The organism is Methylobacterium segetis, from assembly GCF_004348265.1.
GTDB lineage: Bacteria > Pseudomonadota > Alphaproteobacteria > Rhizobiales > Beijerinckiaceae > Methylobacterium > Methylobacterium segetis.
In genome coordinates, this window is sequence record NZ_SMNT01000027.1 from 1 (window position 1) to 52,386 (window position 52,386).

Sequence of the window (52,386 nt, forward strand, 5' to 3'; positions counted from 1 at the left end):
GGGCCGGGGCGCGTCTGTCTCAGGCTGGTGCGGAGGGCCGGCGCGCGCTGCATGGGAGGTCCGCGTCTGCAGGGGTCGTGCCTTGGACCCCAGCGAGGCGCCGGCCGGCAGGCAATTGACTTCGCACCCGCACACAGCCATATCGCAGATGCAGCGTCAGCGGCCGTATCGGATCCGCTTGAGAGGGCTGCGTGACGGATGGGGCGGCCGCGGCGACGCGCTCGCACGGTCCGGCCCCTCTCTTCATACGTGCATGCACCCGGGCTGCCCCATCACGCGGGCGGCCTCCTGCCAACGGATCGAACCTGCCGCTGACGGCAGCCGGGGCCGGCGCGAGCGCGCACGGCCCGGGATCCGCTGCCCTGAAAGTTTCCCCTTGACCCAGTTCACCGATTTCGGCCTCGCCCAGCCCGTGCTGCGGGCCCTCGACGAGGCCGGCTACCAATCCCCCACGCCGATCCAGGCGCAGGCGATCCCCCCTGCCATGCAGGGCCGCGACCTCTGCGGCATCGCCCAGACCGGCACCGGCAAGACCGCAGCCTTCGCGCTGCCGATCCTGCACCGCCTCTCCCTCTCGGATCGCCGCGCCCCGCGCCGCGGCTGCCGGGTTCTGGTGCTCTCGCCGACCCGCGAGCTCGCCAACCAGATCGCCGAATCCTTCTCCGATTACGGCCGCCACCTGCCCTACACGAACACGGTGGTGTTCGGCGGCGTCACCATCAGCCGCCAGGAGCGGGCGCTGGCGCCCGGCGTCGACATCCTCGTCGCCACCCCGGGCCGCCTGATCGACCTGATCGAACGCCGCTCCCTGACGCTGGAGGGCGTCGAGATCCTCGTCCTCGACGAGGCCGACCAGATGCTCGACCTCGGCTTCATCCACGCCCTGAAGCGCATCGTGCGGATGCTGCCGGGCAAGCGCCAGAGCCTGTTCTTCTCGGCCACCATGCCGAAGAACATCGCCGGATTGGCCGAGCAGTACCTGACCGACCCGGTCCAGGTCGCGGTGACGCCGGTCGCCACCACGGCCGAGCGCGTCGAGCAGCAGGTCATCTTCGCCCACACCGGCGCCAAGCAGGCGCTGCTCGCCCACATCCTGCGCGACCCGAAGATCGAGCGGGTGCTCGTCTTCACCCGCACCAAGCACGGGGCGGACCGCGTCGTGCGCGGCCTCGACAAGGCCGGCATCGCCGGAGCGGCGATCCACGGCAACAAATCCCAGCCCCAGCGTGAGCGGGCGCTCGCCGCCTTCCGCGACGGCTCCTGCCGGGTGCTTGTCGCGACCGACATCGCCGCGCGCGGCATCGACGTCGAGGGCGTGACCCACGTCGTCAATTTCGACCTGCCGAACGTGCCGGAATCCTACGTCCACCGGATCGGCCGCACGGCCCGGGCCGGCGCCGACGGCCTCGCCATCTCCTTCTGCAACGACGAGGAGAAGGCGTATCTGCGCGACATCGAGCGCCTGACCCGCCAGAAGGTGCCGGTCGGGGGCTTCCCCGAGGGCTTCGTGCCCCCGACCCGCCAGGAGGCCGCCGAGATCGCCGCCTCCGAGGAGCGCCGTCCTGACCAGCGCGGTGCCCGGCCGGGCCAGCGTCAGGGCCAGCGTCCGCAGGGGCAGCAGCGGCCCCAGGGCCAGCGCCCGCAAGCCCAGCGGGCCGACCATCGCCCGGGCGGGCGTCCCGCCTTCGGCGGCCGGCCGCAGGAGGGCCGCAACCCGGACGCGCGCAACGAGCGTCGCGGCGAGCACCGGCCGAACCAGGGCCGCCCCGAGCATCAGGCTCGGCCCGAGCGCGGCTCCGAGGGCCGTCCTCAGCGTCCCGGCAACCGGCCCCGCAATACGGGCGGCGGCGAGGGCCGCGCCATCGGCTGGCTGGAGCGCTCGCCCCGCTCCTAAGGCGGTGACGCCGACGCCTACTTATCCGGATCGGGCCTGCCCGATCCGGGTGTGAGGCCGATCCGAACGGGCGCGGCGTATTGCCGAGCCTGTCAGGCGCCCCATCTCCCCCCGCGGATCGATGCGGGAGGAGCAGATGCGCTTCGAACTCTACCGGGACGCGCAGGGCCTCTGGCGCTGGCGCCTGCGGGTGCAGAACGGCAACGTGATCGCGGACTCGGCGGAAGGCTACGGCCGCCGCGAAGATTGCGAGCACGGGATCGCCCTCGTGAAGACGAGCGGCGGCGCCTCGACCGTCGACATGACGACGAAGATCGCCTGACCCTTCGATTCATCGCCCCGAAACCCTGACCGGATCGGACCCGCGCGCGGCGCGACGTTCCGTGCGAAACGGTTCGGGCAGTTCGTGCGTTGGAAGCGTCCGGGCTCCCGGGCCGCTGACCCGGGCTCGAACCGGCTCGCCTGACCATCCGCCGACACACCAAGGAGTTGTGAACGTGCTGAGGAAATTCGTCCTGGCCGCCCTGCTGGCCCTCGGCTTCGCCGCCGCGGCACCTCAGGGAGCCTCCGCCGCGCCCATGGGCCCGGCACTCGCCCTGCCGAGCGAGGCGGCGCCCGCGATCGCGGAGAAGACGCAGTACTTCTACCGCCGCCCCTATTACGGCCGCCGCTTCTATGGCCCCCGCCCCTATTACGGCCGCCGCTTCTACGGCCCCCGCCCCTATTACGGCCGCCGCTTCTACGGTCCGCGCCGCTTCTACGGCCCGCGCCGGTTCTATTACTGATCGCACCGACGCGCCCTTCCGGCGTCTCGCGAACCCGGCGGCTCCGCCCGAGCCGCCGGGTTTTTTCGTGGGTGCCGCGGCTGCGGCTGCCCGCGCTTCGATTTTTTGGTATCCTGCGGGCACGGGACGGCCGGCGTCAGATCGGGCCGCCCGGGAGGAAGCCCGATGAAAGACACGGCCACCCGCGCGGTTCCGCCGAAGACCCCGCCGCCACTCCTCGACCGCCTCGCGCCCGATGCCTCCGCGGCGCGCCGGCCCGAGCTCTGGCAGGTCATCCCCCTCGAATGCGTCGTCTGCGCGCTGGCGGTGATCGCCGCGGCCGGCCTGAAGCTTGCCGGTGTGATGCCCTGAGGGCCAGGATGCGTCGGACAGGGGAGGACGGACAGGCATGGACGGGCGGACGAACGAGACGGTGGCGGAGCCCCGCGGCGACCTGACGGTGCGCACCATCGCGATGCCCGCCGACACCAACGCCAACGGCGACATCTTCGGGGGTTGGGTGCTCTCGCAGATGGACCAGGCGGGCGGCATCGCGGGCGTCGACCGGGCGCAGGGCCGGGTCGTCACCGTGGCACTCGACGCGATGACCTTCATCCGCCCGGTCCGCGTCGGGGACGTGCTCTGCGTCTATACCCGGGTGGCGAGCGTCGGGCGCACCTCGATGAAGATCGAGGTGGAGGCCTGGGCCCGCCGCTTCTGCACGCAGGTGCGCGAGAAGGTGACCGAGGCGACGCTGACCTTCGTCGCCATCGACGAGGAGGGCCGCCCACGCCCGATCCCGCACATTGTCGCGGAGAGCCCCGGGGCCGTTCTCGGGCGCGAAGCGGAGGCTCCGCGCTGACGCCCGGGAGCCGGGCCCTGCGGCTCGGCCGCAACACGCACAGGTTGGTATTGAAACGCCTTATCACGCGACGGTTTCAATCCTAGAAAAATTCCCCTACACCATAATCCGGCGAGGGTAGAATCGTCTCACCGGAGCGTTTTTGCATGCACGTCCCGAGTTCGAGCAAGGTTTCCCAACCTCGCAATGCGGACAAATTCCGGATACAAACCGGAAACAATCGGCCTGACCTATCCGTTGTTCGTGCCGATCAAGACCATGCGCTCGAACGTCTTGAGAGCACTGAGGTTTCCTCGAACCGCAACCTGACTCGCCACGCCCTTCAGCCGCGCGAGAACCGCTGGGCCTGCCTCGGCCAGAAACCCGTGATCGCATGGTTCACCGGCCTGTCGGGGGCCGGCAAGTCGAGCATCGCGAGCGCCGTCGACCGGGCGCTGACGGCGCGGGGGCGCTCCACGATGGTGCTCGACGGCGACAACCTGCGGCTCGGCCTCAACCGCGATCTCGGCTTCAGCGCCCACGACCGCGCCGAGAACATCCGCCGCGCCGCGGAGGCCGCGCGCCTGATGGCGGAGACCGGCCTGATCACCATCGTCTCCCTGATCTCGCCGTTCCGCTCCGAGCGCGACGCGGCCCGGGTGATCGCAGGGGACGTGCCCTTCCTCGAGATCTTCATCGACACGCCCCTCGCGGTCTGCGAGGCGCGCGATCCGAAGGGGCTCTACGACCGGGCGCGGGCGGGCAAGATCGCCGACTTCACCGGCATCTCCGCCCCCTACGAGGCGCCGGAGCGGCCCGACCTCGTCATCCCGACGCAGGATCGCACGGTGGAGGATTCGGCCGCCCTTCTGATTCCCGAACTCGTGCGCCTCAGCGCCCTCGAAGGCGCCTGACGGCGCGGGTCCCGCCCCGCGGCCGGGACGGTGGGCGGCGCCTCACTCCGCCGCGAACAAACCCCACCCCTCGGCCGGCGCGGGCTCGGCCTCCCCATCCGCCGCCTTCGGGTCGCCGGGTGCCGTCTCGCAACCGAGCGCCGGCAGGGCGACGATGCGGTTGCCGCGGTAATCGTTGCGGCAGACGATGGCGCCGCGGCCCTCGACGTAGCCGAGGAGGCGACGCGCCCGCCCCGGCGAGCGGCTGCCGATCGCCCGCGCGAGCGCTGCATCGCCCGGGCAGGGCTCGCTCCCCAGCGCGGCGCGGGCCAGGAGCAGAAACAGGCCCTGGACCTCCTCGGGCATGGTCGCGGCGACCGATTGCGCCTGCGTCCAGCGCTCGTCCGCATCGGCCTCGATCTCCGGCGAATCGAGGCCGGCCCGGGCGACGCTGAGGGCCCGCCGAAAGGCGGGCAGGCCGACGCTCTCGCCATCGAGCCCGCGCATCCGGCAGCGCACGAGGAAATCCTGGTAGACGACCGCGACGGGCTGGCCCCGCGCCTCCGGATCCGCGACGAGGCCGCGCAGCACGGCGTCGCACCCCGCTCTGTTCTCGGCCGCGTCGAGGGCGGGGGCGGGCGCGGCCGGCTCGGGGCGATAGGCGCTCAATTCCCGCATCAGGTCGGTCGGGCTGACCCGGGGCTGGGGCGCCAGCCGCGGGGCGCGCTCGCGCAGCACGGGGCCGGCCTCGCCCTCGGCGGGGGTCAGGATCAGGGCCCGCAGGTCCGCCTCGCCGGGCTGGGGCAGCGGCACGAGCTTCGGGGAGCCCGCGCGGGAGCCCGTCGCCACGGAGCCGATCCGGAGCGCCAGCGGGCGCCGGCTCAGCGCCGGCCCGAGCGCCACGAACTCGCCGCGGGCGAGATCGCGGAAGCGCTCGGCGCCGCGCCGGTCGAGGCCGAGGAGGTCGGCGGCCCGCGCCATGTCGATGTCGAGGAAAGTGCGGCCCATCAGGAAGTTCGTGGCCTCGGCCGCGACGTTCTTGGCGAGCTTGGCGAGGCGCTGCGTGGCGACGATGCCGGCCAAGCCCCGCTTGCGCCCGCGGCACATCAGGTTCGTCATCGCGCCGAGCGAGACCTTGCGGGCCTCGTCCGAGACGTCGCCGGCCGCGGCGGGCGCGAAGATCTGCGCCTCGTCCACCACCACGAGGACGGGGTACCAATGCTCGCGCTCGGCCTCGAACAGGCCGCCCAGGAAGGCGGCGCAGGCGCGCATCTGCGCCTCCATGTCGAGGCTCTCGAGGTTCAGAACCACCGAGACCCGGTGCGCACGCACGCGTGCGGCGATGGACTGGAGGTCGGATTCCGCGTGGGCGCCGTCCACCACCACGTGGCCGTAGGCGTCGGACAGGGTGACGAAGTCGCCCTCCGGATCGATCACCACCTGCTGCACCTGGCCCGCGCTCTGCTCCAGGAGCCGGCGCAGGAGATGCGACTTGCCCGAGCCCGAATTGCCCTGGACGAGGAGGCGGGTGGCGAGGAGTTCCTCCAGGTCGAGCCGCGCCGGCTCCGGAGCACCCGGCCCCGCCCCGAGGGTCACCCCCATCTCGATGCTCGATGCCATCACCGCTCCGGCTGCGCCGCGACCGAAAAACCCGCCCGCGGCTCCGACCGCAGGGGGGCGGACCCTAACACGCGCGAGGCGGCGGCGTTTCCGGCCGGGATCGGCGCGTCCACAGGTTGGAGCGGGTTATGCGCCCTCCGAATCAGGGCGCGCAAGCGTTCCTATGACCACACTCCTATGACAATTCACCTAGGTCATAAGACCTAGGACTTCTAACTTACCGTCGGCATGGCCTCGCGCCGGGCGGGGGCCGCATGCGATGCTCTGCCCGACCGGAGGCCGCCATGACCCGCAACCGCATCACCGACATCCCCGGCATCCGCGTCGGCCATGCGGGCGATCCGAATCTCGCGAGCGGCACGACCGCGATCCTGTTCGCGAGCCCAGTGGTGGCCGCCGTCGACGTGCGGGGCGGCGGCCCCGGCACCCGCGAGACCGACCTCCTCGACCCGGAGCGCACGGTCGCCTGCATCGACGCCCTCGTGCTCTCCGGGGGCTCCGCCTTCGGGCTCGACGCGGCGGCGGGCGTCGTCGCGTGGCTCGCCGAGACCGGGCGGGGCTTCCCGGTCGGCCCCGTGCGGGTGCCGATCGTGCCGGGGGCGGTCCTGTTCGACCTCCTCAACGGCGGCGACAAGGATTGGGGGCGCTACCCGCCCTACCGGGAGTTCGGCTACGCGGCGGCGCGCGATGCGGGCGAGGATTTCGCCCTCGGCTCGGTCGGCGCCGGCACCGGCGCGCGGACGGCGAATCTCAAGGGCGGCCTCGGCTCGGCCTCGGCGCGGGTGGCGGGCACGGACCTCACGGTGGGAGCACTGGTGGCGGTCAACGCCTTCGGCCGGGCGACCGTGGGGGACGGCCCGCATTTCTGGGCGGCGCCCTTCGAGCAGGACGGGGAGTTCGGCGGCCTCGGCTTCCCGGCCCGGGTGCCGGACGAGGCCCTCGCCTTTCCGGCGCGCGCGCTGCCCGGCGCCAACACGACGCTGGCGCTGGTGGCGACCGACGCCGTGCTGACGAAGGCGCAGGCGAGGCGCCTCGCGGTGGCCGCCCAGACCGGCCTCGCCCGGGCCCTCAACCCCGTTCACACGCCGCTCGACGGCGACACCGTCTTCGCGGCGGCGACGGGCCGGGTGCCGCTCGCGGACCCGGTCGTCGATCTCGCGCGGCTCGGGGATGCGGCCGCGGCGACCCTCGCACGGGCGGTGGCGATCGGGGTGCACGCGGCGCGGTGCCTGCCGGGCTCGGCCGTCACGGATCCGGGGGCGCCCCCGTCCGTCCTCGGCCTGCCGCCGGCCTGGCGCGACCGCTTCGGCGGGGCGTGACGCATCAGCCGGCGCCGCCGGCCTCCTCTCTCGCGTCGGCCAGCAGCTGGGTGAGGCCGGCATCGACTTCCGCGGCGAGCAGGCGCCGCTCGGCCTCGTTCAGGTCGCCCGCCCAGCCGCGCTGGCCGAAGCCCTCGGCACAGCGTGCCCGCTCCGATTCGAGGTAGGCCTCCGTCTCCGCGGGCCGCGTGCGCATGGCGTGGATGAGGCCGAACCACGCGGCGCGCTCCACCACGGCGAGGCGCGCCCGCAGGCGGATGGACACGGCCCGGTCCGGGTCGATCTCGAGTTCGCTCATGGGTCAGTCCGTTCTTGGCGAGTCCGCTCCGGAGACGAGGCCCCGGACGGATTAGCGGCGCGGCTCGCAGCGCGTCTTGACGTAGCTGCCCTTGTCGTCGCCGTGCCCGGCATTGGCCGCCAGAACCGGGCCCTGGACGAGACATTCCTGCAGGGTGTGGGCCGGCCCCGTGATCACGTCGAGGGCGTTCTCGCGGGTGCAGTCGGGGGCCTGGATCGAGGAGGCGCAGACGAGGGCGACGACGAGGATCTGGTTCATGACACCTCCCTGGCACCCCAGGGCGGGGCGACCCGCGCGTGCCGGCAAAAGGAAGGGGCCAGGCTGCGCGAAGGTTCCCGCCCCACCACGGGGCGTCAGCGTCGCAGGGCGGGTTCAGGGCAGGGTCTGGTCGGTGACGCGCGCCAGCGCCTCCCGAATCGCGCCAGGGTTCGCGGCAATGGTCCGCAGCAGGGACCGGCTCGCGCGGTCCGGCTCGGAGCGGCCCTGCTCCCAGTTCCGGAGCGTCGACAGGTCGAGGCCGAATGCGGCGGCAAATTCCTCCTGCGTCAGACCCTGCAACTCGCGGAGCCGGCGGACATCGATCCGGTCCGGCGGTCCGTAAGCCGCCACGGTGACCTCCAGCGGATTCAGGTCGCGCCGCAGCCGATCCCAGTCGTCGAGCCGCGGCAGGACAGCGACCGCGAAACCGTCGTCGAAGAGCCGCGTCGCCACGATCCGCGCCGCGCGGAGAGACAGGCCGCGCTCGGCCAGGAGCAGGGCGAGGCCCGGCGCGTCAACGCCGTGGGGCCGCCCGCGCAGGGCGACGGTGGCGGGTGACCCGGAGGGGACGCGGGAGACGTCCAGGACCGGCACCCGTCGTGCGTACGGCGCCGCTGACGACGGCGGATTCGATTCCGAGTTCATCAAGAACCTCCCGGAGAATGCGGCGCAGGCCGTGAAAGCCGAGATCGTTTGCCCCGAGCCCGATGCCGTGGACGTGCAGCCCGTCGAGCCGCAACTCACCCCCGGAGAAGCCGATTTCGGCCATGACCTTCAGCGTGCCGCGCGGCAGGCGGATGAGCGCTACGACGATCGACTCATCGCTCTCGTCCCGGACGACCTCGATCGCGATCATCCTCACCCGCCGGACCGACACGGGCAACGATGCTACGCAAGTTGCGTAGCATCGTCCAGTCGTGCCGTCGTGCGGGCGCTCTCACCCCTCCCGCTCCGCGAGCCGGTCGATCAGCCCCTGCATGCCGCTCGGCACCGGGGTGTCGGGCTCGCGGGCGTAGAGGGCGCGCAATTGCCGGCCGATCTCGGCGAGGCTCAGCGAGCCCTTCAGGATGACCCGGTCGGCCTGGGCGGCGAGGCTCGCCTTTTCGGCCTCGGTGATCTCCTTGGCGGTCAGCACCACCACCGGCACGTTGCCGTCGGCGCGCGCCCGCAGCGCCCGCAGGAAGCCGAACCCGTCCATCTCAGGCATCATCAGGTCGAGGAGGATGAGGTTCGGTCGCTCCGCATCGAACCGCTCCAGCCCCGCCGCTCCGTTCTCGGCCTCCGCGACGCTCCAGCCGTCGCGGGCCAGCGTCCGGCGCAGGCGGGCGCGGGCATCCGCATCGTCGTCCACCACGAGGACGCGGCCCTCGACGCCGGTCGGCCGGTAGCGCTCCATCAGCGTCTTCAACCGCTCCCGGTCGACCGGCTTGACGAGATAGTCGGTGGCGCCGAGCGCCTGGCCGAGCCCCTGCTCGGCCACGACCGAGGTGATGATGACCGGGATGCCGGCGAGCTCCGGGTCGTTGCGAACCGCGTGCAGCACGGCCCAGCCGTCCATGCGCGGCATCTCGATGTCGAGGAGGATCGCCCGCGGCTTCAGCGCCCGGGCGAGCGTCAGGCCGTCGCGCCCGTCATTGGCGGTGCGCACGCGGAACCCCTCCCGCTCGAGGTGGCGCTGCAGAAGCTCGCGCGCGGCCGGGTCGTCGTCGACGAGGAGCACCGCGTCGTGCTCCTCGTGCTCGGGGATCTCGGGGGGCTCCAGCGCCCCCTCGGCCTCGGCCTCGGCCGCGTCCTCGGGCGTCAGCGTGGCGGGAAGCCGGACCGTGAAGGTGGAGCCCCTGCCCGCCTCGCTCTCCACCGCGATGTCGCCCCCCATCTTCCGGCAGAAGGCGCGGGTGATGGCGAGGCCGAGCCCGGTGCCGCCGAACTGGCGGGTCGTCGATTCGTCCCCTTGCGCGAAGCGCTCGAACAGGCGGCCGATCTGCTCCCCGGTGAGCCCGATGCCGGTATCGGTCACGGCGAAGCTCAGCCAGTCGGCCTCCGCCTCCCGGTGGCGGCGCACGGTGAGCGTGACGGTGCCGTCCTCGGTGAACTTCGAGGCGTTGCCGACGAGGTTCAGGAGGCACTGGCGGATCTTGGTCTGGTCCTGGTGCATCTCCCCGAGGTCGGGGCCGAGATCGGCCGCGAAGCGGTTGCGCTTCTTCGCGACGAGGCTCTCGGTGGCCGCCGTCACGTCCGCGACGAGGTCTGCCACCGCGAAGGTCTCGGCCGAGACGCTCATGCGCCCGGCCTCGATCTTCGAGATGTCGAGGACGTCGTTGATGAGGCTGAGGAGGTGGCGCGCCGCCGTCTCGATCTTGCGCAGGTCCGGCAGCAACTCGGATTGTCCGAGATCCTCCAGTTCCTCGCCGAGCATCTCGGCATAGCCGATCACGGCCGAGAGCGGCGTGCGCAGCTCGTGGCTCATGTTGGCGATGAACTGGCTCTTCGCGAGGTTGGCGGCCTCCGCCGCGGCGCGGGCGCGCTCCACCTCGGACTCGGCCTCCTTGCGCTCGGTGATGTCGACGTTGAGGCCGACCCACTCGCGGATGCTGCCATCCTCGTTCAGCACCGGCACGCCCCGCACCTCGGTGTCGCGCCAGCGCCCGTCGGCGCGGCGCAGCCGGTACTCGACCTGGTAGGGCTTCCGGCTCTCCAGGCAGGCGGCCCAGACCTCGGCGGCGTGAGCCCGGTCCTCGGGGTGGACGGCGTCGACCCAGCCCCAGCCCCGGTAGGCCTCCTCGCTCTGGCCCGTATAGGCGGCCCAGCGGGGCTGCGGCGGCAGGAGCTCGCCCGCCGCGTCCGTGTTCCAGATCACCGCCGCCGAGGCCTCCACGAGGGCCCGGAACCTCGCCTCGGAGCGGCGCAGGCCCGCTTCCGCGGCGCGGGTGCCCGTGACGTCGGTGTTGGTGCCGTACCAGCGCAGGATGCGCCCCCGCGCGTCCCGGTGCGGCAGGGCCTGGGACAGGAACCAGCGGTAGCGTCCGTCGCGGCCCTGCAGCGGAAAGGTGTCCTCCCAGGGCTCGCCCGCGGCGATGGCGGCCCGGTAGCGCTCGGTCACCGCCTCGACGTGATCGGGATCATGGACCTTGCGCCAGCCCCAGTCGCGCATCTCGTCGAAGGTCGTGCCGGTATAGTCGTACCAGCGCCGGTTGTACCAGACGATGGTGCCGTCGGGCTCGGCCATCCAGGCGAGCTGGGGCAGCGCCTCAGCGAGGTTTCGGTAATCGGCCTCGCCGATCCCGCCCTCCGGTCTCTCGTCCTCTCGGCTCATCGCTCGTCCCGACACGCGGCTGGCGGACGCTCGCACACGCGTCCGTGAACACCGCATATAGGCCACCCGCCCTCCGCTTCGCGCCTCATTTCGCGGATCCGCGCCGCGCGGCCCGCCAGGAATCGGCGGCGTAGAGGGCGAGCGCGATCCAGATGAGGCCGAACAGGGGCACCTGATGCGGCGCGATCCGCTCGCCGAAGGCGAGGACGCTCAGGGCGAGGAGGCAGGTCGGCGCGAGGTACTGCAGCAGGCCGAGGGTCGCGAGCCGCAGCCGCCCGGCGGCGGCCGCGAACCAGATCAGCGGCAGCGCCGTCGTCACGCCCGTCAGCGCGAGGAGCAGGACCGCGACCGGCTCGCTCGGGCTCGGCTCCGGGGTGAGGATCCAGTAGGCGATCGCGAAGGGGACGAGCAGCAGGGTCTCGGCGAGGAAGCCGAGGGTGGGGTCCACCCCGACGACCTTCCGGATCAGGCCGTAGAGGGAGAAGCTGACGGCGAGCGCCAGCGCCACCCAGGGCAGCGTCCCGGCCATGACGACGGCGATCAGCACCCCGAGGGCGGCGATGCCGACGGCGACGACCTGAACCGGGCGCAGGCGCTCGCCCAGCACCAGGGCGCCGAGGCCGACGCTGACGAGGGGGTTGATGTAGTAGCCGAGGCTCGCATCGAGGAGGTGCCCGCCGTTCACGGCGCGGAGATAGAGCAGCCAGTTCACGGCGATGAGGCCGGCCGAGAGGGCGAGGAGGGCGTGGCGGGGCCGCAGGGGAGCCGGCCAGGGGATGGGCGAGGCGGCGGATCTGCGCACCCGCCACAGCAGAACGAGGGCGAGGGCGAACAGGCTCGACCAGACGATGCGCTGGGCGAGGATGAGGCCGGGGCTCGAGGCCCCGAGCAGCCGGAAATGCAGCGGGACGACGAGGCCCCAACTCAGATAGGCGCCGAGCGCGTAGACGAGCCCCACCGTTCCTCCCCTGGCCCCGGGCGCCGGCCGCGCGGGGCGCGGGGAGCCATACAGGGTTTTCGCGCGGGAGGCGCGGGCGCGCTCAGCGCTTCTGCGGCGCGATCGGGTCGCCCCGCATCAGGGCGTTCAGGCGCTCGGTGTCGAAGCCGTTCGGGATCCTGGGGGCGGGTTTCGGGGCGGCCTTCGGGAGCGGCGCCGGCGTCGGCGCCGGCAGGATCGAGCCGGTGGCGGACGGCTCGGGCGGGACCGCGCGGACGAGGATCGGGGCGGGTGCCGCGAGGGGATGGGCGAGACGGTCGGCGCAGGCGAAGCCGATGATGCCCGTGCAGGCGGCGAAGGCGGTGCCGACGGAGAGGAGACGCAGGATACGCAAGGGAAGACCGGTCCCGGATACGCGACAGGAGATCAGGATAGGGGCGGCCCGTTAACGAAGCGGAACGCCGCGCGCGGTTCTGCACGCGGGAATTGCGCGATCGGCCGCCTCGACCCGTGCGGGTCGAGGCCTCCGCTCAGCCGGTGCGGCTCAGGGCGATGGCGTTGCCGGCAACGAGCGAGAAGCCGATCCCCGCCTGGCGCAGGGTCTCGACCGCCCGCTGGTGGGAGCGGGCGGGCGCCCCGCCCCCGTCCTCCTCCAGGCGTCGGATCGTCGAGAAGGACAATCCGCTCGCCCGGGCGAGGTCGGCCATCGACCAGTCGAGGAGGGCGCGGGCGGCACGCAGGTGGCGCCCCTCGATGCCCTCCTCGAGCCCGCGCCGGACGGCGTCCGGCGGCGGGCCGGCTGCCGCCCCGACGGGGACGATGATCATCGTCCAGCTGCAGACCATCCCCGCCTCGTCGCGGATCGGCACCATGGTGAAGCGGAAGGGCGCCGTGCCGCCCTCCGCCATCCGCAGGGTCGGCGAGATCGTGTAGGCCCTGCCGGCCGCGTAGAGGTCGGGAACCTCCGCATGCCAGCGCCCCCAGTCCTCGGGCACGGCCGGGGCGGCCCAGTTCTCGGCGAGCTCCTCCCGGCTGCGGCCGGTGAAGGCGAGGAAGTCGCTCCCGTACTCGACGAAGGGAACCACCGCCTCGGTGAAGGTGAAGATCCGCGCCTGGCGGGCGAGCGCTTGGCGGCGGTGCTGCTCGGCGGCCCGCGCCCGGACGAGACGGTCGGTGTCGGTGATGTCGACCATCACGCCGGCCACGCCGAGGGGCCGGCCCTCCGGGCTCCGGATGCCCTCGGCCCGGCTCGCCGCCACCCGCATCGTGCCGTCCCGGCGCAGGATCCGGACGGTGGAATCGTCGAGGCCGCCGATGCGGGCGAGGTCGGCCGCGCCGGGCAGGCGGCCCCGGTCATCCGGATGCACGAGGCCGCGCAGCAGCCCGTAATCCGGCCGCAGGCCGCGCGGCAGGCCGAGGAGCGCGTAGAGCCCGCCCGACCAGCGCTGCTCGCCCGAGGCGAAATGCCAGCTCCAGGATCCGGCCAGCCCCTGCGCCTCGATGATCCGCAGGGATTCCCGGGAGGTGAGGGTGGAGATGGCCGTCATCGTCGAGGTCCCGCCCGGCGTGCCGGAACGGGCGGTCCGGAGCCCCGTCCCGCCCCGTCGGGCACGATGTCGCGTCTAGCACAGATCCGGCGGAACCTTGAACTTCTCCCAGTATTTCAACTGGAAGATGCAATCATTCCTGATGATCAGGTAAGACGCGCCGATGTCGCCGCGACGATCACTTTCGCGGCCGACAGGTGATCACTTCACGCGCGGGTCGGGGCGTGCCGCGACGCGCTCGCCGGCCCGCCGCGCTTGACCGCGGCCCCCGCGCCGCGCTTCGGTTGCGCCGCAACAGCCTTCCTCGAATCCCGCCCCGAGCCCGCATGTCGAAGACACCGCCCCGCGATCCCGCCCGCTTCCGGCCCGCGACCCGCCTCGTCCATGCCGGCCGCGACCCGTCGGCCCAGCACGGCTTCGTCAACACGCCGATCTACCGCGGCTCGACGGTGCTCTACCCGACCTACGACGACATCCAGCACCGACGCGGCCGCTACAATTACGGCACCTCGGCGACGCCCACGATGGACGCGCTGACCGACGCCTGGACGGAGCTCTCGGGCGCGGCCGGCACCGTGGTGACGCCCTCGGGCCTCGCCGCGCTGACGGTCGCCCTGATGGCGAGCGTCTCGGCGGGCGACCACCTGCTCGTCACCGATTCCGCCTACCGCCCGACCCGCCAGTTCTGCGACGGGGTACTCGCCCGCTTCGGCGTCGCGGTGGAGTATTACGACCCGACGCTCGGCACCGGCATCGAGGCGCTGATGCGGGACACCACGAAGGCCGTGCTCGTCGAGGCGCCGGGCTCGCAGAGCTTCGAGATGCAGGACGTGCCGGCCATCGCCGAGGTCGTGCACGCGCGCGGCGGCACGGTGATCATGGACAACACCTGGGCGACGCCTCTCCTGTTCCCGCCCCACGAGCGGGGCGTCGACATTGCGGTCGAGGCCGGCACCAAGTATCTCAGCGGCGGCTCGGATCTCCTGATCGGGCTGACCTCCGCGAACCGGAAGCACTTCCCGGCCGTGCGGCGCACCTTCGACCACTTCGCCATGTGCGCGGGGCCGGAGGACATCTTCCTCGCACTGCGCGGCCTGCGCACCATGTCCCTGCGGCTCAAGGAGCACGGCCGCCAGGGGCTGGAGATGGCGCGCTGGCTGCAGGCGCGGCCCGAGGTGCTGCGGGTGCTCCACCCGGCCCTCCCCGAGGATCCGGGCCACGCCATCTGGTCGCGGGACTTCTCCGGGGCCTCGGGCCTGTTCGGCGTCATCCTGAAGCCGGTGCCCGAGGCGGCGGTCGCCGCCATGCTCGACGGGTTGGAACTGTTCGGGATGGGCTTCTCCTGGGGCGGATTCGAGAGCCTCGTCATCCCCTTCGATTGCGCGCCCTACCGCACCGCGACCCGCTGGGCGCCGGGGGGCCCCGCCCTGCGCTTCCATATCGGGCTCGAGGACATCGAGGATCTGAAGGCCGATCTCGAGGCGGGGTTCGCGCGGCTGCGGCAGGTGGCGGGGGGTGAGGCGGCGGGGTGAGCGGGGCTCACGGCGCGAGCCAGGTTCCGGTCCAGCCGCCCTCCCCCGTCCGCCGCCAGCCGGCGCGACGGTGGCCGCGGCGGTCGAGATAGAGGAAGTCGAGCCGCTCGGCGCGCACGAGCAGCGCACAGAATCGGGGCCGCCCGACGTTGATCGCATCATCCGCGTCCGGCAGGGCGTAGGCGCCCCCGCGGGGCAGCGCCGTGCCGGGGGCCGGGTCGATGCCGTAGCAGACCCGGCTCATCGGCAGGCTCGCGCGCCACGCGTCGTCGGCCACCGCGTCATCCGTATGCAGGGTGGCCGTTCCCTCGATGCGGATCTGCACCGCGGTCTCCGGGTCGTAGGCGTGCAGCGCGCAGGCGCTTCGCGCGGCGAGTTCGCCCGCCTTGTCCGAGCGTCGGTCGCAGTGGATTCTCAGCGTTCCGCCCGCGCGCTCGGCCGCCCGCAGCACCACCGTGCGCACCCGCGGCCGGCCCTCCGCATCGACGGTGGCGAGGCTCGGCGTGTGGAAGGCTGAGCGCCCCCGCTCGACCCCGGCCGCGAGGAGGCGCCAGAGCTCGGCTTCCGCCGCCGCGAGATCCTCGTGGAAGGGCGGGAGCGGCGCGCGCGCCACCTCAGCCGCCTCCGCTGCCGCGAGCGCGGCCGCGCTCGCGGAAGATCAGGGCGAGGTTGCGCAGGTAGATCCCCGTCGAGAGCCCCTGCCCGATGATGATCACGGGCTCCTTGCGCACGAAGCCGTAGGCGAGCGTCATCAGCCCGCCGAGGATCGAGAGGAACCAGAACGAGAGCGGCATCACGCTCCTGCCCGCCCGCTCGCTCGCGATCCATTGCAGGATGAAGCGCGAGCCGAAGACGAGCTGTGCCAGGATGCCGAAGACGAGCCAGAAATCGAAGCGGGTGACGAAGACGTCGTAGAAATAGCCCCGCAGGTGGTCGGAGATCTCGATCAGCACGGCCGCCCCCCCACCTCTGTCGGTGCCACGACCTCGGCGACGGCCGGCGTCGGGCGCTTGCGGCGGATCAGCCACCAGACCCCGGCGAGGTCGAGGAGCCCGACCCAGAGCCGGTCGAACAGGCCGTAATTCGAGGTGCCGGTGAAGCGGGGCCGGTCGATCACGTCGCGGTGGACGACGCCGTAGCCCTCGCGGGCGACGAGGGCCGGCATGAAGCGGTGCAGCGCGTCGAAATAGGGCAGCCGCAGGTAGACGGAGCGGCGGAAGACCTTGAGGCCGCAGCCCGTGTCGCGCGTGGCGTCGCGCAGGATGCGGCCCCGCACCCCGTTGGCGATGCGCGATTGCAGCATCTTGAAGCGTCCGTCCTTGCGCCCCGTGCGCTGCCCCTGCGCGAGGGCGGCCGCCGGCCCCCCCTCCTCCAGGGCCGCGACGAGGGCCGGGATGAAGGCGGGGTCGTTCTGGCCGTCTCCGTCGAGGGTCGCGACGATGGGCGCGCGCGCCGCGGCGACGCCGCTGCGCACCGCCGCGCTCTGGCCGGCGCTCGCCGCGTGCTGCAGCACCCGCAGCCAGGGCCGGGCGGCGCGAGCCTCGGCGAGGCGCTCCGGCGTCGCGTCGGTCGAGCCGTCGTCGACGTAGATCACCTCGAAGGGCGTCAGCCCCGCGCAGGCCGCCTCGATCTCGGCGACGAGGCTCGCGATGTTGCCGGCCTCGTTACGCACCGGCACCACGACGGTGAGGCGGGGATCGGGGGACGGGCTCACGGTCGCGCGCTCCATCACGGCACCACCGCGTAGGCCGTCAGGTCGAGCCGTTTGCCGCCGTTGATGTTGAAGCCCGAGACCTGCCCCACGGGTACGGGGAGCGGCGCGGCCACGGGCGCGGCAGCGGCGAGATCGGCCGCGAAGCGCGCCTCGACGAGGACGAGGCGGCAGCCGCCGCCGGCCAGGAAAGCGAGGGCGTCGGATCCGGAATCGAGCATGATCAGGTCTGTGCCCATCAGGAAGACGAGGCTCGGCTCGCGGTAGCCGAGGCTCGCGACCTGCGGCCTCTCGCAGGGCAGCGCGTCGCGGATCGCCGCGAGGCGGCCCGAGACCTTCAGCGCCGGCAGCGCGCGCTGGGCGAGGCCGAGCACGGACGGCGTGAGGAGGCAGGCCGAGAGGATCGCGATCACGCAGGCGCGCTCGGCCGCCCCGCGCGCGAAGGCCGCGACCGCGAGCGCCGCCAGCGCGCAAGACCCAAGGAGGAGCGGGAGCGCGGCGAGCGGCAGGGTCCGGTCGAGCCTCCACCCGGCGGCGAGGAGTCCGAGGGTGAGGCCGACCGGGATCAGGAGCAGGAGAAACGCGACCGTCGCGCGCGCGCCGCGCCGGGCGGGGTCGAGGGCGCCGGACTGGAGCGCGAGCGCCGTCAGGATCGCGACCGCCGGCATCAGGGGCAGCACGTAGTGCGGCAGCTTCGTCGGCACCGCCTCGAAGACGAGCCAGGAGGGAACGATCCAGGCCAGCAGGAGCGCGACCGCGTCGCTGCCTCGCGCGCGCCACGCGAAGGGCACGCTCAGCGCCGCGAAGGCCGCACCGGGCCAGAAGGTCGCGAAGAAGGCGATCGCGTAGGCGCCCGGCGGCCCCCAATGCTTCTCCTTGGCGGTGCCGACCTTGCCCAGCATGTCCTTGCCCACCGCCTCCCCGAAGAAGGCGCCGCCGCTCTTCCAGGCGATGGCGAGGAACCAGGGCACCACGAGGACCAGGGTGAGGGCGAGGCCGGGTCCGGGGCGGAGGGCGAGAAGCCAGCGCCCGGAGCGCGCCCGGACCGAGAGGACGAGGGCGGCAAGGCCGACGAACATCGGCACCATCGGCCCCTTGACGAGGATGCCGAGCGCCAGCCCGAGCCAGAAGGCGAGGAAGACGGCGGGGCCGTGGGGGCCCTGCCCCCGCCGCAGCCAGGCGCGGGCGAGCGCCCCGAAGGCCGCGGTCGCGGTGGCCGTGAGCACCGCGTCGGTCTTGGCGAGGTGCGCCTCGGCCGCGAGCATCAGGCAGGCGCCGAAGAGCGCGGCGGCGAGGAGGGCGCCCCGGCGCGGGAGGAAGGCGAGCGCCGCCCAATAGGCGAGCAGCACGGAGGCCGCGGCACCGAGGAGCGAGGGCAGGCGGTAGAGGCCGATCGCGGTGCGGGCCTCCGGCACGCCGAGCGCCTCGCCCGCGGCGACGGAGGCCGCCTGCAGCCAGTAGATGCCGACCGGCTTCTTGTGGCGCGCCTCCGCCTGGAAGCGGATGTCGACGAGGTCGCCCGTCTCCAGCATCTGCTTCGTGGCCTGGGCGAAGCGGGGCTCGTCCCGGTCCATCGGCTGCAGGGAGGTCAGCCCCGGCAGGAAGCAGACGAGGCAGAGGGCGAGGAGCAGGGCGCAGGCCCGGGCGTGGCTGCGCGCCCCGAAGGCGAGGATCCGGTCGGGCAGCGGCGCGGAGAGCGCGCTTCGGGCGACGCGGCCGGCGGAGAGGCTCGTCATGCGCGTCTCGTGGTGGGCGTCCCGTCACGGGCTCGCGGCGGGCTCAACGGCATCGGCCGGCCGGGCAGACCGCCCGCGCCCGGACCGGCGGCCGTGTCGGTGATCCGGCCCGGAATGTCAAATGACCCGGCTTGCCGTCCGGGCGAGCCCGTTCGAGAGTGCCGGCCGGCCCCCGTACGGCAGGTTCCCATGACCCTTCGCATCGGCCTCCTCGTCTTCCCCGGCGTGCAGCAACTCGACCTCACCGCCCCCTACGAGGTGTTCGCCGCCCTGCCCGGGGCGGAGATGCATCTCGTCGCGGCCGATCTCGCGCCCGTGCGCAGCACGACCGGGCTCGTGCTCGCCCCGACGACCCGGCTCGCCGATTGCCCCGACCTCGACGTGGTCTGCGTGCCGGGCGGCAGCGGCGTCAACACCCTGATGCGGGACGCAACCCTCCACGCCTTCCTGCGCCGTCAGGCGGAGACCGCGCGCCACCTCACCTCCGTCTGCACGGGCGCGCTGGTGCTCGGCGCGGCGGGGCTCCTGCGGGGCCGGCGGGCGACGACGCATTGGGCGGCGCACGACCTCCTGCCGGCCTTCGGGGCGACCCCCGTGCGCAAGCGCGTGGTGCGCGACGGCGCGCTCCTGACAGGCGGCGGCGTCACCGCGGGGATCGACTTCGCCCTGGCGCTCGCGGCGGAGATCGCGGGCGAGACGGCGGCGCACGGAATCCAGCTCGCCCTCGAATACGCCCCTGCCCCGCCCTTCGCCGCGGGCCATCCGGACGAGGCCCCGGCCGCCGCGCTCGCGGCGGCCCGCGCCCGCCTCGGCCCGAGCCGGCGGGAACGGGAGCGGATCGTGGCCGAGATCACGGGCGCGGAGGTGCCGCGGGCCGAATGGTGAAGGGCGCGCCCGAACGCACGCACGATTGATCGGGCGCGGTCGCGCGGTATCGTGCCGGCAGGAGAGAAACGCCATGACCGCCGACACGACGAACGCCGACAAGCCGGGCGCCGACACGATCTACGACCGCGACCTCGACCGGAACCCGGCCAATTTCCAGCCGCTGACGCCGCTGAGCTACCTCGACCGGGCCGCGCGCGTCTTCCCCGACCACGTGGCGGTGATCCACGGGCCGCTCCGGCGCAGCTACGCCGATCTCTACGCCCGCAGCCGCCGCCTCGCCTCGGCGCTCAAGGCGCGGGGCATCGGGCGCGGCGACACCGTGGCGGTGCTGCTCTCGAACACGCCCGAGATGATCGAGTGCCATTACGGGGTGCCGATGACGGGGGCAGTGCTCAACACGCTCAACACCCGGCTCGATGCGGGGGCGCTGGCCTTCTGCCTCGACCACGGGGAGGCCAAGATCTTCATCACCGATCGCGAATTCTCGAAGGTTGCGGGGCCGGCGCTGGAGAAGGCGGGGGTCGAACCCTTCGTGATCGACGTGGACGACCCCGAATACGGGGGCGAGGGCACGGCTCTCGGCGAGATCGGCTACGAGGCATTCCTCGCCGAGGGCGATCCCGAGCACGACTGGACCATGCCGGGGGACGAGTGGGACGCGATCTCGCTCAACTACACCTCGGGCACCACGGGCGATCCGAAGGGCGTGGTCTACCACCACCGCGGCGCGGCGCTCCTCTCCCTCGGCAACGTCATCACGGGAGGCATGTACGGGCATCCCGTCTATCTCTGGACGCTGCCGATGTTCCACTGCAACGGCTGGTGCTTTCCCTGGACGCTCTCGGTGGTGGCCGGCACGCATGTCTGCCTGCGTCAGGTTCGCGCCGGGGCGATGTACCGGGCGCTCGCCGAGCACGACGTCACGCATCTGTGCGGCGCGCCGATCGTGATGCAGCTCCTCCTCAACGCGCCGGATTCCGAGAAGCGCCCCCTGCCCCGCCGGGTCTCCTTCATGACGGCGGCCGCACCCCCGCCGCAGGCCGTGCTTGCCGCGATGGGTGAGGCGGGCTTCGACGTGACCCACCTCTACGGGCTGACCGAGACCTACGGCCCGGCGGTCGTGAACGCGTGGCACGAGGCGTGGGACGACCTGCCCCCGGACGAGCGCGCCGCCCGGATGGCGCGCCAGGGCGTGCGCTACCCCGTCCTCGAAGGTTTCGACGTGCGCGACCCCGACACGATGGACTCGGTCCCCGCCGACGGGGAGACGATGGGCGAGGCGATGTTCCGCGGCAACGTGGTGATGCGCGGCTACCTCAAGAACCCGAAGGCGACGCAGGCCGCCTTCGCGGGCGGCTGGTTCCGCTCCGGCGACCTCGGGGTGAAGCACCCGGACGGCTACATCCAGCTCAAGGACCGCTCGAAGGACATCATCATCTCGGGCGGCGAGAACATCTCCTCGATCGAGGTGGAGGATGCGCTCTTCAAGCACCCGGCGGTGGCCGCCGCCGCGGTCGTCGCCAAGCCCGACGAGAAGTGGGGCGAGACGCCGGTCGCCTTCGTGGAGCTGAAAGAGGGCCGGACGGTCGAGCCCGACGCCCTGATCGCGTGGTGCCGCGAGCGGCTCGCCCCCTACAAGCTGCCCCGCCAGATCGTGTTCGGCGAATTGCCGAAGACCTCGACCGGGAAGGTGCAGAAATACGTCCTGCGCGAGCGGGCGAAGGAGGGCTGAGGCGGCCCCCCCGCCCCGCCCTCGCCCGCACGGTCGAGAGGGTCGCGCGGTGCCGGCGCGGAAGCGACCGGCCGGGCCCGCGCAGCCGCTCAGCGCTCGAACACGACGTTCAGCTCGCGCTGGCGCTCGGTGACGACGTTGAAGGGGTACCTGTAGCGGGTGTCGAGCCCGGGCAGCACGCCGGGGCAGACGATGTAGGAGAGCTTCACCTGCGTGTAGCAGACGCCCTGCTGACGGGCCGCGAAGGCGAGGCGCGGGTTCACGCAGGACCCGTCGCTGAGCCGGCCCTCCGGGCAGGCGGCCGGGCGGAGCGGCGGGGCCGCGACGGCGCGCGGCTGCGCGGCGGCCTCGGGCACCCCCTGCGGGCCGGCGAGGAGGGCGAGGGCGAGGAGGGAAAGGGATGTGTGACGCATCGTCGACTCCTCAGAACCGGATGGTGGCGCCGCCGCCGATCGACCAGCCCGTGTAGGACAGGCGCGGCTGGCCCGTGCCAGGCACGATCCCGAAGCCCGGGAAGGGCTCCTTGTCCGGGTTCACGGCCTCGCGCACGAAGATGCGCTCGCCACGCAGGCTCAGGGAGACCGTCTCGGTGAGCGTGTATTGCAGGGTGCCGCCCGCCCCGTAGCGCTCGCGGGCCGGCAGGAACTGGAACGTGGTCGGGTCATAGGAATTCACGTCGCGGTAGAGATAGCTCAGGGTGGGCCCGAGCGCGAAGCTGCCCCGGCGGTACAGGGTGTCGAGGCCGACGCGGTAGAGGTTGCTGTTCGAGTTGCGCGGCTCGGCCACGAGACCCGGCAGCACGGCGTTCGGCACGAAGTTGCGCTGCGTGTTGTTGAAGGAGGCGCTCAGCGTCGTCAGCCACGCCTCCGCCCAGGCATAGCCCACCTGTCCCGAGATGCCGACGCGCTCGCCCGAGCGGATCAGCGGCGCCCGATCGACGAAGGTGGTGCCGTCCTGCGAGTAGACCACGGCGAGGTTGCCGCTCCAGGGACCCTCCTCGTAGGCGAGCGAGGCGGTGACCGAGGCGGTGTCGCCGGATTTCGTCTCGACGAAGGCGTCGATCCCCGTGAACGGGTCCGGCGGACCCTCGCGGAAGAAGGGCCCGCGGGTCGTGTAGCCGAGGGTCAGGTTGAACAGCATCGTCTGGCCGAGGGGCACGTTGACGCCGACGCTCGGGCCGAAATTCAGCCCCTCCCCGAAGGTCGGCACGTCCACGAGGTCCGAATCGAGCCGGGCGAGGAAGCGCGTGCCCGCGAGGTAGCTCTCGCCGGTGGGCAGGTTCATGTTGATCGAGGCGAAGGGCTGAACCCCGTCGATGCCGAGATAGGTGGCGGTGGCCGAGAGCTGCGTGTCGAGGGCGGTGCGCACGGAGCCGCTGAGGCCCGGCGTGCCCTGCCGCGAATCGACGTAGCCGCCGCGGGCAGTGAGATCGATCTTCAGGTCGGGGCTCGGCTGGCCCGAGATGGCGAGGCCGAAGGGCAGGTAGAATTGCGTGCCGGAGCCGCGCACGCCGAGCGGGGCGACGCCGGTTGGCTGGCCCTTGGTGCCGCTGAAGCTGAAATACCGGAACTCGGTGTTGAACGTCGTGGTCCAGGCCGGCTCGAAGGCGGGCGGCGCGGCCGGCGCCAGGGCGAGGTCGGCCGCCCAGGCCGGCCCCGTCGCGAGCAATCCGCAGATGATCGAAAGTTTTCGCACCGAATCTCTCCAAGTCTATCCGGTACAGATTGCTGAAGATTCGGCGAAAATTTCAATATTTGCGCTTTGATAAGGTGCATCTGTTGCCGAAAAGCAACCGACTGCGTGCGAATAAAGCAGTATAGCCCGGCCGCAAGGCCGGGCTGAAACGCTTCGATCTGAACGTTCGATGGAAGAGCGAGCGTTACCGGAAGTTCGGCGGCCGGCTCACCTGCACGGCCGCGCCCTTGCTGAGCTGATCCTTCGCGTTCCCGGCACCCGCGGCAACGATGCCGCCATGGCCATAATTGACCTTGTTCGACACTGTCGGCTGGGGAACGACGACCTTGCTCGGAGTACCGACGACCGGCCGGGCGGCAACGCCGCCGGGCCGCGTGTAGCAGAGCGCCCCCGTGCAGGCCTGGGCCGATGAGGCGGCGAGGAAGCCGGAGGTGAGGAGCGCCGCGCCGAGCAGCGGGAACGTGGGACGGCGTGTCATCGTCGGAACCCTTCGGCGGAGGAGGAGCACCCACCCAGCCCGTCCGCCCCGGCGGCCTGGATGCGATCGGTGAGGCGAAGATGTCCCGCTCTCACCCGCTCAACGAACACTCATTTTTTCCAGGACGCTTCCCCAGAAGTGAGGAGGACGTCCGATCTTTCTGGTCTTCCCGCGCCCGCAAAGCGGACGAAGAGCAGATTTTGCCGAACCATCGGCACCGTCGAGCCGGGATGGATCGATCAACCGGTGTCCGGCGCCTCAGCGAATGCCGCCGGGTGCGACCCGCGCGGGCGGCGGGCCGCCCGCGTTGACCTTCTGGCCGTTCGACATCTGATAGACGCCGCCGCCGATATAGGTGGGGCTGACGGATGGGGGTCTCAGTTGCTGCTGGACGGGCGGCGCTGCACCCGCGCCGGGCGGCCGGGGCATGGCGGGCTTGACGAGCGGCGCCGGAGCGGCCGCAGGGCGTGCACCGCCGATACCGCCCGCGAGCGCAGGCCCTCCCAGGAGAGAGGCCGCGAGGACGGCCCCAGCGATGGATCCTGCCCCGTTGCGCATGGTGTGCTCCTCCCTCGAAGATCGTGGATCCCGTCGCCTCAGCGCCGGTTCTTGTCGGTCCAGGCCGGGCCGCCGACGATCGGCGTCGGCTTGCCGACATTGGCGAACGGGTTGGACGCCGCCGGACCGCCGGGCTTCGGCTGGACCTTCGGCTCGACCGCAGGGCGCGGCTGGATCGCGGGCTGACGCGAGGGCGGCACGCTCCCGATAGAGGCATTGGAGGACGGGCGCTGCCCGAAGCCCTGAGCCGCGACCGGGCCGGGCGCCATCGCGGCCAGCGCAAGCGCCGCGGCGCCGAAGGCCGTCCTCCTCGCGATGGTCAGGGTCCGCATCCGCGCGCTCCTTCTCGTCTCCGGCCCAGCCTTATGCGGCCTTGAAGCGTGCCGCCTCCTCACTTCTGAGGAGGTGGCACGCGAAACCTCTATCGCGTGCGGCTTGCGCCAGGATTGCACAGTCGTTCCGTCGAGCGCCTCGGATCGAGGTCAATCTTGACATCGATCTTCCGGATGCTTGATGTCGTATTTCAAGTCTGAGAGGAATCTCAGAAGAACAAATCGGCGGGCATATGGACGATACGTGTATTATTATTCAATAAACCAATTGGCGGTTGTATATCCGTCTTGCTCTACCAAGATGCCTCGATGCCCGACCCGTTAAGTCCCGAGCGGATCGCGGCGCTCTACGAGGCCGCCGGCGAGCCGGACGCGCTCCGGCGCATGGCCGCGATCGTCCAGTCGGTGATGGACACGGAGACGGCCGGGATCTGGCTCGTGGAGGAGGGCCGGGTCTGCGACCTCACGGTGACCGACGATATCGCCGCCTCCACCGCGCCCTACCTCGCCTATTATCACCGGATCGACCCCTGGAGCGCCGCGCGGCGCCAGCCCGGCCGGGTCTTCCTCGGCCCCGAGCAGGTCGACGAGGACATGCTCCTGCGCAGCGAGTTCTACAACGATTTCGCCCGCCATTACGGTATGCGCCGGCCGATGGGCCTCGCCATGCCGCTCGAGCCGGGGATCATCGGCACGGTCTCCGTCAACCGCGCGGCGGGCAGCCGCCTCCTCGACGTGGCGGACAAGGACCGGCTCGCGGATCTGGGCCTCCATCTCGGGGCGGCCCTGCGTCTGCACCGCCGCTTCCGCGCAGTCGGCGCACGCGGAGGGGAGGCCGCGGACGCCCTCGATGCCCTCGCCTTCGGAATCGTCGTCTGCGGGCCGAACGGGCGGGTGCGCCGGCTCAACCGTGCGGCCGAGGATCTCGCGCGGGCGGGCGCCGGCCTCGCGCTCGGGCCGCGCGGCGCTCTCGCGGCGGCCTCGCCCGGCGAGAGCGCGGACCTGCGTGCCCTGGTGCAGGGCGCGGCCGCCGGGCGGCCCGGGGCGATGCGGCTGCGGGGGAAGGACGGAATCCGGCTCTCGGTGCTGGCCACGCCGCTGGGGGCGGGGCGCGCCGCTCCCAGCGCGCTCCTCACCCTGCGCCGGGACGACGCGCCGGCCGCCCCCGCCCCGGCCCTGCTGCAGCGGCTCTTCGGCCTGACCCCGGCCCAGGCCGCCCTCTGCGGGCAGCTCGCGGCAGGCCTCACCTTCGAGGAGGCCGCCGCCGCCCGCGGCGTCGCGGTGAGCACGGCCCGCACCCACTTCCTCGGCATCCTCGCCCGCACCGGCACGCAGAACCTGCGCGACCTCCTGCGCCTGCTCGGCACCCTGCCGCCCCTGGCGGGCTGAGGGCAGGTCCGCCGCTCAGCCGATGCCGAGGCGGCGCACGGCCGCGACGATGGCGGAGGGGCGGTAGGGCTTCATGACGAGGAGGCTGTCGCGCACCTGCCGGGGCTCCTCGGCGCTGTAGCCCGTCACGTAGATCACCGGCAGGCCCGGCTGCAGGGCGCGGGCCTGTTCGGCCACGCCCCAGCCGTCGAGGTCTCCGGGCAGGCGGATATCCGTGAACAGGAGGTCGATCGGCGTGCGCGCGGCGAGGATCGCCGCCGCCGCCTCGCCCGTCAGCGCCTGCACGACCTCGTAGCCCGCTTCCTCGAGCTCGGCCGCGACCACCTCGATCAGCATGGCCTCGTCCTCGACGACGAGGATCCGCGGCCGGTCCGTCATGCCCGCCCTCGTCATGCCCGCCCTCGTCATGCCCGCCCTCGTCATGCCCCTGCCAGGGAGAGGCCCGGCAGCGCCGGCGGCTCTGCCGTCGCCGCTGCGGGTGCGGGCGCCGTCCGGGGCGCGGGGGCGGGGAAGAGGAGCCGCACGATCGTGCCGCCCTGCGGCCCGATCACGATCGCGGCGGTGCCGCCCGATTGCTGGGCGAAGCCGAAGACCTGGCTGAGCCCGAGCCCGGTGCCCTGGCCGAGGGGCTTCGTCGTGAAGAAGGGCTCGAAGGCGCGGGCGGCGACCTCGGGCGGCATGCCGGCGCCGGTGTCGCGCACCTCGACGACGAGGCCGGCCTCCGCCGGACCACCCGCGAGGCCCAACCCCTCCTCCGGCCGCAGGGCCCGCGTCGCCAGGGTGAGCACGCCGCCCTTCGGCATGGCATCGCGGGCATTGACGGCGAGGTTGAGGATCGCGTTCTCGAACTGGTTCGGATCGAGTTCGACCCGCGGCAGATCCGGCGCGAGATCCGTCTCAAGGCGGATCTGCGGGCCGATCGTGCCGCGCAGCAGCTCCGCGAAGGCGCCGATCAGCCCGTTCACGTCGCTGCTCACGGGCGAGAGCGGCTGCTTGCGGGCGAAGGCGAGGAGCTTGTGGGTCACCGCCGCCGCCCGCTCGGCCCCCGTCATCGCGTCGCGTACGGGGCCGAGCAGCGGGCTGGCCGGGTCCAGGCGCCGCTCCACCCGCTCGAGATTGGCGAGCACCACGTTGAGCAGGTTGTTGAAATCGTGCGCGACGCCCCCCGTGAGCTGGCCGATCGCCTCCATCTTCTGCGACTGGCGCAGCAGCGCCTCGGTGCGCCGCTGCTCGGCGGTGGCGAGTTCCAGCGCGGCGAGCGCCCGGTCGCGCTCCGCGATGCGCGCCTTGAGCTCCTCGTTGGCGCGGCGAAGCTGCGTCGGCGAGGGCAGCGCCAGCGCCTGCGGCAGGAGCTTCCAGAGGGCGATGGCGGTTGCAACCGAGGCGAGTGCGGTCACGGCCTTGACCAGGGCCTCGGCCCCGTAATCGGGCACCCACAGGGTCCAGATCGCGAAGAGGTGCGTCGCCCCGCAGGCGGTGATGAAGACCGCAAACGACCAGAACATCCAGCCGAACACGATGTCGGGGCGGCGGGAGACGAAGGTGGCGAGCGCGCCGGGAATCGAGAAATAGGCGAGCGCGATGAGCGTGTCCGAGACGACATGCGTCCAGATCAGTTCCGGCCGCCAGAGCAGACAGATGCCGTGGGGCGAGAGACTATCGACGTCCCAGAGGCTGCGCACGAACTCGAACATGAGGCCCCCCATGTGCAAAGAAAGCGCTGATGAAGAACGGCCTTCGCGAGCCGCAGCATTCATTGGGACTGATCCGCGGGCAATTGGCAATCCTTTCTTCGCACCACCCGACCCTCTTCGTTGACGCGCGCGGACGGAATCTGACGTCTGCCCAAAGGCTGCGGGCGCCCTGCACGCGAATACGCTGGCAGGGCAAGGCAAGCGGCGAGGCTCCCCGCGCGAACCTTCGGAGATGGTGCGCCGTCGATCCGGCTCGGGGCCGGCTTCGGCCCGGATGCGACCGCAGGTGGTGACACTGGCCGCGTCCACGTGGCAGAAGCTTGGCCTTTCCGAAGGCCCCGCGGCCCGGCCAGCGAGAGAGACGACACGCCCGATGAGCGCCCGAACGGACACGCTGCTCGCCCTCCTCGCCCGCGTGGTCGATCATGTCCGCGCGGCGAATGCCCGAACCGAGCGGGCGGAGGCCGCCGCGCGGGAGAGCGAGGCGCGGCTCGCCGTGACGGAGGCGAGCCTGCGCCGGCTGCGGGAGGAACTCGGGTCGCAGGCCCGCGCCTGCGCCGCCGCCGAGGCCCGGGCCGTCGAGGCGGAGCTGCGCATCTGCCAGGCTGCCGAGGCCCTCGGCTTCGGGGCCGCGGGCGGAGCCGGCGCGCCGCCGGCCGCCGAGGCGCCCGCGCGGCTGCACTGACCCACGGCGCATCGGGAGCTAAGCCTTTATTCCCCTGGCGCTCGGCCGGGGCGCGGGTGTTTCCTGCCTGCCGGGACCCGCGCGGGAGTCGCCGGCCGGCGCGGTTTTCGGGACCGGCGGTGCGGGCGGGGCCGATCGGCACGCCCGCACCGCCGGCCTTCCCGCCTTCCCTGCCGCGAGGCGCCCCGGCGCCGGGCGCGGGCCGCGCCCCTAGGCCCGCCGCCCCCGAGCCTCTATAAGCCTCTGCCGACAACGCCCCGCCCCGGGCGCTCCTCCGGGCGGCGCGGGCTCACGGAGGCCGCCGAACCCCTCATGGACGCGCCCACGCAGCCGGACCGCCCGCTACCGGTCGCCGTCTCCTGCACGATCATCGCCCGCGACGAGGCTGACCGGATCGCGCGCTGCATCGAGAGCGTGAAGGGCATCGCGCGCGAGATCGTCGTGATCGATTCGGGCAGCACGGACGGGACGGTGGCGCTCGCCGAGCGGCACGGCGCCCGCTGCCATTTCAATCCCTGGACCGGCTACGGCCAGCAGAAGCGCTTCGCCGAGGAGATGGCGCGCCACGACTGGGTGCTCAACCTCGATGCCGACGAGTGGCTGCCCGAGCCCGTGCGCGCCGAGCTGATCGACCTCCTGTCGCGGCCGATCCCGCCCGGGATCCACGGCTTCGCCTTCACCATCAGCCATGTCTATCCCGGGCATGAGCGCCCGCGCCCGCTCGCCGACTACCACACCTATGTCCGGCTCTACGACAAGACCCGCTGCCGCTTCCCCGAGAGCAGCGTCTTCGACGAGATCAAGCTCGCGCCGGAGCACAGGGGGCGCGTCCGGGCGCCGGTCTACCACCAGTCGATCCGCTCGCTCGGCCATTTGATCGAGAAGAACACGGCCTATTTCCGCCTGCAGGCGCGGGAGGTCCGCAAGGCGCGCCTGCCGACGCTGCTCAGGATCTGCGTCGAGCCGCTCACCACGTTCCTGAAATACTACCTCGTGCGGCGGCACATCACCGGCGGCGTCTACGGCTTCCTCGTCGCCTCGACCATCGCGGGCCTGCGCACCTACCGCCTCGCCCTGTTCCTGAAGGGCCGCCGGGAGCCTTGATCCCTCAGTCCTCGGCGAGCGCGTAGACGGCCTCGCCGAGGCGCCGGACCGGGCCGCCGGGGCCGGAGCGCTTCCACAGGCGCGTGTTGAGGGCCGCGACCGGGTCCTGCCCCGGCAGGACGAAGCCCTGGCGCCCGATCCGCTCCAGGATCTCGCCCGCGTGGAGCGGCCGGTCCGCCTCGGCAAGCGCCGCCAGAGCCGCCGCGATCAGGGCGCGCCCGTAGCGGCGGGCGGCGACCGGATCCTCCTCGAAGGCCACCGGCAGGGGGGCGGGAGGCCCCGCATCCGAGGGTGCAGGCGCCATCGGCCCGTCGTGAGGGCAACCGAATCCGGGCTCCGCATCGGCGGGGATATCGGGCTCGGGGGGCCGAGCGGGGGCGGCCCGCGGCCTCGCCTCGCCCTGTTCGAGGGCGGGCTCGTCGACCGGATCAACCGGCTCCGAACCGACCCCTCCGGGGCCGCGCAGGCGGCGCCCGAGTTCGAGGTAGAGCGCGTGGTCCGCGATCAGCCGGTCGAGGGCCTCGCGCCGGCGCCGCAAGGCCGCGAGCCGATCCTCGATCTCCGCCTCCGAAGGGAACATCCGGCTTTCCATTCCGTCCATGCGTAGGGAATAACCGGCGCCGGATCATCCGGCAAGCGTTCCGTTCCTTATATTCCGTCCACCTGAGATGGCAGCGCGACGTGCGGCAACACCCGGAATACGGGTCGGTACCCTTCAGTAATAAAACGTATATTCTGTACGTTCCCTAAGCGCGCTTCGCCTGCGGCTTCGGAGCGCGCGGCGGCACGAGGAGGGCGCTCGGATCGGCCGGCTGGAGGGTCATGCCGTTGTCGTCGAGGGCGATCGGCAGCCGCGGGAACACCTCGCAGAGATGGGCGAGGTCGGCCTTGAAGGCCTGGCGGAAACTGCGGATGCTGGCGTTCTCCGCCCCGAACTGGCCGTGCAGGTTGTCCCAGGTCAGGCGCAGGGGCCGATGCAGGGCGCGCAGGCGGTAGCCGACCCAGAACAGCAGGTCGAGCTTGCGGGCCGAGCCGGAGAAGGCGCGGGCCGCCCGGATGTCGACCGGCAGGGCGTGCTGGATCAGGTTGTCGTAGAAATCCTGGTGGAACTCGACCGTCTTCGACCAGGCGAGGCCGTCGGGGCTCGCGCCGCGCCAGAGGTCGAGGCTGCGGAAGGGCGGCACGTTGAGGGTGCGGGCCCGCGCCTCCCCGTCCCAGAGGCCGATCTGCATGGTGCAGGCGGCCAGACGGTTGAGCTGCTCCTTGAACTGGCGGATCGTGCCGCGCTCGCCCCCCGTCACGGCGAACCCCATCTCGCGCATGAAGGCGGAGAGCGATTGCGCGACCTCGATCGTGGGGCTGCGCTGCCGCACGGCCTCGGTGCAGAGGTGCAGGAGCACGAGGCGGGCCTTGGGGCCGTAGGGGAGCCCCTGCGGCTCCATCTCGCCCGTCAGGGGGCTCTTGAGGCGCCCGGCCACGAGGCTCAGCGAGTTGCGGCCGTAGGTGCGGACGAAGTCCCGCACCGGCCCGGGATCGCGGTAGGGCAGGCCGCAGAGCGCCAGCACCGAGTGGATGTGCTGCAGGTTCTCCGGGGCCGTCGGCTCGTTCTCGATGACCTCGCGGATCGCGTCGCGGCGGCGCGCGTCGCGGCCGAGGCGGGCGCGCCGGTTCTCGGCGGCGTCGCGCAGCGCGTGGGCCGCGTCCCGCTCGCGCTGGCGATGCAGGATGTGCTCGACGATCTGGCCGAACAGGAAGCCGCCGCGCGCCGCCTCGACCTCCGCCAGGAGATCGGCGTCGCGGATGCCGGCCAGTCTGTCCTCGATGCCCATCGTCATCCCGAAGATACCGAGCCGCGCCGCCTCCAGGCCCGCGGGTCGGGAGGCGGCGCGGCAGCTCAACCGTGAGGGGTTGGCGTCCACGCCGGAACCCGGCCCGCCTGATCCGGGCAGAGATGGCACGATTCGCGGGTCAGGAGTCCGAGCGCCCCCGGACGCGACGGCGGATCGCCGGGCTTATCCCGGATATTCACGCTTCTCCACGGGAGCCGGATCGCCGGCGGAGATCCGGGGCCGTCCGGGAAGCCCGCGCAGAGTTCGATACGGGCGCCCGTCCGGGGGCCGGGCCGCGCAGAGTTCGATACGCCGGGCGGCTCCGGACTTGTCCCCATTCTCCACCGCTCCGACCCGGAATTCACGCCGAATCGCATACGCGATCACGCCGAATCCGATGCGCACCTCCGCGAACCACCCGCAGAATCCCATACGCGCCCGCGCAGACTCGTATGCGCATCCGCGCAGAGTCCCATACGGGAAAGTGGTCTATCCTCTTGAAGGTATGAGAGTTTCTGCTCTCTCATATAACTTGCTGAACTGACTCTCTGAGAATCCTTCCTGATAGGTTTCCTAAGGCGTCGGGGCAGCGTTCGTTTCAGCGAACGGTCGATCGACGTTACCTTTTCCAATGGGAATGAAGGGAATATACCGGAGTTTTCCCCATGCGCCCTCCCCTTGAAGCCGGTCGGCTGCGATCGATCCCTCGCGGATGTCAGGTGCGTCGGCGCAGCCGGTCCCTTAAGGAGCGTCGGCATCCCGGATGCGACCGGCCCTCCCCGCCCCCAGGATTGACCCGCCCTCCAGGACATTGCCGATGCCGCTGCTTGACGAGACACCGACCACCCGGCTCCTGCGTCTGATGGCCGAGCTGAGGGATCCCGAGCGGGGTTGCGCCTGGGACGTGGCGCAGAGCTTCGCCAGCATCGTCCCCTACACGCTGGAGGAGGCCTACGAGGTGGCCGACGCGATCGCGCGCGGGGATCTCGACGACCTGCGCGAGGAACTCGGCGACCTGCTGCTCCAGGTCGTCTTCCATGCGCGGATGGCCGAGGAGGCGGGCGCCTTCGGCTTCGACGACGTGGCGCGCACGATCGCCGAGAAGCTGGTACGGCGGCACCCGCACGTGTTCGACGCGCAAGGCCGGCTCCTGCCCGAGGCCGAGCGCCTGCGCGACCCGGCCGAGATCGAGCGGCTCTGGAGCGCGATCAAGGCCGAGGAGCGCGCCGCCCGCGGGGAGGGGGCGCGGCCGGCGGGGCCGCTCTCCGGCATCGCCCACGCGCTCCCCGCGCTCGCCCGGGCCGAGAAGATCTCGCGGCGGGCGGCCGGGTTCGGCTTCGACTGGCCGGACGCGGCCTCCGTGGTCGCCAAGGTCCGCGAGGAGACGGAGGAGGTGGCGGAGGCGCTCGCCGCCGGCGAGGCGGAGGCGGTGGCCGAGGAGATCGGCGACCTGCTCTTCGCCGTGGCGAACCTCGCCCGCCACGCGGGCGTCGATCCGGAGGAGGCCCTGCGCCGGGGCAACGTCAAGTTCGAGCGCCGCTTCACCGCCATGGCGGCCCGGCTCGAAGCGGCGGGCCGCGGGCTCGCGGACAGCGACCTCGCGGCGATGGAGGCGGCCTGGGCCCTCGTGAAGCGGGAGGAGGGGGGCAAGGGCGCCTGAGGCCGGAAACGAGCTGGGCGTCTCCCCTCCCCGTCAGGCCGTCGGACCCCCTCCCCCAAGGCGGGAAGGAGAGCGCATCGCGCTCTACCCGCCCCCCTTCTTCGACTTGCCAACCGCTTTGCCCGCCGCCTTGCCCGTCCTGCGCGGGGCCGGCCGCAGGCGCTGCAGCGCGGCCTCGATGGCGCGCTCGACATCCGCCTGCTCGGGAGGGGCGTCCGCAGCGGGCTCGAAGGTGGTCCGGTCCGGCGCGCGGCTCTTCGGCATGCGCGGTACCGTACCAGAAGCCGCGCGGCGGCGCGACGAGGGCCCCATCCCGCGGTTAAGAGGCCCTCTTGCGGATCGGGACACGTCTCACGGGATCCTGCGATCTCTCACTCCCGGGATCCCGGAATCACCGGATCCCGGCATCCCGTTCCGCCCTCCCCGCGACGGGCCTACGGCCGAACGGCCAGTCGAGCACGCAGCCCGCGTAGAGCGCTGCCCAGACCAGCACCGGCTGAAAGGCGAGACGGGGCCCGTGGTACCACCAGCTCCGGGGCAGGCCCGCGACGGGCACGTTCTCGATCGCGTGCTTGATGTTGGCCGGCACCACGCAGATCGCGTAGAGGGCGAGCCCGATCCCCGCCGCACGGCGCAGGCGCGGGCTCATCAGGGCGAGGGCGCCGGCGATCTCGCACAGCCCCGTGAGCAGGATGACGAGGCGGGGGGCGGGCACCCAGCCCGGCATGATCGGCATCAGCCGGTCGGGGGCGGCGAGATGCACCGCCCCGACGAGCCCGTAGAGCAGGACGAGGGCGAGGCGGAGCCCGACGCGGACGGGCTGCGGGTCCGGCTGCGGAGCCCCCTGCCCCGTCACGGGCTCGTCCCGCACGCGTCGGCGATCCGCCGCCGCACGGCGTCGCGAAGGCCGGCGAAGGCGGTGCACGCGGCGCTGGCGAAGGCCCGCTCGCCGATCGCCGCGACGGGCGCCACGAGCCGGAGCGAGTTCGTGAGGAACACGGAATCGGCGCCCATGAGCTCCGGCAGGGTCAGCGAGCGCTCCTCCGGCACGAGGCCGAGGCCGGGGGCGAGCTGCTGGAGCTCGCTCCGGACGATCCCGGCCAGCACCCCGTCGGCGAGCGGCGGCGTCACCAGCCGGTCTCCGAACAGGGCGAAGAGGTTGCCGGTGCCGGCGCAAGCGACGCGCCCGCGCGTGTTGCAGAACAGGGCCTCGTCGAAACCGTGGGCGGCCGCCTCCCCGGCCGCCAGCACCGCGTCGAGATAGCCGAGGGTCTTGAGCCTCGAGGCCGGCGAGGTCTCGTTGCGGGCGATTTCCGTCGGGCGGAGCCTCAAGGGCGCGAAGAACAGGCCCGGTCCCAGCGCGGCCGCGCTGGCGAACAGGGTCGGGCGGGGCTCGGCCGGCGGCTTCAGGCCCCGCGGGCCGGAGCCCCGCGTCGCCGTGGTGCGGATCGCGAGGGCGCCCTCCCCCGCGGCGGCGGCAAGGGCCGTCATCGCCTGCCCGATCCGCTCCGGGTCGAGGCCGAAGCCGAGGGCCGCGGCGGAGGCCGCGAGCCGTGACCGGTGGGCCTCGGCGAAGACGACGCGCCCGTTCAGGGCGAGCGCGGTGTCGAACACCCCGTCGCCGAGCGTCAGCCCGCGGTCGGCGAGGTCGAAGGGCGTGGGCCCCTCGGTGAGCCGCCCGTCAAGCCACAGCATCGCCGGGTGCCCGCACCGCCGGATGGTCGCCGCCGGCCTTCTTCCCCGCCCGCCAGTCGCGGGCGAGGCCGAGGAAGTTGTCGAACAGGGCGTGGCCGTTCTCGGTCAGCACCGATTCCGGGTGGAACTGGATGCCCCAGGTCGGATGGGTCCGGTGCGAGAGCGCCATCACCTCGCCCTCGGCCGAGACCGCATCGACGCTGAGATGACGCTCCATGCCGGGCTGAGGCGTCACGATCAGGGAGTGGTAGCGGCCCACCTGCATCGGCGCGGGCAGGCCCGTGAACAGCGCCCGGCCCGCGTGCGAGACGGGGGTCGCCTGCCCGTGGAGGGGGCGCAGGGCCCGCTCGACCCTGCCGCCGAAGGCCGCGCCGATCGCCTGATGGCCGAGGCAGACCCCGAGGATCGGCACCTCGCCCGAGAGTTCGCGGATCGCCGGCAGCGAGATCCCGGCCTCGGCCGGCGTGCAGGGGCCGGGCGAGACCACGACGGCCTCCGGCTCCAGCGCCCGGATGCCCGCCACGTCGAGGGCGTCGTTGCGCGCGACCCGGACCGTGGCGCCGAGCTCTTCGAGGTAGCGGACCACGTTGAAGACGAAGGAATCGTAATTGTCGATGACGAGGATCATGAGGTCGGCTCGAAGGCCTCGAACACGCGGGCGGCCTTGGTCAGGGTCTCCTCGTATTCGGGGCCGGGCTCGGACAGGAGGGTGACGCCACCGCCCGCCTGCAGCACGGCGGTCTGCGCGTCCATGAACACGGTGCGAATCGCGATCGAGGTGTCGAGCGAGCCGTCGAAGCCGACCCGGCCGATCGCCCCGCAATAGATCTCGCGGGCATCCCCCTCGATCTCGGTGATGATGTCCATGGCCCTGAGCTTCGGCGCGCCGGTGATGGAGCCGCCGGGGAAGGTCGCGGCAACGAGGTCGAGGGCGTCCAGCCCCTCCCGCAGGGTGCCCGTCACCACCGACACGAGATGGTGGACCGAGGCGTAGGATTCCAGGCCGCAGAGCGTCGGCACCCGGACGCTGTGGGGCTCGCAGATCCGCGAGAGATCGTTCCTCAGGAGGTCGACGATCATGATGTTCTCTGCCCGCTCCTTGGGGTTGGCCTGGAGCGCCTCGCCGAGCCGGCGATCCATCTCCGGGTCGGCCACGCGCCGGACGGTGCCCTTGATCGGGCGGGTCTCGACGTGGCGTCCCTCGAGCTTCAGGAAGCGCTCCGGCGAGCTCGACGCCACCGTCAGCCCCTCGAAGGCGAGGTAGGCGCCGAAGGTCGCCGGGTTCGTCTCGCGCAGGCGCAGATAGAGGGCGAAGGGGTCGAAGCCCGGCGGCAGCCCGGCCGAGAAGCGCTGGGCGATGTTCGCTTGGTAGATGTCGCCCGCACGGATGTAGTCGCGCACGGTTTCGACAGCGCACTCATACTCTTGCCGGGAAAAGTTCGAGTGCCACGCGAGGCGCGTCCGGGGCCCCGCCGGCCGCTCCGGCGGCGCGCTCGCGAGCGCTGCCGCGAAGGCGTCGAGGCGCGCGCGGGCCCGCGCCTCGCGCCGGGCGGGATCCCTCTCCGGAAAGCCCGTGGCGACGAGGCGGCAGGTGCTGGATTCGTGGTCGATCGTCAGCACCGTGTCGTAGAGGTTGAGCGCGATGTCGTCGGTGAGCCCGGCCCGGCGGGCCGGCCGCTCGACCCGCTCCAGCGCCTGGCCGAGATCGTAGGCGAAATAGCCGATGGCGCCGCCGGGGAAGGGGCTCCCTCCCGCCTGGGCGGAGGGGCGGTAGGGGGCGAGACAGGCCCGCAGGGCCGCGATCGGGCCGCCCGGGACCGCCCGCCCGTCGAGGCGCGCGACGCCGTCCCGGTAGCGGAAGCGCGCGAAGGGCGAGGCCGCCACGGTCGAGCTCCGCCCCAGCGTGTCGTGGTGCATCGCGCTGTCGAGGAAGGCGAGGTCGCCCAGCGGCGCGAGGCGCTCGGCCGCCGCGACGGGATCGATGAACGGGATCTCGACGGTCCACATGGGTCGAATTCGGTTCGTCCGCCTGTTCCGGGGCTCTCGCGCCGCCTCGCGACACGCCTCGCACAGGCGGTGCCGCGGGGGAAGCGGGGTGCGATGACGCCCCGCGCGGGGAGGATGCGTCGCCAGCGCATCCCTCCTCGCCCCCTCCCCTTCAGGTGGTGCTTGCGGAAGCGCCGGCAAAGCCCTGATACGAAACGGCAAAGCTTGACCTAAGCCCCGCGCCGCAGGCGGGGGCGCCCCGCCCGGGGCAGGCTCGCCCTCACGCCCGGATGCCTGTATAGGGGCTGTCCGAATCCCGTGCCCTGGCATCCGTCGCGGCCGGTCCGGCCTGAGCGCCGGGCCCGCGCGGACGCCTCTTTGCCGTATGCCGATGACCGCTTCCTCGTCACCCAAGACCGGCGCCCCGAAGGCCAGCGCGCCTCGGATCTCCTTCGTCTCCCTCGGCTGTCCGAAGGCGCTGGTCGATTCCGAGCGCATCCTCACGCATCTGCGGGCGGAGGGCTACGAGCTGTCGCGCCGCCACGACGGGGCCGACGTCGTCATCGTCAACACCTGCGGCTTCCTCGACTCGGCCAAGGCCGAATCCCTCGACGCGATCGGCCAGGCCATGGCCGAGAACGGGCGCGTCATCGTCACGGGCTGCATGGGCGCGCAGCCCGAGGAGATCCGCGACCGGTATCCGAACCTCCTGGCCGTCACCGGCCCCCAGGCCTACGAATCCGTGGTGGCGGCGGTCCACGAGGCGGTGCCTCCCGCCCACGACCCCTTCCTCGACCTGATCCCGCCGCAGGGGGTGAAGCTGACCCCGCGGCACTACGCGTATCTGAAGATTTCGGAGGGCTGCAACAACCGCTGCACCTTCTGCATCATCCCCTCGCTCCGGGGCGACCTCGTCAGCCGCCCGGCGGGCGACGTGCTCCGCGAGGCCGAGAAGCTCGTGAAGGCCGGCGTCAAGGAACTCCTCGTCGTCTCGCAGGACACGAGCGCCTACGGCGTCGACATCCGCTACGCGACGAGCCCCTGGCGGGACCGGGAGGTGCGCGCGCGCTTCGCCGATCTCGCGGCCGAACTCGGCACGCTCGGGGCCTGGGTGCGGCTGCACTACGTCTATCCCTACCCGCACGTGGACGAGGTCATCCCCCTGATGGCCGAGGGGCGTGTGCTGCCCTACCTCGACATGCCGCTCCAGCACGCGAGCCCGAGCGTGCTCAAGCGCATGCGCCGCCCCGGCAACCAGGAACTCCAACTGGAGCGCATCCGCCGCTGGCGGGAGATGTGCCCGGACCTCGCCATCCGCTCGACCTTCATCGTGGGCTTCCCCGGGGAGACGGAGGCCGAGTTCGAGGAACTGCTCGCCTGGATCCGGGAGGCCAAGCTCGAGCGGGTCGGCTGCTTCACCTACGAGCCGGTGAAGGGGGCGGTCGCCAACGACGTGGCGGCGCCCGTGCCCCCGGAGGTGCAGGCCGAGCGCAAGCGCCGCTTCATGGAGGCGCAGCAGGGGGTGTCGCTGCGCCTGCAGAAGGCGAAGGTCGGCAAGCGGCTTCCCGTGATCATCGACGAGGCGGGCCCGAGCGTCGCCCGCGGCCGCACCAAGTACGACGCGCCGGAGATCGACGGCAGCGTCCACGTCGCCTTCCGCCGCCCGGTGCGGGCGGGCGACATCGTCACCGTGAAGATCGAGGCGGCGGACGCCTACGACCTGCACGGGAGCGTGGTCTAGGGCGGCCCGCGCCCTCGGGATGGGCCGCCCTCCCGAACGCGGGCGTAGTGACCGGCCGCGCCGTCAGGCCGGCGCGGCGGCCTCACGCATTCTTGCGCGGGCGGTGGTTCGGGTCGACGCCGCCCTCCGGCGTCGTCTCGTTCTCGACGTCGCCCTCGAAGGTCGAATCCGCCTCCAGGTCCTCCGGGTCGCCGCCGGACATCGTCATGCCCTTCGAGGTGCCGATGCCCGGATTGCCCTTGAGGTCGGCATCGGTCGGATGGTCCGTCTTCGGATGCTTCGTCGTCATGGGAATTCCTTGCGTGGGCCTGCCGGACCAACGCCGGCCGCGGGCGACCGGTCCCCGGAAGGATGCGGCGCATCGCCTCCCTGGATCCTGCGATCCCGGGATCAGGGCGGACCGGGATCGCAGGATCCGGTGAGGGCGCGGCTCGCGATGCGGGAGACGCCCGCCGCCGCCATGGTGGCCAGGGCGCGGTCGACCGAGCCGTCACGGTCGAGGCCCGCGACCGCGTCCTCGACGAGAACCACCGCGAACCCGTCGGCCCGGGCGTCGAGGGCGCTCCAGAGCACGCAGAAATCGGTGGCGAGGCCGCACAGGAACAGGCGCTCGATTCCCCGCTCCCGCAGGTAGCCGGCGAGCCCCGTGCGGGTGGTGCGGTCGGCCTCGAGGAAGGCGGAGTAGCTGTCGACCTCCGGGGCGTGGCCCTTGCGGATGAGGAGGCCGGCGCGGCGGGCGTCGAGGTCGGGGGCGAGGTCGGCGCCCGGCGTACCCTGCACGCAATGGTCCGGCCACAGCACCTGGGGCCCGTAGGGCATCTCGACCGTGTCGTAGGGGGCCTTGCCCGGGTGGCGGGTCGCGAAGGAGGCGTGGTCGCGCGTGTGCCAGTCCTGCGTGACGACGACGTGGGGGAAGATCGCGATCATCCGGTTGATCGGTGCGATCACGTTTCGACCCCCCGGGACGTTGAGCGCGCCACCGGGCAGGAAGTCGTTCTGGACGTCGATGACGAGGAGCGCGTCGCTCTGCGCGAGGAGCACGGAAAGCCTCCCTGACCGGTGGTTCGGGCCCGGGATCACGGGATACACGGATCCGGTGATCCCATCCTCCCCGGATCCGGTGATCCTGTCCTCCCCGGATCTGGGGATCCCGCGATCTCAGGCCGCCTCCCGCTCCCGCGGCGCCCCGGCCGCGCGGAAGGCCGCCGCGAGGATGTCGCGGGTCCGGCCGTCCTGGCGGGTCAGCAGCACGACCCGGGTCCCGGCCAGGGGCGGCAGCCCCGCCTCCCGCGCGACGCAGCCCGCGGGCAGGTGGCGCACGCCGAACGGCGCGAGGCCGAGCCCCGCCCGCACCGCCGCCTGCAGGGCGGTCACCGAGCCGCCGGAAAAGGCGTGGCGCCAGGGCAGGCCCGCCGCCTCGAGGGCCTGGATGGCCGCCGCCTTGACGCCGCAGGGGCCGCTGAGGCTGACGAGCGGCACCGGCTCGCCCGGGCTCCAGTCGAGGCCGGGCGCCGCGGCCCAGACCAGCGCGTCCGTGAAGAGCGGCGTGCCCTCGCGCCGCTCCCCCTCCTCGCGGATGACGGCCACCTCCGCCTCGCCCCGGTCGTAGGCCTCGCGCATCGCCGACGAGAGGCCGACCGTCACGTCGGGCACGAGTCGGGGCAGGGCCGCCCGCAGCGAGGCGAGCGCCGCCGCGAGATGGCCGCCCACCGCGTGGTCGCTCACCGCGAGCCGCAGGCTCGCCCGCCCCGCCCCGTCCGCGAGCTCCGCCCAGGCGCGGTCATGCGCGGCGAGGATGGCGCGGGCATGGGGCAGGAGGCGCGCGCCCTCCGGCGTCAGGCCCACCGCCCGCGGAGTGCGGGCGAGGAGGCGCCGCCCGACCCCCGCCTCCAGCCGCGCGATGCGCAGCGAGATCGCCGATTGCGTCGCGCCGAGGCAGGTGCCGGCGGCGGTGAAGCTCTTCAGGTCGGCCGCCACGAGGAAGGCGCGGAGCTGGTCGAGGTCGAGGGTGCGCATGCCAAACATTTCAAACACAAATCTCTGAAAGCGCAACAACGCGTTTCTCAAATCGCCGCGCCGGGCGCAGGGTCGGGACCGTCACCGAGACGATCACAGAGACAAGGAAGCCGGTCCCATGCCCATCATCACCGTCAAGGTCGCCCCCCGCAGCCCCGTGCCCGACCTGGAGCGGGCGGTCGCCACCCTGGCCGCGCGGGCCTCCACCGAGTGCCTGCGCAAGCGCGCCGACCTCACGGCCGTCGTCGTCGAGCGGATCGATCCCGCGGCCTGGTTCGCCGGGGGGCCGAGCCTCGCCGATCAGGGTCGGTCGAGCTACTGGCTGGAGATCCGGGTCGTCGACGGCACCAACACCAAGGAGGAGAAGGAGGCCTTCCTCGCCGCGATCCACGACGGGATGGGCCGGCTCCTCGGCGACCTGCACCCGGAGAGCTACGTCCACGTGGCGGAGGTGAGCGCCGACGCCTACGGCTTCGGCGGCCTGACCCAGGAGCGCCGCTTCATCGCGGGCCGGCTCGGTGTCCCGCCCGACGCGGCCGCCTGAGGGGCGGCGGCGATGCCGACCGCGCGGCCGATGGGCTCCCCCCCGCTCCCTCGGGCGCGGATCCCCTCTCCCGTTCGGGAGGGGGACAGGGCGAGGGGTTCAGGTCCGTCCGGAGAGGCCGCGCCCCTCACCCCGACCCTCTCCCGAACGGGAGAGGGGGCGCGGCGCACCCGGCCCATCGGCGCCCGCGTCCCGCGTCACGGCTCCATCACGGTCGAGCCGGTCGTCTCGCGGCCGGCGAGGTCGCGGTGGACCTGCTGGGCCTCGGCCAGCTTGTAGCGGGCGTTGACGGGGATCCTCACCGCCCCGCTCCGGACGGCGCCGAACAGGTTCTCGGCCATCGCGTCGAGGACCGGGCGCTGGCTGGAGAAGGTGAAGAGCGTCGGGCGGATCGCGTAGAGCGAGCCCTTCTGGGCGAGGAGGCCGATGTCGAAGGCGTCGATGGCGCCCGAGGCCGAGCCGAAGCTGACGAAGGTGCCGAGCGGGGACAGGCAGTCGAGGGAGGCGGGGAAAGTCGCCTTGCCGACGCCGTCGTAGACGACCGGCACGCCCTTGCCGCCGGTGATCTCCCGCACGCGCGCCGCGAAATCCTCCTCGCGGTAGAGGATGACGTGGTCGCAGCCATGGGCCTTGGCGAGCTCCGCCTTCTCCGGCGTGCCCGCCGTGCCGATCACGGTGGCGCCGAGGTGCTTGGCCCATTGGCAGGCGATGAGGCCGACGCCCCCGGCCGCGGCGTGGAACAGGATCGTGTCGCCCGGCTTCACCCGGTAGACCCGGTGCAGCAGGTACTCGGCGGTCAGCCCCTTCAGCATCATCGCCGCGGCGGTCGCGTCGTCGATTCCCTCGGGCACGTGCACGGCCGCCGCCGCGGCGATCACGGGCTCCTCGGCGTAGGTGCCCTCGGCCGAGCCGTAGGCGACGCGGTCGCCCACCCGGAAGCCGGTCACGCCCGCGCCCACCGCCGTCACCCTGCCCGCGCCCTCCTTGCCCGGGGTGAAGGGCAGCTGCGCCGCCTTGTAGGCGCCGGTGCGGAAGTAGATGTCGATGAAGTTCACGCCGATCGCGCCCTGGCGCACCCGGATCTGGCCCGGCCCGGGCTCGGGCAGCGGCACGTCCTCGTACGCCATCACCTCGGGGCCGCCGTATGCGTGAACCCGGATCGCCTTCATCGTGAGCTCCTGACCATGGGGGCCTGTCCGTTCCGAGATAGGGCGGAGCGGGCCAGGGCAAGGACGCATCCCTGCCCCGCCGCGCGGACCCGAGGCAAGCGCCCCGCATACCCGAAACCTGTGCAGAGCCCCGCGGGCAATTGTGTATTTTTAGACAGTTTCCGGTCAGGATGCCCCGGACCGGGTCGCCTTGTTCCGGTCGTCTGCGCCCGCCGGCCTCGAAACCCCTCAGATGGCCGGCGGGCGCAGATCGGCGACTGCGCGGCAAGGCGCGATTCTCCGGCGCTACTCTCCGGCGCGATCCCCCAGGGCGGTCGCTCGGTGCGGCCCCTCGGTGCGATCCCTCGGTGCGATCTCCTGCGCATCCGATGGGCCGCGGGCAGGCTCCGCGACCCCGGAACGATGTGACAGGCGGGCGCCCGGCCCCTAGATCTCCGCGGGACCCGATCCCGAAGCCGGCGCTCCGCCGCGTGAGGATGCCCCGCCGTGCCCGATTCCGCTCCCGCCCCCCTGCCCCGCTCCGAGCCCGGCCCCCATGCCGTCGCGGTGGTGGGCGCGGGCGCGGCCGGGCTCTCGGCGGCCCTGGCGCTGGCGCGGGCGGGCATCGCCACGGCGCTCGTCGGCCGCCACGCGCCGGTGGCGGACGGGCGCACCGTCGCCCTCCTCGACGGCTCGGTGCGCTTCCTCGAGGCCCTCGGGGCCTGGGAGGCGCTCCGGGACCACGCGGCGCCGCTCGCCGAACTGCACATCGTCGACGATACCGGCAGCCTGTTCCGGCCGCCCCCGGCCCGGTTCCGGGCCGGCGAGATCGGGCTCGCCGCCTTCGGCTGGAACGTCGAGAGCGCCCGCCTCGTCGAGGGCCTGCGGGAGGCGGCCCGCGGGGCTGCGAACCTCACCCTGATCGAGCGCGACGTGGCGGGCTTCGCGGCCGGCGAGGCGGCGGCCCGGCTGACCCTGGAGGACGGGGCCGGCCTCGACGCGCGGCTCGTGGTCGCGGCCGATGGCGGGCGCTCGCGCCTGCGGGCGGCCTCCGGCATCCGGGTGCGGGACTGGTCCTATCCGCAGGGCGCGGTGACGACGCTGCTGGCCCATGCGCGCCCGCACCGGGACGTCTCCACCGAGTTCCACACCCGGGCCGGCCCCTTCACCCTGGTGCCGCTGCCGGGCGGCCACCGCTCCAGCCTCGTCTGGGTCACGGGCGAGGGCGCGGCGCGCCGCCTGTCGGACCTCGACGATGCCGCCCTCGCACTGGCCGCCGAGCGGCAGGCGCAAGGGCTGCTCGGGCGGATGCGGATCGACGGGCCGCGCGGCCTCGTGCCGATGCGGGGGCTCTCGGTGGGCACCCCCGTGGCGCACCGCCTCGCCCTGATCGGCGAGGCGGCCCACGTCTTCCCCCCGATCGGCGCGCAGGGCCTCAACCTCGGCCTGCGCGACGCGGCGGCCCTGCGCGACGCCGTCGTCGCCGCGGCCCGGGACGGGCGCGATCCCGGCGCGCGGAGCGCGCTGTCCGGCTTCGCGCGGGCGCGCAGCCTCGATGCGGGCCTGCGCACGGCCGCGGTCGACGCCCTCAACCGGAGCCTGCTCACCCCCTTCCTGCCCCTCGACGCCCTGCGCGGCGCCGGGCTCCTCGCCATGACGACGATCGGCCCCTTGCGCCGCGCGGTCATGCGCGAGGGGGTCCTGCCCCGCCTCAACGCGCCGGAGCTGATGCGCGGGCCGGCACGGCCCTGAGCGGCGGGACCGCGCGATCGGCCGCCCTCGTCGGCACGGGCGCGCCGGCCCGGGGCCTGCCGCCCCGGTCCCCGCCCCCCGCAATGAACAGCAACGGCGCCGCCTCGCCCCCGCCCGAAGTGGTGGTTCATCTCGCGCTCAGGTGAGGTCGGCATCTTTCGCACTGCAATCTCGCGGGCGAACCAATCCGGCCCCAGCGTGTTATTGCTAGGGTCCCTTCCCAAGGGACGCGCGATGAGATAACGCTGAAGCTTATGGGTGCGCTGCAACAAGTCCTTGTTGTCGACGACGGCCACCGCGCCGTCGATCATTCCCTTGCTGCGGAGCTCGCCGAGCTCGGCTACGCGAGCGTCACGGCCTCGCTCGAAGCGGCCGAGGACGTGCTCGCGGTGATCGCCCGCCCCGCCGCCATCCTGCTCCAGACCCCGGCCCGCGGCGGCTCCGCCTTCGCCGAGCGCGCCGCCGCCCTGCGCGCCCAGATGCGCGAGGCCGGCATCCCCGTCCTCGTCGTGGACGAGGCCGCGGGCGCCCGCAGCGGCGCACCCGTCGACCTGAAGAGCCGCATCGGCCCCTACGTCCTCAACGAGCCGGACCTCTAGCGCACCGACGCCGCGCGTCCCGCGAGCCCGCCTCGGGGGCGGAGGACGCGCTCAGGTTCCGCGCGAGGATCGGGCCGTAAGCCCCTCGCCCCCCTCCCTGTTCTCCCTCATCGACACGTCGCGAGGCGGCCCCGGTCAGGCCGCCTTCCTGCCCTTGCGCCCCGCGATCTTGGCCAGGCTCCGCAGGATCTGCGTCGTGATCTTCAGGCGCTCCGGCACCGTGTCGAGCTCGCGGATGAAGACGATGCTCATGTCGGGCCGGACCTTGGCGAAGGAGCCCTGCTCGGCGACGAAGGCCACGAGACCCGGCGGGTTGGCGAAGGCCCGGTCGCGGAAGTGGATGACGACGCCCTTCGGGCCGGCCTCGACCTTCTCGACGTTCGTGTCGCGGCACAGGATCTTGATCGTCACGATCTTGAGGAGCTGCTCCACCTCCGGCGGCAGCGGCCCGAACCGGTCGATCAGCTCGGCCCCGAAGCTCTCCATCTCGGCATCGTTCTCGATCGTCGAGAGGCGCCGGTAGAGGCCGAGGCGCACCGTGAGGTCCTCGACGTAATCCTCCGGGATGGTGACAGGGGCGCCGAGCGCGATGGTGGGCGACCACGCCTCCTCCACCGGCTCGTCGATGCCCGCCTTCAGCGCGGTGACCGCATCCTCCAGCATCTGCTGGTAGAGCTCGTAGCCGACCTCCTTGATGTGGCCGGATTGCTCGTCGCCGAGCAGGTTGCCGGCGCCGCGGATGTCGAGGTCGTGGGAGGCGAGCTGGAAGCCCGCGCCCAGCGTGTCGAGGCTCTGGAGCACCTGCAGCCGCTTCTCGGCCTGGACCGTGAGCTGGCGGTTCGCCGGCGTCGTGAAGAGCGCGTAGGCCCGCGCCTTCGAGCGGCCGACGCGGCCCCGGAGCTGGTAGAGCTGGGCCAGCCCGAACATGTCGGCCCGGTGCACGATCAGCGTGTTGGCGGTCGGGATGTCGAGGCCCGATTCCACGATCGTGGTCGAGAGGAGCACGTCGAACTTGCCCTCGTAGAAGGCCGTCATCACGTCCTCGAGCTGGCCCGCCGCCATCTGGCCGTGGGCGACCGCGACCTTGATCTCGGGCATCTCGGCATCGAGGAAGCGCTTCACCTCGGCGAGGTCCTCGATGCGCGGCACCACGTAGAAGGCCTGGCCCCCGCGGTAGCGCTCGCGCAGGAGCGCCTCGCGGATCAGCAGGGGGTCGAAGGGCGTCACGAAGGTGCGCACGGCGAGGCGGTCGACCGGGGGGGTCGCGATGATCGAGAGCTCGCGCACGCCCGTCATGGCGAGCTGGAGGGTGCGCGGGATCGGGGTCGCCGAGAGCGTCAGCACGTGGACGTCGCTCTTGAGCGCCTTCAGCCGCTCCTTGTGGGTGACGCCGAAATGCTGCTCCTCGTCCACGATGATGAGGCCGAGATCCTTGAACGTGACCGCCTTGGCGAGCAGCGCGTGGGTGCCGACCACGATGTCGACGGTGCCGTCGGCGAGCCCCTCGCGGACCTTCTTGAGGTCCCCGCTCGACACGAAGCGCGAGGCCTGCGCCACCTGGACGGGCAATCCCTTGAAGCGCTCGGCGAAGGTCCGGTAGTGCTGGCGGGCCAGCAGCGTGGTGGGCACCACCACCGCCACCTGACGCCCCGAGATCGCCGCCGCGAAGGCGGCGCGGAGCGCCACCTCGGTCTTGCCGAAGCCGACATCGCCGCAGACGAGCCGGTCCATCGGCCGGCCCGCATTGAGGTCGTCGAGCACCGCCTCGATGGCGTTGCCCTGGTCCTCGGTCTCCTCGAAGGGGAAGCGGGCGGCGAACTCGCCGTAGAGCCCCTCCGGCGCGACGAGGCGGGGGGCGGGCTTCACGAAGCGCTCGGCCGCGATCTTGATGAGCGCGCCCGCCATCTCGAGGATGCGGCGCTTCATCTTGGCCTTGCGGGCCTGCCAGGCGCCGCCGCCGAGCCGGTCGAGGGGCACCTCGGCATCCTCGGAGCCGTAGCGGGTCAGGAGCTCGATGTTCTCCACCGGCAGGAGCAGCAGGCCGCCGGTATATTGCAGCTCCAGGCAATCGTGCGGCGCGCCCGCCGCCGTGATGGTCTTGAGGCCGACGAAGCGGCCGATGCCGTGGTCGGCATGGACCACGAGGTCGCCCGGCTGCAGCGCCTGCACCTCCAGGATGACGTCCTGCGGGCGCTTGGCCTTGCGCTTGGCGCGCACCAGCCGGTCGCCGAGGATGTCGCCCTCGGCCACGACCGCGAGCTGGCCCGCCGTGAACCCGGCCTCGAGCCCCCAGACCGCGACCGCGACATCCGTGCCGCGCTTCAGGGCGTAGACGTCCGACAGCCGGGTGATCGCGACCGGCTTCTTCAGGCCGTGGTCCGACAGCACGCCGCAGAGCCGGTCCCGGGAGCCGTCGGACCAGGATCCGAGGATCACGTGATGACCGGATCCCTGCAGGTCGCGCACATGCGCCACCGCGGCGTCGAAGACGCTTGCCGATTCCTCGGCGCGCTCGGGCGCGAAGCTGCGCCCCGGCTGGCCCTCGCAATCGATGACGGCGCGATCCGCGCTCTCGGGCAGGGCGAAGGGCGTGAGCCGGGCCACGCTCGCGCCGGCGACGCGCTCCTTCCACTCGTTCGGGGTGAGGTAGAGGGCGCGCGGCGGCAGCGGCTTGTAGGGCGCGACGCCGGCCTGGGGCGTCTTGAGCGCGCCCTCGCGGGCCTGGAAGTAATCCTGGACGAGGGCGAGGCGCTCGGCCACCGCCTCCTCGACCTGCGCGTCGAACACCAGCGGCACGCCCGCGACGTAGTCGAACAGCGTGTCGAGATGGTCGTAGAAGAGCGGCATCCAGTGCTCGAGCCCGGCGTAGCGGCGGCCCTCGCTCACCGTCTCGTAGAGGCGGTCGTCCCGGGTCGCGGCGCCGAAATTCTGGATGTAGCCCTGGCGGAAGCGCCGGATCGTCTCGGTGGTGAGCTGCACCTCGCTCATCGGCACGAGGTCGAGGGAGCGCAATTGCCCGATCGTGCGCTGGGTCTCCGGATCGAAGGCGCGGATCGATTCGAGCGTGTCGCCGAAGAAGTCGAGGCGGATCGGGTTCGGCAGGCCCGGCGGCGACAGGTCGAGGATGCCGCCGCGCACGGCGTACTCGCCGGTGTCGCGCACGGTGCCGGTGCGCAGGAAGCCGTTCGCCTCGACCCAGGCCGTGACCTTGTCCATCGACACGACGTTGCCGATCGCCGCCGAGAAGGTCTCGACCGCGATCCGCTCCCGCGGCGGCACCCGCTGCACGAGGGCGTTGACGGTGGTGCAGAGGATGCGGGGGTTCTCCTCGGAGGAGCGCGAGCGGGTCAGCCGCGAGAGCGCCGTCATCCGCTGCGCGGCGATGGCGGAATTGGGCGAGACCCGGTCGTAGGGCTGGCAGTCCCAGGCCGGCACGCTCATGATCTCGATCTCGGGCGCCACGAAGCGGAGCGCCGTCTGGAAGGCGTTCGAGCGCCCGGAATCGCGCGCCACGTGGACCAGCACCGCCGGCCCCTCGAAGCCCTGACCGAGCGCGCGTGCGAGATCGGCCACGACGAGGGCGTCGAAGCCTTCCGGCACGCGGGAGAGCGTCGGGCTGTCGCCGCGCTTGAGCGCCTCCAGCGCCTTCGCGAGGGGGCCGGATTTCGGCAGGGCGAAGCGGGCGGCCTGCGGCTTCGGGGCGGAGGGTTTCGGGGCGGGTTTCGACATGAAGGGGGTGCGGGTCGCTTCGTTCTGCTGGCAGCGTGAATAACTCGGCGCCGACGCGCTCCCTCTCCCGTGCGGGAGAGGGCTGGGGTGAGGGGGCGCGCTCCGGCTGACGCGCATCCCTCACCCGGTGCGCTGGCGCGCATGCGACCTCTCCCGGACGGGAGAGGCGGGAGACCGAGCCGCGTCAGCTATGGATCGGCGCGTCGTGCCGGTGGAACGATCGCAGCCGCCGGTAGACCGGCGTGTCGTAGTTTCCCGGCACCTCCGCCTCGCCGGTGAGCCAGCGGAACAGGTCGCGGTCGGGCACCTCGATCAGCGCCTCGAACTCCGCCAGCTCCGCCTCGCTCAAGCGGCCGATCTCGGCATCGGCGAAGCGGCCCATGATCAGGTCCATCTCGCGGATGCCGCGGTGCCAGGCCCGGTAGAGGGTGCGGCGGCGGCGCGGATCGAGATCCGCGCTGGTGCGGGTGGTGCCGGACATGGAGCGAACCTTGGAGCCAATCTTGGGAGCCAAACCCGTGATGCCGTGATCCGGGGATCCACGGATCCCTGAATCCCCTGATCCCTGGAGCGACGGATTGCAAGGACGGCTTGCGCCGCCTCGCCGCGATTCTGGAAGCTGTGCCGCAGCGGGAGCCGGGCCGGATCCGGTATATAAGGTCGACCGCCCGCGGCACCATCCTCGAAGGCCGCGTCCCCGCCCCCGCCGCTTCCGCATGACCGACGCCCCTGCCCCGACGCCGCTCCGGCCGACCATCCTCGACCCGCTCTTCGCCCCCGCCCGGACCCTGCCCGGAATCGGCCCGAAGGCCGCGCCCCTGATCGAGCGGCTTCTCGGCAGCCCCGAGCAGGCGGCCCGCATCGTCGACCTGCTGTTCCACCTGCCGCAGGGGGGCGTGGCGCGCCAGATGAAGGGCTCGATCGCCGAGGCGCCGCCGGGCGAGCCCGTCACCCTCGGCGTCACGGTCGTGGCCCACCGGCCGCCGCAGCCCGGGGCCGGGCGGCGCCCGCACCGGGTGCTGGTGGAGGATGCCACCGGCGACATCTCCCTCGTCTTCTTCGGCATGCCGCGGGCGCGGATCGAGAAGATGCTGCCGCTCGGCAGCCACCGCTACGTCTCGGGCCGGATCGACCTCTGGGACGGGCACCGGCAGATGGTGCACCCCTCCCGCGTCACCGACGAGGCCGGGCTCGCCGCCCTCCCCGCCGTCGAGCCGATCTACGGGGCGACGGAGGGGCTGACCTCGCGGGCGATCTCGAAGCTCGCCCACGCCGCCCTCGACCGGCTGCCGGTGCTGCCCGAATGGCAGGACCCGGCTTGGCTCGCCCGCCAGGGCTGGCCCGCCTTCGCCGACGCGCTGCGGGCCGAGCACCGGCCCGAGGAGGCGCCCCCACCCCGGCGGGAGGGCGCGGAGGCCCCGCCCCGGCCGCCCGCCCGCCAGCGCCTCGCCTACGACGAATTGCTCGCCTCGCAACTGGCGCTCGCCCTGCTGCGGGCCCGCCAGCGCCGCAAGCCCGGCCGGGTCAATGCCGGCGACGGGCACCTCGCCGGCCGGATCGAGGCCGGCCTCCCCTTCGGGCTGACGGGCGCGCAGGCCCGCGCGGTGGCCGAGATCCGGGCGGACCTCGCCAGCGACCGGCGCATGCTGCGCCTCCTCCAGGGCGATGTCGGCTCCGGCAAGACGGCGGTGGCGCTGCTCGCCATGGCGCATGCCGTCGAGGCGGGGCGGCAGGCGGCCCTGATGGCGCCGACCGAGATCCTGGCCCGCCAGCATCACGAGCGGCTGCGCCCGCTCGCCGGCCCCTTGCGCCTGCGCCTGATGACGGGGCGCGATCGGACGGCGGAGCGGCGCGCGACGCTCGCCGACCTCGCCGAGGGCCAGATCGACATCCTCGTCGGTACCCACGCCCTGTTCCAGGAGAGCGTGGTGTTCCGCGATCTCGGCCTCGCGGTGGTGGACGAGCAGCACCGCTTCGGCGTGCACCAGCGCCTCGCGCTCGGCGCCAAGGGCGAGGCGGTCGACTTCCTCGTGATGACCGCGACGCCGATCCCGCGGACCCTGGCGCTCACCTTCTTCGGCGACATGGACGTCTCGGTCCTCGACGAGAAGCCCGCCGGCCGCCAGCCGATCCGGACGATCACGATCCCCGTGGAGCGCATCGACGAGGTGGTGGCGGGGCTGGAGCGGGCGCTGGCGCGGGGCGAGCGGGTCTACTGGATCTGCCCGCTCGTCGCCGAATCCGAGTTCGTCGACCTCGCCGCCGCGCAGGAGCGGTTCGAGGATCTGGCGGGCCATTTCGGGGCGGCGGTCGGCCTGATCCACGGCAAGATGCCGGGGCCGGACAAGGACGCGGCGATGGAGCGCTTCGCGGCCGGCACGACCCGGATCCTCGTCTCCACCACCGTGGTCGAGGTCGGCGTCGACGTTCCGGAGGCGACCATCATGGTGATCGAGCATGCGGAGCGCTTCGGCCTCGCCCAGCTCCACCAGCTGCGCGGGCGGGTGGGCCGCGGCTCGGCCGCCTCCTCCTGCCTGCTGCTCTACCGGGGGCCGCTCGGCCAGGTCGCCCGGGCCCGGCTCGAGATGATGCGCGACAGCGAGGACGGCTTCCGGATCGCCGAGGAGGACCTGCGCCTGCGCGGCGAGGGCGAGGTGCTGGGCACCCGCCAGTCGGGCCTCGCCGCCTTCCGCCTCGCGAGCCTGGAGAGCGACGGCGGCCTGCTGGAGGCCGCCCGCGACGATGCCCGGCTCGTGGTCGAGCGCGACCCCGGCCTCCGGAGCGAGCGGGGGCAGGCCCTGCGCGTGCTCCTCTACCTGTTCGAGCGGGAGGCCGCGATCCGCCTGCTCGGGGCCGGTTAAGGTTCGTTCACGATTTCCGTGCGTCCTGTGGCCTCCGGGTGAACCTGCGGGCCTCGTTCATCTGCCATACAGATTCGGGGTTGCGGCCGAGGCTCCGGAACGGCATCATCCCTTGCCGCGTTCGTGTCCCATTCTTAACTGAACATGAACGAAGGGTTGATTCGTTCAGCCCAACCGTCGGAGATGTGGAGGCTAAGCCGATGACCGGACCGTTCCTGCGCCTGCCGGGCTCTGCGGAGGGCTGGGACGCCCATTCAGGCGAACCGTGGCTCCTGCCAATCTCCGACACGAACGACGTGCCGGCCGATTCGGGCGCGGATGCGATCGCGCAGGCCGTCCGTCAGGCCTCCCGCCCCCTCTGGATCGCGGCCCACGGCCTCTGCCTCGCGCTGGGCCTGCTCCTCGCCGTCGAGACCGCCACGGGCTGGATGAGCCCCGGCGCCCCGCAGCCGAGCGCCGTCAAGGCGCCCGTCGTCGCCACCGCCAGCGCCTCCTAAGGTCCCTTCAGGCGTCCTGCCGCTCGGGCGCGGCCGCCGCGCCGACCTGAGCGGCCCGCAGCCCCGCCGCCATCGCCTGCAGGCGCGTCTGCGGATCCTCGGGCTGGATCACGCCGGCCGACATGACGAGCTTGGCGGCGTCGTCGACGCTGATCCCCACCTCGATGATCTCCGTGCGCGGCAGGTAGAAGAAGAACCCCGTCGTCGGGTTCGGTGCGCAGGGCAGGAACACGCCGACGTAGTCGTGGCCGGGCGGCAGCGCCCCCTGGATGTCGGTGGCGGCCGGGGCCGACAGGAACACCACCGACCACGTCCCCTTCACGGGGAATTCCACGAGCCCGACCGTGCGGAACGAGGTGCCGTTCGCCGAGAACAGGGTCTCGAAGATCTGCCGCAGCCCCTTGTAGAGCCCCGAGATCACGGGGGTGCGCGCGAGCAGCACCTCCCCGAACTCGATGACGCTGCGCCCGACGAGGTTGGCCGTGAGGAAGCCGAGCAGCGTCACCGCCACGAAGGCGATGACGAGGCCGAGGCCCGGGATCGAGAAGGGCAGGTAATGGTCCGGCAGGTAGCTCGCCGGCACGAGCGGCTTCACCCAGCCGTCGATGAGGGTGATGAACCACCACGTGATGTAGATCGTGATGGCGAGCGGCCCCGCCACGATGATGCCTGTGAGGAAGTAGGTCCGCAGCCGGCCGCGGACGCTGACGCGGCGGCGCTGGCGGGCGGGATCCATCTCCGGGAGCGGCGGCTGGATCGGCGGGACGGGTGGCGCCACGGGTTCACTTTCGCGAGCGGGCCGGCGGGCCCGGGTTCCGAAGGCCCCGGCCTCCGCCGGGACCGCCCCGGGGCAGAGAGGTAGCGGCTGGCGCCGATCCGCTCAAGGGCGGCGCCGCCCCGCCGTCCCTCCGCCGCGACGGGCCTATTCGACCGTGACGGATTTGGCGAGGTTCCGCGGCTGGTCGACGTCTTTGCCCATGACCACCGCCGTGTGGTAGGCGATCAACTGGATCGGCACGGCGTAGACGATCGGCGCGATCACCGGGTCGAGAGCCGGCATCGTCAGCGTCGCCAGCGTCTCGAGGCCCGCCTCCGCCGCCCCCTTGGCATC

General features: G+C 72.7%; 54 protein-coding genes and 1 pseudogene. 20 read left to right on the plus strand and 35 right to left on the minus strand.

The window, feature by feature from the left end:
* The first annotated feature begins 376 nt into the window (after positions 1-376).
* The 6 genes from E1J50_RS09225 to cysC all read left to right on the plus strand — a co-directional run bounded on the left by E1J50_RS09225 (position 377) and on the right by cysC (position 4,413).
* Positions 377-1,894: a DEAD/DEAH box helicase gene (locus E1J50_RS09225; RefSeq protein ID WP_132252732.1), complete on the plus strand. Its 1,518-nt coding sequence runs from the start codon at positions 377-379 to the stop codon at positions 1,892-1,894.
* 136 nt (positions 1,895-2,030) lie between these two features.
* A complete protein-coding gene (locus tag E1J50_RS09230; protein ID WP_132252734.1) occupies positions 2,031-2,216 on the plus strand; it encodes a YegP family protein in 186 nt (61 codons plus the stop codon).
* Positions 2,217-2,391: 175 nt separating this feature from the next.
* Positions 2,392-2,679: a hypothetical protein gene (locus tag E1J50_RS09235; protein ID WP_132252736.1), complete on the plus strand. Its 288-nt coding sequence runs from the start codon at positions 2,392-2,394 to the stop codon at positions 2,677-2,679.
* Between the two features lie 165 nt (positions 2,680-2,844).
* A complete protein-coding gene (locus E1J50_RS09240; protein ID WP_132252738.1) occupies positions 2,845-3,030 on the plus strand; it encodes a hypothetical protein in 186 nt (61 codons plus the stop codon).
* A gap of 37 nt (positions 3,031-3,067) precedes the next feature.
* On the plus strand, positions 3,068-3,520 hold the full coding sequence (locus E1J50_RS09245; RefSeq protein ID WP_132252740.1) for an acyl-CoA thioesterase: 453 nt from the start codon (positions 3,068-3,070) through the stop codon (positions 3,518-3,520).
* A 305-nt stretch (positions 3,521-3,825) separates the two neighbouring features.
* Positions 3,826-4,413, plus strand: a complete 588-nt coding sequence (gene cysC / locus E1J50_RS09250) for an adenylyl-sulfate kinase (protein WP_281024554.1) — start codon at positions 3,826-3,828, stop codon at positions 4,411-4,413.
* A gap of 42 nt (positions 4,414-4,455) precedes the next feature.
* On the opposite strand, the gene E1J50_RS09255 is transcribed toward cysC, so the two are convergent.
* Positions 4,456-6,012 (minus strand): ATP-binding protein, encoded by a 1,557-nt coding sequence (locus E1J50_RS09255; RefSeq protein WP_132252745.1) that lies wholly within the window; start codon positions 6,010-6,012, stop codon positions 4,456-4,458.
* Positions 6,013-6,296: 284 nt separating this feature from the next.
* Between E1J50_RS09255 and E1J50_RS09260 the strand changes: the two genes are divergently transcribed.
* Positions 6,297-7,331, plus strand: coding sequence for a P1 family peptidase (locus tag E1J50_RS09260; RefSeq protein ID WP_132252747.1), 1,035 nt, complete (start codon positions 6,297-6,299; stop codon positions 7,329-7,331).
* Between the two features lie 4 nt (positions 7,332-7,335).
* Here E1J50_RS09260 and E1J50_RS09265 read toward each other — a convergent pair whose 3' ends face one another.
* From E1J50_RS09265 to E1J50_RS09295, 8 genes are all read right to left on the minus strand, one after another.
* Positions 7,336-7,629, minus strand: a complete 294-nt coding sequence (locus E1J50_RS09265; RefSeq protein ID WP_132252749.1) for a hypothetical protein — start codon at positions 7,627-7,629, stop codon at positions 7,336-7,338.
* Positions 7,630-7,680: 51 nt separating this feature from the next.
* Positions 7,681-7,887 (minus strand): hypothetical protein, encoded by a 207-nt coding sequence (locus tag E1J50_RS09270; RefSeq protein WP_132252751.1) that lies wholly within the window; start codon positions 7,885-7,887, stop codon positions 7,681-7,683.
* Positions 7,888-8,001: 114 nt separating this feature from the next.
* Positions 8,002-8,340: a helix-turn-helix domain-containing protein gene (locus E1J50_RS27780; RefSeq protein WP_207919175.1), complete on the minus strand. Its 339-nt coding sequence runs from the start codon at positions 8,338-8,340 to the stop codon at positions 8,002-8,004.
* Between the two features lie 61 nt (positions 8,341-8,401).
* Positions 8,402-8,743 carry a hypothetical protein gene (locus E1J50_RS27785; protein WP_207919176.1) on the minus strand — a complete coding sequence of 114 codons (342 nt, stop codon included), beginning with the start codon at positions 8,741-8,743 and terminating at the stop codon, positions 8,402-8,404.
* A gap of 81 nt (positions 8,744-8,824) precedes the next feature.
* Positions 8,825-11,200, minus strand: a complete 2,376-nt coding sequence (locus E1J50_RS09280; protein ID WP_132252755.1) for a hybrid sensor histidine kinase/response regulator — start codon at positions 11,198-11,200, stop codon at positions 8,825-8,827.
* An 85-nt stretch (positions 11,201-11,285) separates the two neighbouring features.
* Positions 11,286-12,158, minus strand: coding sequence for an EamA family transporter RarD (gene rarD / locus E1J50_RS09285; protein WP_132252757.1), 873 nt, complete (start codon positions 12,156-12,158; stop codon positions 11,286-11,288).
* Positions 12,159-12,240: 82 nt separating this feature from the next.
* Positions 12,241-12,531, minus strand: a complete 291-nt coding sequence (locus E1J50_RS09290; RefSeq protein ID WP_132252759.1) for a hypothetical protein — start codon at positions 12,529-12,531, stop codon at positions 12,241-12,243.
* Positions 12,532-12,667: 136 nt separating this feature from the next.
* A complete protein-coding gene (locus tag E1J50_RS09295; protein ID WP_132252761.1) occupies positions 12,668-13,684 on the minus strand; it encodes a helix-turn-helix domain-containing protein in 1,017 nt (338 codons plus the stop codon).
* A gap of 326 nt (positions 13,685-14,010) precedes the next feature.
* Here E1J50_RS09295 and metC point away from each other — a divergent pair, with 326 nt between their 5' ends.
* Complete coding sequence (gene metC, locus E1J50_RS09300; RefSeq protein ID WP_132252763.1) at positions 14,011-15,216, plus strand: cystathionine beta-lyase; 1,206 nt, start codon at positions 14,011-14,013, stop codon at positions 15,214-15,216.
* A 7-nt stretch (positions 15,217-15,223) separates the two neighbouring features.
* Here metC and E1J50_RS09305 read toward each other — a convergent pair whose 3' ends face one another.
* Genes E1J50_RS09305 through E1J50_RS09320 form a run of 4 tightly spaced genes read right to left on the minus strand, consistent with a single transcriptional unit; the run spans position 15,224 to position 18,663 of the window.
* Positions 15,224-15,829: a pyridoxamine 5'-phosphate oxidase family protein gene (locus tag E1J50_RS09305; protein WP_132252765.1), complete on the minus strand. Its 606-nt coding sequence runs from the start codon at positions 15,827-15,829 to the stop codon at positions 15,224-15,226.
* A 1-nt stretch (position 15,830) separates the two neighbouring features.
* The gene (locus E1J50_RS09310; RefSeq protein WP_132252767.1) at positions 15,831-16,169 is read right to left on the minus strand and encodes a lipid-A-disaccharide synthase N-terminal domain-containing protein; all 339 of its coding nucleotides are present in this window, start codon (positions 16,167-16,169) and stop codon (positions 15,831-15,833) included.
* Positions 16,163-16,930 (minus strand): glycosyltransferase family 2 protein, encoded by a 768-nt coding sequence (locus tag E1J50_RS09315; RefSeq protein ID WP_405029814.1) that lies wholly within the window; start codon positions 16,928-16,930, stop codon positions 16,163-16,165. The genes E1J50_RS09310 and E1J50_RS09315 overlap by 7 nt, the downstream gene beginning before the upstream one ends.
* A 14-nt stretch (positions 16,931-16,944) precedes the next feature.
* Positions 16,945-18,663 carry an ArnT family glycosyltransferase gene (locus tag E1J50_RS09320; protein WP_132252772.1) on the minus strand — a complete coding sequence of 573 codons (1,719 nt, stop codon included), beginning with the start codon at positions 18,661-18,663 and terminating at the stop codon, positions 16,945-16,947.
* 189 nt (positions 18,664-18,852) lie between these two features.
* Here E1J50_RS09320 and E1J50_RS09325 point away from each other — a divergent pair, with 189 nt between their 5' ends.
* Both E1J50_RS09325 and E1J50_RS09330 read left to right on the plus strand, forming a co-directional pair.
* Positions 18,853-19,548: a DJ-1/PfpI family protein gene (locus tag E1J50_RS09325; RefSeq protein WP_132252774.1), complete on the plus strand. Its 696-nt coding sequence runs from the start codon at positions 18,853-18,855 to the stop codon at positions 19,546-19,548.
* 73 nt (positions 19,549-19,621) lie between these two features.
* Entirely contained in the window at positions 19,622-21,283 is a 1,662-nt protein-coding gene (locus E1J50_RS09330) for an acyl-CoA synthetase (protein ID WP_132252777.1), read from the plus strand.
* Between the two features lie 89 nt (positions 21,284-21,372).
* Here the strand turns inward: E1J50_RS09330 and E1J50_RS09335 are convergent, their stop codons facing one another.
* The 5 genes from E1J50_RS09335 to E1J50_RS09355 all read right to left on the minus strand — a co-directional run bounded on the left by E1J50_RS09335 (position 21,373) and on the right by E1J50_RS09355 (position 24,346).
* On the minus strand, positions 21,373-21,696 hold the full coding sequence (locus tag E1J50_RS09335) for a hypothetical protein (RefSeq protein WP_132252780.1): 324 nt from the start codon (positions 21,694-21,696) through the stop codon (positions 21,373-21,375).
* A 10-nt stretch (positions 21,697-21,706) separates the two neighbouring features.
* Positions 21,707-22,978: a hypothetical protein gene (locus tag E1J50_RS09340; protein ID WP_132252782.1), complete on the minus strand. Its 1,272-nt coding sequence runs from the start codon at positions 22,976-22,978 to the stop codon at positions 21,707-21,709.
* A 184-nt stretch (positions 22,979-23,162) separates the two neighbouring features.
* Positions 23,163-23,456, minus strand: coding sequence for a hypothetical protein (locus E1J50_RS09345; RefSeq protein ID WP_132252784.1), 294 nt, complete (start codon positions 23,454-23,456; stop codon positions 23,163-23,165).
* 258 nt (positions 23,457-23,714) lie between these two features.
* A complete protein-coding gene (locus E1J50_RS09350; RefSeq protein WP_132252786.1) occupies positions 23,715-24,014 on the minus strand; it encodes a hypothetical protein in 300 nt (99 codons plus the stop codon).
* A 38-nt stretch (positions 24,015-24,052) separates the two neighbouring features.
* Complete coding sequence (locus tag E1J50_RS09355) at positions 24,053-24,346, minus strand: hypothetical protein (protein WP_132252788.1); 294 nt, start codon at positions 24,344-24,346, stop codon at positions 24,053-24,055.
* 309 nt (positions 24,347-24,655) lie between these two features.
* Between E1J50_RS09355 and E1J50_RS09360 the strand changes: the two genes are divergently transcribed.
* Positions 24,656-25,735 (plus strand): helix-turn-helix transcriptional regulator, encoded by a 1,080-nt coding sequence (locus tag E1J50_RS09360; protein WP_132252791.1) that lies wholly within the window; start codon positions 24,656-24,658, stop codon positions 25,733-25,735.
* A gap of 15 nt (positions 25,736-25,750) precedes the next feature.
* Here E1J50_RS09360 and E1J50_RS09365 read toward each other — a convergent pair whose 3' ends face one another.
* Both E1J50_RS09365 and E1J50_RS09370 read right to left on the minus strand, forming a co-directional pair.
* Positions 25,751-26,113, minus strand: coding sequence for a response regulator (locus tag E1J50_RS09365; protein ID WP_132252794.1), 363 nt, complete (start codon positions 26,111-26,113; stop codon positions 25,751-25,753).
* A gap of 41 nt (positions 26,114-26,154) precedes the next feature.
* Positions 26,155-27,429, minus strand: a complete 1,275-nt coding sequence (locus E1J50_RS09370; protein ID WP_132252796.1) for an ATP-binding protein — start codon at positions 27,427-27,429, stop codon at positions 26,155-26,157.
* A 373-nt stretch (positions 27,430-27,802) separates the two neighbouring features.
* Between E1J50_RS09370 and E1J50_RS09375 the strand changes: the two genes are divergently transcribed.
* Entirely contained in the window at positions 27,803-28,114 is a 312-nt protein-coding gene (locus E1J50_RS09375) for a hypothetical protein (protein WP_132252799.1), read from the plus strand.
* 312 nt (positions 28,115-28,426) lie between these two features.
* Positions 28,427-29,218 carry a glycosyltransferase family 2 protein gene (locus E1J50_RS09380; protein ID WP_132252802.1) on the plus strand — a complete coding sequence of 264 codons (792 nt, stop codon included), beginning with the start codon at positions 28,427-28,429 and terminating at the stop codon, positions 29,216-29,218.
* A gap of 4 nt (positions 29,219-29,222) precedes the next feature.
* Here E1J50_RS09380 and E1J50_RS09385 read toward each other — a convergent pair whose 3' ends face one another.
* Both E1J50_RS09385 and E1J50_RS09390 read right to left on the minus strand, forming a co-directional pair.
* Complete coding sequence (locus E1J50_RS09385) at positions 29,223-29,798, minus strand: HTH domain-containing protein (RefSeq protein WP_132252805.1); 576 nt, start codon at positions 29,796-29,798, stop codon at positions 29,223-29,225.
* Between the two features lie 166 nt (positions 29,799-29,964).
* Positions 29,965-31,047, minus strand: a complete 1,083-nt coding sequence (locus E1J50_RS09390) for a replication protein RepA (protein ID WP_132252808.1) — start codon at positions 31,045-31,047, stop codon at positions 29,965-29,967.
* An 817-nt stretch (positions 31,048-31,864) separates the two neighbouring features.
* Between E1J50_RS09390 and mazG the strand changes: the two genes are divergently transcribed.
* Positions 31,865-32,707, plus strand: a complete 843-nt coding sequence (gene mazG / locus E1J50_RS09395; protein ID WP_132252811.1) for a nucleoside triphosphate pyrophosphohydrolase — start codon at positions 31,865-31,867, stop codon at positions 32,705-32,707.
* 84 nt (positions 32,708-32,791) lie between these two features.
* Here the strand turns inward: mazG and E1J50_RS09400 are convergent, their stop codons facing one another.
* The 5 genes from E1J50_RS09400 to pabB all read right to left on the minus strand — a co-directional run bounded on the left by E1J50_RS09400 (position 32,792) and on the right by pabB (position 36,409).
* A complete protein-coding gene (locus E1J50_RS09400) occupies positions 32,792-32,971 on the minus strand; it encodes a hypothetical protein (protein ID WP_207919177.1) in 180 nt (59 codons plus the stop codon).
* 127 nt (positions 32,972-33,098) lie between these two features.
* Complete coding sequence (locus tag E1J50_RS09405; protein WP_132252855.1) at positions 33,099-33,494, minus strand: DoxX family protein; 396 nt, start codon at positions 33,492-33,494, stop codon at positions 33,099-33,101.
* 65 nt (positions 33,495-33,559) lie between these two features.
* Positions 33,560-34,402 (minus strand): aminotransferase class IV, encoded by an 843-nt coding sequence (locus E1J50_RS09410; protein ID WP_132252817.1) that lies wholly within the window; start codon positions 34,400-34,402, stop codon positions 33,560-33,562.
* Positions 34,389-35,030, minus strand: coding sequence for an anthranilate synthase component II (locus E1J50_RS09415; protein WP_132252821.1), 642 nt, complete (start codon positions 35,028-35,030; stop codon positions 34,389-34,391). Before E1J50_RS09415 ends, E1J50_RS09410 begins: the two co-directional genes overlap by 14 nt.
* A complete protein-coding gene (gene pabB, locus E1J50_RS09420) occupies positions 35,027-36,409 on the minus strand; it encodes an aminodeoxychorismate synthase component I (RefSeq protein ID WP_132252823.1) in 1,383 nt (460 codons plus the stop codon). Before pabB ends, E1J50_RS09415 begins: the two co-directional genes overlap by 4 nt.
* A 370-nt stretch (positions 36,410-36,779) precedes the next feature.
* Here pabB and rimO point away from each other — a divergent pair, with 370 nt between their 5' ends.
* Complete coding sequence (gene rimO, locus E1J50_RS09425) at positions 36,780-38,129, plus strand: 30S ribosomal protein S12 methylthiotransferase RimO (RefSeq protein WP_132252857.1); 1,350 nt, start codon at positions 36,780-36,782, stop codon at positions 38,127-38,129.
* 82 nt (positions 38,130-38,211) lie between these two features.
* Here rimO and E1J50_RS09430 read toward each other — a convergent pair whose 3' ends face one another.
* From E1J50_RS09430 to E1J50_RS09440, 3 genes are all read right to left on the minus strand, one after another.
* A complete protein-coding gene (locus tag E1J50_RS09430) occupies positions 38,212-38,418 on the minus strand; it encodes a hypothetical protein (protein ID WP_132252826.1) in 207 nt (68 codons plus the stop codon).
* A gap of 101 nt (positions 38,419-38,519) precedes the next feature.
* Positions 38,520-39,170, minus strand: a complete 651-nt coding sequence (gene pncA / locus E1J50_RS09435) for a bifunctional nicotinamidase/pyrazinamidase (protein WP_132252829.1) — start codon at positions 39,168-39,170, stop codon at positions 38,520-38,522.
* 117 nt (positions 39,171-39,287) lie between these two features.
* Complete coding sequence (locus tag E1J50_RS09440; protein WP_132252831.1) at positions 39,288-40,145, minus strand: LysR substrate-binding domain-containing protein; 858 nt, start codon at positions 40,143-40,145, stop codon at positions 39,288-39,290.
* A gap of 118 nt (positions 40,146-40,263) precedes the next feature.
* On the opposite strand from E1J50_RS09440, the gene E1J50_RS09445 reads away from it, so the two are divergent.
* Positions 40,264-40,689, plus strand: a complete 426-nt coding sequence (locus E1J50_RS09445; RefSeq protein ID WP_132252835.1) for a tautomerase family protein — start codon at positions 40,264-40,266, stop codon at positions 40,687-40,689.
* A gap of 197 nt (positions 40,690-40,886) precedes the next feature.
* Here E1J50_RS09445 and E1J50_RS09450 read toward each other — a convergent pair whose 3' ends face one another.
* A complete protein-coding gene (locus E1J50_RS09450) occupies positions 40,887-41,858 on the minus strand; it encodes a quinone oxidoreductase family protein (RefSeq protein ID WP_132252838.1) in 972 nt (323 codons plus the stop codon).
* A gap of 486 nt (positions 41,859-42,344) precedes the next feature.
* Here E1J50_RS09450 and E1J50_RS09455 point away from each other — a divergent pair, with 486 nt between their 5' ends.
* A complete protein-coding gene (locus tag E1J50_RS09455) occupies positions 42,345-43,589 on the plus strand; it encodes an FAD-dependent monooxygenase (RefSeq protein WP_245516502.1) in 1,245 nt (414 codons plus the stop codon).
* A gap of 254 nt (positions 43,590-43,843) precedes the next feature.
* Positions 43,844-44,188 carry a hypothetical protein gene (locus E1J50_RS09460; protein WP_132252842.1) on the plus strand — a complete coding sequence of 115 codons (345 nt, stop codon included), beginning with the start codon at positions 43,844-43,846 and terminating at the stop codon, positions 44,186-44,188.
* Between the two features lie 135 nt (positions 44,189-44,323).
* Here E1J50_RS09460 and mfd read toward each other — a convergent pair whose 3' ends face one another.
* Positions 44,324-47,917 carry a transcription-repair coupling factor gene (gene mfd, locus E1J50_RS09465; RefSeq protein WP_132252845.1) on the minus strand — a complete coding sequence of 1,198 codons (3,594 nt, stop codon included), beginning with the start codon at positions 47,915-47,917 and terminating at the stop codon, positions 44,324-44,326.
* 184 nt (positions 47,918-48,101) lie between these two features.
* Entirely contained in the window at positions 48,102-48,398 is a 297-nt protein-coding gene (locus E1J50_RS09470) for an FAD assembly factor SdhE (protein ID WP_132252847.1), read from the minus strand.
* Between the two features lie 235 nt (positions 48,399-48,633).
* Between E1J50_RS09470 and recG the strand changes: the two genes are divergently transcribed.
* Both recG and E1J50_RS09480 read left to right on the plus strand, forming a co-directional pair.
* Positions 48,634-50,778 (plus strand): ATP-dependent DNA helicase RecG, encoded by a 2,145-nt coding sequence (gene recG / locus E1J50_RS09475; protein ID WP_132252850.1) that lies wholly within the window; start codon positions 48,634-48,636, stop codon positions 50,776-50,778.
* 200 nt (positions 50,779-50,978) lie between these two features.
* A complete protein-coding gene (locus E1J50_RS09480) occupies positions 50,979-51,275 on the plus strand; it encodes a hypothetical protein (RefSeq protein ID WP_132252852.1) in 297 nt (98 codons plus the stop codon).
* Positions 51,276-51,282: 7 nt separating this feature from the next.
* On the opposite strand, the gene E1J50_RS09485 is transcribed toward E1J50_RS09480, so the two are convergent.
* Positions 51,283-52,053, minus strand: a complete 771-nt coding sequence (locus E1J50_RS09485) for a DUF502 domain-containing protein (protein WP_245516503.1) — start codon at positions 52,051-52,053, stop codon at positions 51,283-51,285.
* A 144-nt stretch (positions 52,054-52,197) separates the two neighbouring features.
* Positions 52,198-52,386, minus strand: a pseudogene (locus E1J50_RS09490) (glutamine--fructose-6-phosphate transaminase (isomerizing)); the annotation flags it as partial.

What these genes read in the sequence shown, in the direction of transcription:
- E1J50_RS09230 (WP_132252734.1), top strand. Translation starts at nt 2,031, where the DNA reads ATGCGCTTCGAACTCTACCGGGACGCGCAGGGCCTCTGGCGCTGGCGC.
- E1J50_RS09240 (WP_132252738.1), top strand. Translation starts at nt 2,845, where the DNA reads ATGAAAGACACGGCCACCCGCGCGGTTCCGCCGAAGACCCCGCCGCCA.
- E1J50_RS09245 (WP_132252740.1), top strand. Translation starts at nt 3,068, where the DNA reads ATGGACGGGCGGACGAACGAGACGGTGGCGGAGCCCCGCGGCGACCTG.
- E1J50_RS09255 (WP_132252745.1), bottom strand. Translation starts at nt 6,012, where the DNA reads ATGGCATCGAGCATCGAGATGGGGGTGACCCTCGGGGCGGGGCCGGGT.
- E1J50_RS09260 (WP_132252747.1), top strand. Translation starts at nt 6,297, where the DNA reads ATGACCCGCAACCGCATCACCGACATCCCCGGCATCCGCGTCGGCCAT.
- E1J50_RS09265 (WP_132252749.1), bottom strand. Translation starts at nt 7,629, where the DNA reads ATGAGCGAACTCGAGATCGACCCGGACCGGGCCGTGTCCATCCGCCTG.
- E1J50_RS09270 (WP_132252751.1), bottom strand. Translation starts at nt 7,887, where the DNA reads ATGAACCAGATCCTCGTCGTCGCCCTCGTCTGCGCCTCCTCGATCCAG.
- E1J50_RS27785 (WP_207919176.1), bottom strand. Translation starts at nt 8,743, where the DNA reads ATGATCGCGATCGAGGTCGTCCGGGACGAGAGCGATGAGTCGATCGTC.
- E1J50_RS09280 (WP_132252755.1), bottom strand. Translation starts at nt 11,200, where the DNA reads ATGAGCCGAGAGGACGAGAGACCGGAGGGCGGGATCGGCGAGGCCGAT.
- E1J50_RS09295 (WP_132252761.1), bottom strand. Translation starts at nt 13,684, where the DNA reads ATGACGGCCATCTCCACCCTCACCTCCCGGGAATCCCTGCGGATCATC.
- metC (WP_132252763.1), top strand. Translation starts at nt 14,011, where the DNA reads ATGTCGAAGACACCGCCCCGCGATCCCGCCCGCTTCCGGCCCGCGACC.
- E1J50_RS09320 (WP_132252772.1), bottom strand. Translation starts at nt 18,663, where the DNA reads ATGACGAGCCTCTCCGCCGGCCGCGTCGCCCGAAGCGCGCTCTCCGCG.
- E1J50_RS09325 (WP_132252774.1), top strand. Translation starts at nt 18,853, where the DNA reads ATGACCCTTCGCATCGGCCTCCTCGTCTTCCCCGGCGTGCAGCAACTC.
- E1J50_RS09330 (WP_132252777.1), top strand. Translation starts at nt 19,622, where the DNA reads ATGACCGCCGACACGACGAACGCCGACAAGCCGGGCGCCGACACGATC.
- E1J50_RS09335 (WP_132252780.1), bottom strand. Translation starts at nt 21,696, where the DNA reads ATGCGTCACACATCCCTTTCCCTCCTCGCCCTCGCCCTCCTCGCCGGC.
- E1J50_RS09345 (WP_132252784.1), bottom strand. Translation starts at nt 23,456, where the DNA reads ATGACACGCCGTCCCACGTTCCCGCTGCTCGGCGCGGCGCTCCTCACC.
- E1J50_RS09350 (WP_132252786.1), bottom strand. Translation starts at nt 24,014, where the DNA reads ATGCGCAACGGGGCAGGATCCATCGCTGGGGCCGTCCTCGCGGCCTCT.
- E1J50_RS09355 (WP_132252788.1), bottom strand. Translation starts at nt 24,346, where the DNA reads ATGCGGACCCTGACCATCGCGAGGAGGACGGCCTTCGGCGCCGCGGCG.
- E1J50_RS09360 (WP_132252791.1), top strand. Translation starts at nt 24,656, where the DNA reads ATGCCCGACCCGTTAAGTCCCGAGCGGATCGCGGCGCTCTACGAGGCC.
- E1J50_RS09365 (WP_132252794.1), bottom strand. Translation starts at nt 26,113, where the DNA reads ATGACGGACCGGCCGCGGATCCTCGTCGTCGAGGACGAGGCCATGCTG.
- E1J50_RS09370 (WP_132252796.1), bottom strand. Translation starts at nt 27,429, where the DNA reads ATGTTCGAGTTCGTGCGCAGCCTCTGGGACGTCGATAGTCTCTCGCCC.
- E1J50_RS09375 (WP_132252799.1), top strand. Translation starts at nt 27,803, where the DNA reads ATGAGCGCCCGAACGGACACGCTGCTCGCCCTCCTCGCCCGCGTGGTC.
- E1J50_RS09380 (WP_132252802.1), top strand. Translation starts at nt 28,427, where the DNA reads ATGGACGCGCCCACGCAGCCGGACCGCCCGCTACCGGTCGCCGTCTCC.
- E1J50_RS09385 (WP_132252805.1), bottom strand. Translation starts at nt 29,798, where the DNA reads ATGTTCCCTTCGGAGGCGGAGATCGAGGATCGGCTCGCGGCCTTGCGG.
- E1J50_RS09390 (WP_132252808.1), bottom strand. Translation starts at nt 31,047, where the DNA reads ATGGGCATCGAGGACAGACTGGCCGGCATCCGCGACGCCGATCTCCTG.
- mazG (WP_132252811.1), top strand. Translation starts at nt 31,865, where the DNA reads ATGCCGCTGCTTGACGAGACACCGACCACCCGGCTCCTGCGTCTGATG.
- E1J50_RS09400 (WP_207919177.1), bottom strand. Translation starts at nt 32,971, where the DNA reads ATGCCGAAGAGCCGCGCGCCGGACCGGACCACCTTCGAGCCCGCTGCG.
- E1J50_RS09410 (WP_132252817.1), bottom strand. Translation starts at nt 34,402, where the DNA reads ATGCTGTGGCTTGACGGGCGGCTCACCGAGGGGCCCACGCCCTTCGAC.
- E1J50_RS09415 (WP_132252821.1), bottom strand. Translation starts at nt 35,030, where the DNA reads ATGATCCTCGTCATCGACAATTACGATTCCTTCGTCTTCAACGTGGTC.
- pabB (WP_132252823.1), bottom strand. Translation starts at nt 36,409, where the DNA reads ATGTGGACCGTCGAGATCCCGTTCATCGATCCCGTCGCGGCGGCCGAG.
- rimO (WP_132252857.1), top strand. Translation starts at nt 36,780, where the DNA reads ATGACCGCTTCCTCGTCACCCAAGACCGGCGCCCCGAAGGCCAGCGCG.
- E1J50_RS09430 (WP_132252826.1), bottom strand. Translation starts at nt 38,418, where the DNA reads ATGACGACGAAGCATCCGAAGACGGACCATCCGACCGATGCCGACCTC.
- E1J50_RS09440 (WP_132252831.1), bottom strand. Translation starts at nt 40,145, where the DNA reads ATGCGCACCCTCGACCTCGACCAGCTCCGCGCCTTCCTCGTGGCGGCC.
- E1J50_RS09445 (WP_132252835.1), top strand. Translation starts at nt 40,264, where the DNA reads ATGCCCATCATCACCGTCAAGGTCGCCCCCCGCAGCCCCGTGCCCGAC.
- E1J50_RS09450 (WP_132252838.1), bottom strand. Translation starts at nt 41,858, where the DNA reads ATGAAGGCGATCCGGGTTCACGCATACGGCGGCCCCGAGGTGATGGCG.
- E1J50_RS09460 (WP_132252842.1), top strand. Translation starts at nt 43,844, where the DNA reads ATGGGTGCGCTGCAACAAGTCCTTGTTGTCGACGACGGCCACCGCGCC.
- mfd (WP_132252845.1), bottom strand. Translation starts at nt 47,917, where the DNA reads ATGTCGAAACCCGCCCCGAAACCCTCCGCCCCGAAGCCGCAGGCCGCC.
- E1J50_RS09470 (WP_132252847.1), bottom strand. Translation starts at nt 48,398, where the DNA reads ATGTCCGGCACCACCCGCACCAGCGCGGATCTCGATCCGCGCCGCCGC.
- recG (WP_132252850.1), top strand. Translation starts at nt 48,634, where the DNA reads ATGACCGACGCCCCTGCCCCGACGCCGCTCCGGCCGACCATCCTCGAC.
- E1J50_RS09480 (WP_132252852.1), top strand. Translation starts at nt 50,979, where the DNA reads ATGACCGGACCGTTCCTGCGCCTGCCGGGCTCTGCGGAGGGCTGGGAC.